Origin of the sequence: Streptococcus sp. BS35b (assembly GCF_000286475.1) — a bacterium.
GTDB lineage: Bacteria > Bacillota > Bacilli > Lactobacillales > Streptococcaceae > Streptococcus > Streptococcus oralis_W.
The window spans coordinates 1-57,671 of the sequence record NZ_ALKH01000003.1; the positions used below are offsets into that span (position 1 = coordinate 1).

Consider the following 57,671-nt stretch of genomic DNA (forward strand, 5'->3'; position numbering starts at 1 on the left):
ATTTTGAATCGCTTCTTTAGAAGATTTATCTCCCTTGTATTGGTCCAAATCCCATGTGAGTTCATAGTAGTTCGTTGAACCAGCTAGAACTTCTTTGCCATCAATATTCACACCTTGCTTGTTCTTGTTAACTTTCAAAGGCTTGATGTAGTTGTTGTTTGGATTGTCAGGATCATTTGGTTTACCTGGAGTCGTTACACGAACAATATTTGACTTAACACCGTAGGCATCGTTAACTGTCAATGTAAAGTTATTTGTATAAGTTGCCCCATCATTCAAGACACGACCAACAACCGTTGGATAAAGAGTTTCAACAGGTTTAGTTAAATCAGCATTGTATGTTGCCAATGTCTCATCAGTAGCCTTAAAGGTTACAGTGTGACTAGCTTTGTCATAGCTTGTTTCAAAACCTTTGCTTGCAGCCTTGGTCGCTTCCAAATCAAACTGATAGCCAGTTGGAAGTAGATCTACCAATACAAACGAAGTTGTTTTTGGACGACCAGCTGTCAACGCTTCTGTTTTCAACTCAAACTTCACTACAGACTGCTTAGCAACTAGAGTACGATCGATATCTACTCCATCCTCGTTTTTAATTTCTTTATTAATCTGAGGTTGTGCAAATAGACGATTGTAATGGAAGTGAACTGTTGGCACCGCTGGTGGTGTTGGCAACTGCTTAGGAGTTGGTGCTACAGGCGGAGTTGGCAATGGATCATAATTTGGCTCTTCTGGTTTTGATGGCTCTGGTTGATCTGGAGTCTTAACTGGTGGTGTTGGCTCATTTTCGTAGTTTGGTGCTACTGGAGCTGGTTCCAATGGTTTCTCTGTCTCATATGTTGGCTCTTCTGGTTTTGATGGCTCCGGTTGATCTGGAGTTTTTACCGGTGGTGTTGGCTCATTTTCATAGCTTGGTGCTACTGGAGCTGGTTCCAATGGTTTCTCTGTCTCATAAGTAGGAGCTTGTGGTGCAGTTGGTGCTACCGGTGGAGTTGGTTTTTCTTTTGTAATTTTCGGAACGTTAACGGCACGAATCTTACCATTGAGTGAGTACCAGATGTTTGGTCTTTTACCTGTATCAACCGCCATAACTGGATCAGAAGGAACTACTAAAGTAGCTGAAATGGCACCGACAGTAACACGGTTAGTTGAACCAGACATGCTAATTGCTCCTGCACCGTACCAAGAGTTTGGAGCATCTGATGAATCCCAACCTGAACCAGGTTGACCATTTGGATACATAGTCCAACGAGATCCACCTTGGCCTTGTTTAAAGTTCAAGGTTTCAGTAGCATAAATCTTTCCGTCTTTTTCTCCAACAGAGGAACCAGAAATTTTAATAAAGTTACCAGTGTAATCCTTGGCCATCTCAATAGAATTATTTTCTCTATTTAGAGATGCTACTGAAAGAAGGGCATTGTCAAAATTAATTGGTTGGTCATTTTCATCATAAAAGGTGAATTCATTCTTTACAAAAATTGATGTATTCTGCTCTGTGTTACCTGTGTATGCCGACGCAAAAACTCCTAGCGTTGGGTCACTAAAAATTCCCAACCATACATTTCCACTAGGATTTTTAAATCTCGAATCTTTATCTATAGTATACTTATAGACTATCTTGGAAACTTTCTTACCATTGTAGTACGTTTTTTGAAGGTTAGTATAAGTCGCAGTTACGCTTTGGCCACGTTTCAAAAGTACTGAGCCCCATTTCACCTCCGTATTATTCCCCACGTTGGTAGTCCAGGTTGATTTAGTCCCAATATTTCCATACAACTCAACAGTTGAAGTAGCTGAATCAGCTTTCTCTAACCCTCTAATATCTAAGTCATCTAGCTGTAAGATTTTTTGATCATATTTGGCTTTCGATGTACTTTTACTAAAAGCTTCATCAACTACAGAGGATTTGAGAAGTGTGCCACCCTCTGTTGTCAAAGATAATTTAGCATCTGGCTCAGAATCATACACCAAACTTTGAGCAGATGGCTTAGACAAGTACCCGTCCTTGTCTTTATTATTTTCAAGTTCTACCAATGCAGCCTTAATTTTTGCCTGCTCTTCATTGTACTCTTTGAGTTTCTGTGGATACTCATCTACATCTTTCTTATACTTGGCAAGATCTGCTTCATATTTCGCAACTTTAGCTTCGTATTCAGCTTTTGCGGCGGCATTCCGCTGCTTGATTTCTTCGTTTTCAGCTTGGAGCGCTGCATTTTTTGCCTTGTTGTCTTCAACAGCCTTTTCATAGGCTGCTTTTGCATCGGCATTAGCTTTTTGAACGCGAGCTAATTCCGTCTGGTATTTGGCCAGCTTAGCTTGGTAGTCTGTTTCGTTTGCTTCGTTTGCTTGTTTGACTGTTGCTAAATCTGCTTCGTATTTCTTCACCGCTGCGTCATAAGTCGCTTTTGCAGTAGCGTTACGTTGCTTAATCGCTTCATTTTCAGCTTGAATTGCTGTGTTTTTAGCTGTGTTTTCTTCAACAGCTTTTTCATAGGCTGCTTTAGCTTCAGCATTAGCTTTTTGTACTCGAGCCAATTCTGTCTGGTAAGCTGCTAATTTAGCTTGATAATCAGCATCATTATCCGCCTTAGCTTTCTTAACAGCTGCAAGATCTGCTTCATACTGCTTCATCGCCGCTTCATAAGTTGCTTTTGCAGTTTCATTACGTTGTTTAATCGCTTCATTTTCGGCTTGAAGCGCTGCATTCTTTGCAGTGTTTTCTTTTACTGCTTTATCATAAGCCTCTTTAGCTTCCGCATTAGCTTTTTGTACTCGAGCTAATTCCGTCTGGTAAGCTGAAAGTTTATTTTGATAGTCCTGTTGACTATCTTCGTTTGCTTTTTTGACAGTTGCTAAATCTTTTTGATATTGTGCTAGCTTAGCCTCATATTCTGCTTTAGCTGTTGCATTGGCAATGTTGATTTTTTCAACTTCTTCTTGATGATTTTTTAGATCTTTTTGATACTTGTCATCCGCTGCTTTGTTTTCAGCATTGATTTTATCTGTTTCAGCCTGATGAGCTGCGACTTCTTTTTTATATTCTTCAGTTGTCTTCTTTATTTCTTCTGCTTGTTTAGCATAGTCACTTTTGATCTCATCTTGTTTTTGAGCATTTTCTGTAGCAGTTGTAGCTGTTCCTTTGTCTTTTGTTTCATCTTGAGCTACCTTAACTCCTGCAGATTTTGCATCGGCAACTGTTTTATCCAAATCAGCTGATGATACTTCTACTGGCAAAGCTGAGTCTTTAGAACCAGCCTTAGCTTGGCTCTCTTTGGCAACTTGGCTCATTTCACCCTGAGCTTCAGGTAGATTTGTGGCTGGGTTTCCTGTAGTAGCCACCTCAACTGTACTTGTACTAGTTGTCTCTGTGACTTCATCAGCAAATACTGCTTTGTCTGCGAAAGCAATCAAAGCAGTTCCTAAAACAGCACCACACAAAGTTTTGGCAACCTTGCTTTTACGAAATCCATAGACTTCTTTTTTATTTTTCATTCTAATCCCTTTCTTATCTAAATTAATCATCTACCATCTATAGTAGCATTTTATGATGCGGGATGCAAACATTTACTCTCCCCCCTTCATTTATCGATAAATCTAACATATTTATAAATGAAATTAAAAAGAAGATGGTTAAACCATCTTCTTTCAGATAAACTATTTATTTTTCAGACAAGGCTGCAAGACCTGGAAGAACTTTACCTTCGAGGAGTTCCATTGATGCTCCACCACCAGTAGAGATCCATGAGAACTTGTCTGCACGACCAAGGTTGATTGCTGCGGCAGCTGAGTCACCACCACCGATGATTGATTTCACGCCTGGTTGTTTCACGATAGCGTCCATGACACCGATTGTACCAGCTTGGAAGTCTGGGTTTTCAAATACACCCATTGGTCCGTTCCATACAACTGTCTTCGCACCAGTTAACTCTTGATCAAATTTAGCAATTGATTTTGGACCGATATCCAAACCAAGGAAACCTGGGTCTACTGCTTCACCTTCAGTGTCTTTCACTTCAGTGTAGTCAGCAAATGCGTTTGCTTCTTTTGAGTCAACTGGCAAGATCAATTTGCCGTTTGCTTTTTCAAGAAGAGCTTTCGCAACATCCAATTTGTCTTCTTCTACAAGTGAGTTACCGATTTCGATACCTTGTGCTTTGTAGAATGTGTAAGTCATCCCACCACCGATAAGAACTTTATCAGCTTTTTCAAGCAAGTTTTCGATAACACCGATCTTGTCTGATACTTTTGAACCACCAAGGATGGCTACGAATGGGCGTTCTGGAGCTTCAACTGCTTCTTTGATGTAAGCAATTTCGTTTTCAAGAAGGAAACCAGCAACAGCTTTTTCAACGTTTGCTGAGATACCAACGTTAGATGCGTGTGCACGGTGAGCTGTACCGAATGCATCGTTTACGAAGATACCATCTCCAAGTGATGCCCAATATTTACCAAGTTCAGGATCATTTTTAGATTCTTTCTTGCCGTCAACATCTTCGAAACGAGTGTTTTCAACCAAGAGAACTTGTCGTCCATCTTCAAGAGCGTTGATTGCTGCTTCCAATTCAGCACCACGTGTAACACCTGGGATAAATTTAACTTCTTGTCCCAATTTAGCAGCCAAGTCAGCAGCTACAGGAGCAAGTGATTTACCTTCTTTGTCTGCTTCTTCTTTTACACGTCCAAGGTGAGAGAAGAGGATTGCACGTCCACCTTGTTCAAGGATGTACTTGATAGTTGGAAGAGCTGCAGTGATACGGTTGTCATTGGTAATCACGCCATCTTTAACAGGTACGTTGAAGTCAACACGAACGAGAACTTTTTTCCCTTTCAAGTCAACGTCTTTAACAGTCAATTTTGCCATTAGATATGACTCCTTCTTTTTTTATACGTGTTAATTATATCACAAAATCCGCAAAAGAGATAGAAAAACCCTAAACTTTTCTTGTTCATTCTTCTATCTATTAACCTAAAAACCTAGGATTACCGTACGGGAAATGGCAATTTTCACATAATTCGGTTGGAATAATTTAGGTAAATTTCTTGATTGATCTGCCTAATTACTTCTATACTATTCTTTTTCTAACACTTTAATCCTTAATATTCTAAACTCTACAGTCCTTCTTTTTGAATTGCTAGGTTTCTTATTATACAATATAACTAAAATAGTTTCTTCAGTTTGTGCTATTTGATATTAAAAGAAGGGGAATTGCTACCATGAAATTAGAAAGACTAATCTATATTTTACTGTCTCTTTTAAATAAGAAGAAAATAACAGCTAAAGAGATTGCAGAGAGGTTTGAAATATCTACTCGAACTGTATATAGAGACATGGATACGCTCAGTTTAGCGGGGATCCCAATCTATTCAGAACGCGGAGATAAGGGAGGTTTCTATATACTAAGCGACTATAAGATAGACAGGAACTTTTTCACTGAGGAAGAGAGACAGTTTATCATTAATATGAGCCAAAATGTTAGTAAAATCGTTGGTCATTCAAGTCTTGACAGTATCGAACACAAGCTGTCTTCTCAAGAAATTACAAGAGCAAACAGTCCTTTTTACTTTGATCTCAGTTCCTGGACTCTTAATACAAATTTTTTACTAGAAATTGAGGAAGCGATACAAACTGAACAGATGATTTCTTTTTCTTACTATTCGAAAAAACAAGAGAAAAGTCAGCGAACCATTATCCCATACAGATTGATCTATAAACTGAATGCTTGGTATGTTATCGGTTACTGCTTAGAAAAATTAGATTTTCGTATTTTTAAATTAACTCGAATTCGTGAACTAGAACTAGTGGAGATAAAAGATAAACCATTCGATTATCCACGTTTATCTCAAGAAAAGTTAGAGCTTTTTTTAAATCCCCCAAAACATAAAGTGGAGGGGCAAGGAGAAGAAATCGAACTAGTTTTTACAAGATTTGCACTCCCAAAAATCTACGATCACTTCACGGAAGAAGAAATCAGAGTCGAGGACGAAATAATAAAAGTTCAGGCATTCAGAGATTTAACTCCTGCATTTTTTGATTTACTCTTAAGCTTTGGTTATCAAGTAAAGGTCGTATCTCCAAGTCACTTACAAAATCTACTGGTCAGTACTCTCAAAAAAAATCTTCAGCAATATGACAACCTGTAGTCATATTTCCTTTTGTATACTCTTAAGTGGGCAAAATATTTCGTGATATTCATCATAGCCCAATTATTTTACAGGAGGTTCCAAATGGATACAAAAACACTTGCAGAAAGCTATTTTACAGCAGTAAATGAGGGAGGCTGGGAAGATTTCGTAGCTGAAAACTTTGATTATGGCATGTGCGATAGTATAGAAATTCGACAAGGACGTGATGTTTATTTGCAAGGCGCAGGCCAATTCTATGCTTTGAGCCAGCATCTTGAAGTGAAGCAATTACTTGTTGATGGTCGAACAGTCTCAGCTTTAAATCGATACCGTCTACATTCTCCTCAAGGAAAAGAACTAGAGCTGGATGTCGCAGAATTTCTGAAATTCGATGAATTTGATAAATTAGTTGCATCCAATATTTATTTCGACACCTATCGTTTCCAAAAATTTATCCAAGGAATTGAATAACAAAAATCTAGCTTCAAATTTACTCTTCAATTTCAAAACTAAAAACAAGGCCTGACTAATCTACAGTCAAACCTTGTTTTTTATTTTTATGAGAAAATCCAAGATTCGTAAATCCGATTAGTCTTCTCTCTTCTTTCTAGCAAGCAAGCCGTAGCCACTCATTACTCCGAGGAGTCCCAGCGCTACTAGACTAGCATCTCTTGTCGCTCCTGTATTTGGAAGCTCTTTACTTACTTCTTCAACTTTTGCTGGTGCTGCTGAAAGAGCTTGATCCCTCGTTTGTGAGACTTGCTCTTCTTTCGTTCCTACTTCAACAATTTCTGGGATTGCTTCCTTAACAACCTCAGTTGAATGAAGGGTGCGTTTGCCCTGACCATCGACTTCTACAAAGCGACGAACTTGACCTTCCACTCCAGCTTGCACAACACGGCGTTGTCCTTTGAGATGGGCGGCGTTTGGTCGCTCCTGACGTTCAAAGGCTGTTGTTTCAGTTTCAATAACTAGTTCAGGGAGGGCCTCAACCGTTGGGGCCACTTCATTTGGATCCATACTTCCAACATGATGGCTTTCTTCTGCAGGAGCTAGTTTCTTATTTAGCTTTTCTTTCATGTCCGCAAAAGCTTGTGGAGTTGGCATCTCTGAAGCTAATAAAGTTTCTGCTTGTTCAATCAACTCAGCTTGAGAATCTTTTTCACGGACGGATTCGAGCAAACCTTCCAATTCTTCTCTAGCAGTTTGGTAACGTTGATTTCCATCCAAATCCGTCCCTGCTTGTTTCAACTCATTCAAAGCCCGGTTGACTTCTTCTTGGCTAGCATTGTGGTTTTCTGCTACAGCTTTCGCTGCAGTGAGCTTCTCTACTAGTGCTGCTTGTTTGTCCTCACTTGAGAAGGTGTAGGCAAGGGTTGACTGACGACCTTGGGCAGCAGTGATTTCTTGTTTGAGGTACTCATCGTTGACAGCTGCTTTTGGAGAAACCAAGACATCAAACTCAGCGGTGTGCCCCTTGTAATGCAAGGTCAAGGTCTGACGACCAGTCTTTTGAGCATCGTAGCCCGTAATTTCAACACCTTGATCTGTGAAGGCATGACTTTCTTCTGTCTCATCATCATAGAGAACGCCGAAGCGACCTTCTGCAAGATCCAGTTGCTCTCCTACTAGATAGTCTGTTTTCGGTTTCTGAGTAATGTACAAACCTGCTACTTCTTTCGGTTTTCCTTCATCTTGACCTGTCACTTGTACCTTTAAGTCACCAGTAACTGGAAGTCCAAGATAGCTAACTGTGAGCTTTTGTTCCCCTTTTTGATGAGCGTCGTAGCCAGATACTGTCACACCTGAGTGAGTAAGGTTAATCAGCTCATCAGCTTGTCCCCCTTCGTACTGAACACGGAGGGTTCCGCCTCTGAGGTCAAGTTTTTCTCCCTCTTTGTAAACTGTCTTCTTAGGCCCTTTTTCAAGGCTAACTGCAGCAATTTTTCTTTCATCCTGCGGAATCGCTACTGCCAATGTGTTACTGATTTCTTTACCAGGTAGTTGGGTACGATAATAGAGTAGATTTGGTTGCTTGTCAAAGGCCAATGGTGCTGTTGCTAGGTCGCCACCATTTTCAGACTTCAAAGTTGCAATTGGCGTTTGTGAATCTGCCTTGTCGTAAACGGTGATAGTTGCACCCGCTGGAACATCAGAGAAGCCGAGTTGAACTTGATGGTTTCCAAGTGAACGAGCGGCTACCTTAGCCATTGGAATATTTTGGCTTTCTGTATCCAAGATTTCGTACATCTTCCAGTTGTAGATACGAATGGCCTTCCAAGGTGTCCCGTTATCTGAAGTGATAACTTTTAGACGCCAGTCTTGAGCAGTGATTGGTTTGTCAAGAGTGATATCCGTAACGTGTGCTTTGTTGCCACGGACTTCCTTAGCTAACTTCCATTCACCATCTGCATCTTTATAATAAAGGTCAAAGTCTTTGGTGTTCATCAAACCATCGTTGACAGACTCACCACCAGCTCCCGCATGATCCATGACCCATCTAACAACGGTACGTGGCTTGGTCAAGCGAATATCCACACTACCGCTCAACTGAGCTGAAGACCACTTATCTGACAAGCTAGTAATGGTACCGTTCAACATGCCTTCGATACCTTCTCCACCTTCAGTATTTGGGAAAGTGCTATCGATAACCTTTGCACCTGGAACGATATTTTCAGCTAAAGGTCTTGGAAGAGTCGTATCCTGAACTGTCATCCCCCAGTTAAAGGATGCCGTCGCAGCTTCGGAACGGAGGCCATTTTTACCAACTGCAACGACTTTCAGTTCCTGAGTCGTACCAGTCGCATTAGCAGAACGGCTAACTTTTGGCAAGTAGATGGTTGAAGCAGATGAACCTGTCAACAAACGCCAGTTATCACCGTCTTTTTCGTAGACTTCATAGAAATCCGCATCTTGATTACCCGAAAATTGAACCACTGCTTCAGCTTCTTGGGCATTTTTAAGAGATTGTTTCACCACAGAAAGGCCTGTTGGAGCTTGCGGTGCTTGGTGATTGTCCGTGATAGTTAATTGTCCTAGGTTGAACTGATAATCTTTTACAGCACCTTCATGTTCGAAGAAGAGTTTAACTGCATAGATGGTTTTACCTGCTAGTGAGCTAAGGTCAAATTCTTCATTCTTCCAGTTATCAGAAAGTGTTAGCTCTTTCCATGCGGCTGCATCCTCAAATTTGTAGTCTGGTGTTGTAGAGAAAGCCATATAAACTTTAGAGCCTTTTCCTCCCTTGTGGGCAACACGAAGTTTGGTTTTCTCAGTTACTTCTAATTTGGTAGAATACAAATTCACATCCTGGTCCGTCTTACCAGCAACATCACCTGAGAATTTAAGAGAATTACCGCCATTGTAGGCATCTGTAAAGTCGTATTCTGCACGAAGTTTTTCCCCCGTTGAAGTCTGCCACCAGCGCCAAGTTGGCAAGACACCTGAAACAGAACGGTAGTTCCACTCAGAATCCTTAGAAACTTTACCGTCTACAAACCATTTTCTACCATGACCTGTATTAAAGGAGGTCGTGAAGGTTCGGCCAACTGCTGGTGTGCGGTCAGCAACTAAATTGGCAATCCCATACCACTCTTTATCTGCTGGTTTTTGAGCCGTTGGATCTCCTTGGTAACCTGTAAAGAAGATGTCTTCGTTCTTGTGGTAGTCTTCACCTGTTTTTCCTAGACTGGTAATCGTATCTGGTGCAAAAAGTCCAAGTGACAAACGCAACTTGCCTTTTTCATCTAAGAGGGCATCCCATTTGACTTTGGTCTTATAAGAGCCACCTTGTTGCAATTCCAAGCCTGCAAAGACATCATACTGGCTACGTTCTAGCCATTTTGCCATCTCTACGGAGTGGTCATTCTTTTCCTTGTTCCAGTTGAAATTGGCAAAAAATTGATCTGCAGGTACCTTGTCTCCTTCTTTTTGCATGAACTGGTAGTTGTAATCACCTAGGCCATCTTCGTGGTAACGACCGTATTTGTAGGTCATGGCATCGTACCAAGCATACTTGATTGGGTGGTTGACCTTAGCTGCATATTCCTTTGTATAGAGCATGAATTGGCGCATTTTTTCACCAAGAGGTTCTACCAATTCACCCGTTGTTTCCTGATTGATGAAATAGCCATCAAATCCGTAATACTTAGCAAGATCGACAAGTTTTCGTGCGATAGGGAAGGTGCCATCTGCGTCTTGTTTCAAGGCAGCTGCAAATTTCTCTTGGTCAGCAATGCTGTTTGACCAGTTGAAAAAGAGTGTTCCATAAACGGGAACTCCGTTGCGGTGACCGGCATCAATGACATCTGGAGTAGGGACTAGGCCTTCCCAGAAGACCATTGAATCCAAGTATTGCCAGTAGTCAAAAGCATAGGCCTTGAATTCTTCTCCACCAACAGAAGCGTGGTCTTTAGCTTTCGAGTTGGTATTTGCCAGCGCCTGAACCTTGGCTCTTCTGCTTGCTTTTTCATTGACCAACTGACCTCTATGGCGCTTGGCGAGTTCAACTGAGGAACGGTTAATGGGATCATCCTCACGCGCACCCGGTTCCCATTTCAACAAATCTTCCCATGTATCAAATTTGATTTCTTTTGGTCGGAGACTCTTTTCTTCATTTTTAGGAACGTCTGCTAGAGTCGGTTTGTCGGCTTTCTTCTCAGCCACTTGAGGAGCTTCCTCTGGTTTGACTTCTTCTTTTTCAGTTGGTTGAATAGGTTTTTCAGCTTTATCTGTCGGAGTTGGCTTTGCTTCTTCTTTTTCATTAACCAAATCCGTTATTGCTGGAGTGTTTTCCGAAATTGGTTGCTCAGCTACTTTGTTCTCTGTTTCCGATAATTGTTTTTCGATAGCTGCAGTGTCTGGATTAGTTGTCTCATTAGTACTTGTAGCTTGAACGCTCGTATTAGTAGCTGTTTCAGGGACAGCGACCTGTTCAGCAAGAGCTGGGCTTGCAAACAGAGCTGAACCAATCATCAAGGAACAAGCCCCGATTGACAGCTTACGAATACTGTAACGGCAACGTTTTTCAAAAAATAGATCTTTCATCTTATCCTCCTAATAAAATATAAAGTAAGCGCTTCACTTTTTTGATAAAAAGTAACTGTTCTCTGTGCACACCACCAGAACAGGATCATCTTCATTTTATCCTATACGAAAGCGATGTCAATCTATTTAACATAAAAACTATAACTAGGATAATAATCAGTAAAATTTGGACATAATCCTATAAATCATCTATCTCAAAGGGAATCTATCTCTCATTTTAAAAGAAAGTTCTTGTTTCTTATGAAAATTTCAGCTAAACACTTGTGAGATTTACTTTTATCCTTTAAAATAGAATAGGAGAAATTCCGTTATTATTTTCCGGAGGAAAAAGAAATGTCCATTAATTGGCAGGAAATTTTATTTCACTTTTTAGGAGGTCTAGGACTGTTTTTATACAGTATCAAGACCATGGGAGACGGTTTGCAACAAGCTGCTGGAGATCGCCTTCGTTTTTACATTGACAAGTACACTAGCAATCCCTTTTTAGGTGTTCTAGTCGGGATTGTCGTGACTGCCCTGATTCAGTCAAGTACAGGGGTCACAGTTATCACGGTTGGGCTAGTCAGCGCTAGTCTTCTCACTCTTAGACAGGCTATCGGAATTATCATGGGAGCTAACATCGGAACCACCGTTACTTCCTTTATCATCGGTTTCAAGCTTGGTGAGTATGCTTTACCCTTGATTTTCCTTGGAACCATGTTCCTCTTCTTTACAAAAAACAGAACAGCAAACAATATCGGGCGCATCCTGTTTGGTGTCGGGGGAATCTTTTACGCCCTTAACCTCATCAGTGCCGGTATGAGTCCGCTTAAAGATTTACCACAATTCAAGGAATATATGGTAACCTTGGGACAAAATCCTATTTTAGGAGTAGTAGCTGGTGCAGTGATTACCGTCCTCATCCAGGCTTCCTCGGCTACAATCGGGATTTTGCAAGGCCTCTATGCAGGTGGGTTCCTTGACCTTAAAGGTTCGCTACCAGTTCTCTTCGGAGATAATATCGGGACAACCCTAACCGTTATCCTAGCAGCTGCTGGAGCTAACATCTCCGCTAAACGTGTTGCGGCAACTCACGTTACCTTTAACGTTTTAGGAACCATCCTTTGCTTAATCTTGTTAGGCCCCTTCACTGCTATGATTGAGTATTTCCAAGCTTTACTTCATCTCTCACCTGAGATGACCATCGCCTTCTCTCACGGTGCCTTTAACGTAAGCAATACCATTGTACAATTTCCATTCATCGGAGCCTTGGCCTACTTTGTAACCAAGATTATCCCTGGCGAAGACGAAGTTGTTAAGTACGAGCCTCTTTATCTCGACGAACAACTTATCCAGCAATCTCCTTCTATTGCCCTAGGAAATGCCAAAAAAGAACTCTTGCACTTGGGGAACTATGCAGCCAAAGCTTTTGACCTTTCTTATACCTATATCATCGGTTTGGATGCAAAGGTAGCTGAAAAAGGGCACAAGACAGAGGAAGCCATCAATACTATCGATGAAAAACTCACTCGTTACCTCATCAGACTCTCAAGCGAATCCTTGAGTCAAAAGGAAAGCGAAGTCTTGACCAACATCCTGGATTCATCTCGTGATTTGGAACGGATTGGGGACCACGCAGAAGGCTTGCTCAACCTAACCGACTACCTCCAACGTAAGAATGTTCAATTCTCTGGTGCTGCTTTGCAGGAATTGGCGGATATCTATCAAAAAACTACTGACTTTATCAAGGATGCCCTTGATAGTGTGGAAAACAATGATATTGAAAAAGCTCAAAGTCTGGTTGAACGCCATAAAGAAATCAACAATATGGAACGCGTTCTCAGAAAGACCCACATCAAACGCCTTAACAAGGGTGAGTGTTCTACACAAGCTGGAGTCAACTTTATCGACATCATTTCCCACTACACTCGTGTGTCTGACCATGCTATGAACCTAGCCGAAAAGGTCATTGCTGAACAAATCTAATACTCTTCGAAAATCTCTTCAAACCACGTCAACGTCGCCTTGCCGTACTCAAGTACAGCCTGCGGTTAGTTTCCTAGTTTGCTCTTTGATTTTCATTGAGTATAAGTACCAAGAAGCTATCCTGAATGGGATGGCTTTTTCATTTCCTCATCAAAAATGTTTTTTCTGACATATAAAAAATGCTTTGATTCTCAATGGAATCAAAGCATTTTAAAGAGTTCACCAAACATAATAGCAGAAACCGCGGTTCCTCTGTACTTAGCTTCTTCTCTTTTGATAAAGCGAGCCAAGTTGATCAACTCAGGTGCTGGGTGTTTGGGATTGATGAGCAATTCACGGGTGACCAGTCCTGAGAGACGGACTGCTAGTAATTGCTCATTTGTAGTAGGTAGTTTTTTAGCAGTCTCTAGGAGAGCAGCAACTAAATCTTCACTCAAGCCCTGACGGGCATGGTTATAGAGATCTCTTATAAGGCTTTCTAGGTTTGGTTCTGCCATCCGGCACCTCCCTTATGTTTAATAATGTTTAATCAAATCAACCGTTGAACGATCCAGTTTTTTCACCAAGGCTTGCAAGAAAGCTTGGGCTTCTAGGAAGTCATCCATCGCGTAGAGGGTTTGGTGAGAGTGGATATAACGGGCACAGACACCGATAGTTGTAGATGGGACACCACCATTTTTCAGATGAGCTGCTCCAGCGTCCGTTCCGCCTTTTCCACAGTAGTATTGGTACTTGATGCCAGCTTCTTCAGCCGTTGTCAAAAGGAAATCCTTCATCCCCGGAAGAAGCAAATGACCTGGATCGTAGAAGCGAATCAAGGTTCCATCCCCAATCTTACCTTGGCCACCATAGACATCACCAGCAGGTGAGCAATCCACAGCAAGGAAAACTTCTGGATCAAACTTAGTTGTAGAAGTATGAGCGCCACGAAGACCAACCTCTTCTTGGACATTGGAGCCAAGATAGAGTTCATTTCCGAGTTTTTGACCTGAAAGGGCTTCTGCAAGCTCGCTTACCATGAGAACACCGTAGCGGTTATCCCAAGCTTTCGAAATGATATTTTTTTCATTGGCTGTCAAGATAGCAGAGCTATCAGGGACAATGGTGTCACCTGGACGGATTCCAAAACTTTCTGCCTCAGCCTTGTCTGCAAAACCACCATCAAAGACAATATCCGAAATAGCAGGCATAGTTGGTCCGCCCTTTCCACGTGTCAAATGTGGAGGAACAGAACCTGAGATTACAGGAATTTCACGACCGTCACGAGTAAAGAGTTTGAAACGTTGGCTGCTGACTACCATTGGATTCCAACCACCGATTTCAACGACACGGAAGGTTCCGTCTGGCTTAATCTCGCTGACCATAAAACCAACTTCGTCCATGTGAGAAGCGACCAAAACGCGTGGCGCATCCGCAACTTCTGAATGCTTGATACCAAAAATACCACCCAAGCCATCTGTCACTACTTCATCCACATGCGGAGTCAACTTCTCACGAAGATAAGTCCGGACAGGTGCTTCATGACCTGAGATCGCAGCAAGCTCTGTTACTTCTTTGATTTTTGAAAATAATGTTGTCATATCAGTTCCTTCTTTCTGTCCTCCATTTTACCACTTTTTATAGGAGAAGGATAGTGGGAAGTTGGATTGGTTTTTACTAGTTTATCCTATAAAATAGAGGAGCAGATATTATTTCAGGAATTTTTCTTTCTTTTTACATTAAATTGTCAGAAAATTTATTGACAGATTAAAGAAATCATGTTACATTTATATCCGCAGGTACCTTTCGGTACCAAATCTACACGAAAGGACGGGGTATGAAACTCTCTCATATTTTAACAGGCTTACTTCTACTCCTAGTCTTTCTATCCATCACCATAGGAACCAGTGATTTTTCTTGGGAAAAATTCTTTGCTTTTGACCAGCAGACTTGGCTTCTTTTTCAAGAATCGCGTCTTCCAAGAACCATCAGTATTCTCCTTGCAGCCTCTAGTATGAGCATGGCGGGACTCCTCATGCAGACTATCACCCAAAATCAGTTTGCTGCACCAAGCACAGTTGGAACGACTGAAGCCGCCAAACTGGGAATGGTGTTGAGCCTCTTCGTCTTTCCGTCTGCGAGTCTGACCCAAAAGATGCTCTTCGCTTTGGGCTCATCCATCTTATTTACTCTCTTCTTCCTGGCCTTTATGACTATTTTTTCAATAAAGGAAAGGTGGATGTTGCCTCTGATTGGGATCATCTATAGCGGGATTATCGGTTCTGTCACAGAAGTTATCGCCTATCGTTTCAATCTGGTTCAGAGTATGACTGCTTGGACCCAGGGCTCCTTCTCCATGATTCAGACTCATCAGTATGAGTGGCTCTTCTTAGGCCTCATTATCCTGATAGCCGTTTGGAAATTATCCCAAACCTTTACCATCATGAATCTGGGCAAAGAAGCTAGCGAGAGTTTGGGGATTTCTTACTCCCTACTTGAAAAGCTGGCCCTCTTTCTAGTGGCGCTAACGACAAGTGTCACCATGATTACCGTGGGTGCCTTGCCATTTCTTGGGGTCATCGTTCCCAATCTGGTCCGCAAGCGCTATGGAGATAATCTGAGCCAAACCAAACTCATGGTCGCTCTGGTCGGCGCCAATCTGGTTCTTGCCTGCGACATCCTCTCTCGAGTCTTGATTCGGCCCTATGAGCTGTCTGTCAGTCTCCTACTAGGAATCATCGGTAGTCTCGTCTTTATCCTACTTCTCTGGAGAGGGGGACAAAAGGATGAAGTTTAAAAGCAAACATACCAGGCTCTTCTGCCTTCTCATTATTCTGGCCATCGGAGCTTGTCTCCTCTACTTTTGGCCTATTAGTCACCTATCTGTCTTTGCTTGGAAACTTCGTTCTCAAAAGATTATCGTTTATCTCTTGGTAGCTATCGCAACAGGGATTTCGACCATTAGTTTTCAAACCCTGACGGAAAATCGCTTCCTGACGCCAAGTATTTTGGGAATCGAATCCTTCTATGTCTTGCTACAAACCCTGCTACTGGTTTTTGAGAGCAAATTTCTTCAGTTTGAAAAGTCTCCTATCTTAGAATTTTTAATCTTACTTCTTGTCCAATCCCTCTTCTTTCTTGCCTTACAAGGCTACTTGAAGACACTGATGAAACAAGACCTGGTCTTCATCCTACTAATCTGTCTAGCACTCGGAAGTCTCTTTCGAAATATCAGTACCTTCCTCCAAGTCCTGATGGATCCAAATGAATACGATAAACTGCAGAACAGTCTCTTTGCCTCTTTTCAGCATCTCAATACTTCCATCCTAGCCATCGGTTCTCTAATCATCCTTGCTTTGACAATCTTTTTCTTTCGAAAAGCAGTCATTCTAGATGTCTTGCACCTGCAAAGAGAAACAGCTCAGATATTGGGGCTCGATGTCGAAAAAGAACAGAAAGAACTCCTCTGGGGCATCGTACTTTTGACCTCAACGGCTACTGCCTTGGTAGGACCTATGGCCTTCTTCGGCTTTATGCTGGCCAATCTCACTTACCTGATTGTCAAAGATTATCGACACAAGTTACTCTTTATCGTGGCCATTCTGATTGGATTTATTAGCTTAACCTTGGGGCAAGCCCTCATCGAACGAGTCTTTGCTTTGGAAATTCGCATCAGCATGATTATTGAGAGCGTTGGAGGTCTCTTATTCTTTATCTTACTTTACAGGAGGGCGCGTCGGTGAAACTGAAAAACATTGACAAATCCATTCAAAAACAGGATATTTTGCAAGACATTTCCCTTGAAGTCAGTCCTCAGAAACTGACAGCCTTCATTGGTCCAAATGGTGCTGGAAAATCAACTCTTCTCTCCATCATGAGCAGACTGACCAAGAAGGATCAGGGAATTCTCAGCATCAAAGGCCGTGAAATCGAGAGTTGGAATTCGCAAGAACTAGCCAAAGAACTGACTATCCTAAAGCAGAAGATCAATTACCAAGCCAAATTGACTGTAGAAGAATTGGTCAGCTTTGGACGTTTTCCCTACAGCCGTGGCCGACTGAGGGCAGAAGACTGGGAAAAAATCCGAGAAACTCTGGACTATCTGGAACTGACAAACTTAAAAGACCGCTACATCGATAGTCTGTCTGGTGGACAGTTGCAACGTGTCTTTATCGCTATGGTACTGGCCCAAGATACAGACTTTATCTTGCTAGACGAACCGCTCAATAATCTCGATATCAAGCAAAGTGTCAGCATGATGCAGATCCTTCGGCGACTGGTGGAGGAACTCGGCAAGACCATTATCATCGTCCTCCACGATATCAACATGGCCAGCCAGTATGCGGATGAAATTGTTGCCTTTAAAGACGGTCAAGTCTTTTGCAAGGGAACGACTGCTCAAATCATGCAGGCTGACCTGCTCAGTCAACTCTATGAGATTCCCATCACGCTGGCGGATATCAATGGCAAAAAGATCTGTATCTATAGCTAGCTATTCTGAACTCATGTTAGAGATTCCTCTGTCTCTTAGCTAACAAGCCTATCTAAGAGACCCCTATATCGTTATCACATTTTAAAAAGGAGAAATCATGAAAACATCCCTTAAACTTTATCTCACTGCCCTAGTGGCTAGCTTCTTGCTCCTACTTGGTGCATGTAGTACAAATACAAACTCAAGCACTAGCCAGACAGAGACAAGTAGCTCTGCTCCAACAGAGATAACCATTAAAAGTTCACTAGATGAGGTCAAACTTTCAAAGGTTCCTGAAAAGATTGTGACCTTTGACCTCGGTGCTGCCGATACTATTCGCGCTTTAGGTTTTGAAAAGAATATCGTTGGAATGCCTACAAAAACTGTTCCGACTTACCTAAAAGATCTCGCAGGAAATGTCAAAAATGTTGGTTCTATGGTTGAGCCAGACCTAGAAGCCATTGCTGCTCTTGAACCGGATTTGATTATCGCTTCTCCACGTACCCAAAAATTCGTAGACAAGTTCAAAGAAATCGCCCCAACCGTGCTCTTCCAAGCAAGTAAGGACGACTACTGGACTTCTACCAAGGCCAACATCGAATCCCTAGCAAGCGCCTTTGGTGAAACTGGTACACAGAAAGCCAAGGAAGAATTGGCTAACCTAGACAAGAGCATCCAAGAAGTCGCTACCAAAAACGAAAGTTCTGACAAAAAAGCCCTTGCGATTCTCCTCAATGAAGGAAAAATGGCTGCCTTTGGTGCCCAATCTCGTTTCTCTTTCTTGTATCAAACCTTGAAATTCAAGCCAACTGATACTCAATTTGAAGACTCTCGACACGGACAAGAAGTCAGCTTTGAAAGTGTCAAAGAAATCAATCCTGACATCCTCTTTGTCATCAACCGTACCCTTGCCATTGGTGGGGACAACTCTAGCAACGATGGCGTCCTAGAAAATGCCCTTATCGCTGAAACTCCTGCTGCTAAAAATGGTAAAATTATCCAACTAACACCAGACCTCTGGTATCTAAGCGGAGGCGGACTTGAATCAACTAAACTCATGATCGAAGACGCTCAAAAAGCTTTGAAATAAACAAGAAAACCCAACATCAGGTGATGTTGGGTTTATTTTTCTTCTTGATTTCGTTTGAGGGAAAAGTGGTCTGGGACGGGGTCTTCTCCTATTAGGAACCAAAAGAAAATTCCTTATAAAAACAGTATAGTTATCTCTAATTGTAGTTTTGAAAATTAGCGTCTCCCTCTTTTTGATCGTCTATAAGTCCGCTGATATTTCTTTTTTCTAAAATAGATAAATATTAAAACAAAGGCAAAAATGAGTAGCATTATAGTTAGATAAATACGTATAAATGAAGAGTCTGCTACTGAATCTTTTGATTCACTCAGTCCTTCTTTAAATACCCTATGTCCTCTAACCAATAAACGATGAGTATTAACACCATAAGGAGTACATGTAACCAGAGTACAATAATCTTTTTGAGAATCTATTTGTAGAGCAGATAAATCTTCAGGAAGCACCGTTAAACTCTGATCCACTTCATAAATTAGAGTTTTATCTAAAATATGAATCATAAACGTATCTCCATTTTCCAGCTCATTTAAATTTGTAAATAGTTTTGCTGAAGGGAGACCACGGTGTCCCGAAATAACAGAATGTGTTCCCACCCCTCCGATGGGAAGGGATGTCCCCGCAATGTGTCCAATTGCTATCTCCAACACAGCTTCATCAGTACCATGGTAAATTGGGAGCTTGGTGTTCAATTTTGGTATTTCCACATAAGCCATGATTCCAGTACCAGTAATATCCAATGTTGTGTTGTACCTTTCCTCCTCATCCTTGGTAAGATTGAGATGAGGATTGACACCGATAGGTAACTGCTTATTGTACAGTTCCGCTTCAGACAGTTGATTATCTTTTTCTTGTTGATTTATTATTTCTACATCACGCTTATAGGATGCAATGGCTTCTGACTGGTGATAAGAATTCCAAATATCACTAAATGTTGGATATAATATTAACGATAAACCACTTAATAAAAGGACAATCAACAAAATAGTAACAAATTGCCTCTTAATAAAAGAAATCATACCGGACACCTCACCCCCTTTTAATCAAATGAAGGAGATAGATATTATAAACTATCTCCTTTTTATAATCTTAATTATTTGTTTTCTTTCTTACAGCTAGTAAAATTCCTGCTCCAATCACTAAGAGCGAACCCATAACATACAGCATTGTTGTTCCAACACTACCTGTTGAAGGAAGAATTGAACCTTTCTTATTGACAACTGTAGTGGTTAATGAGCCATCGACAATATTAGAAGTAAACACCAGTTTATTAGTAGACGTTGACGTCGCCTCTAATGTATTTAAAATTGGGTTATCAGACGCTTTATCCACATCGGCAGAAATTGTAAACTCTACGTCTGCAATTGTATTGTAACCAGCAGGTGTAACCGTCTCAGAAAGTTTATAATCGCCAACATTAAGACCTTTAAATGTAAAAGTCGTAGTTTCGCCGGCTGTTATCTCTTCTACTTTATTGTAGACTCCAGTAGAATCTTTTTTATAAAGTGTGAAACCTGCTCCTTTAAGAGGAGTTCTTGAATCTTGATCCACTTTATTTACAATGACTTGATAAGTAAAGACAACAACTTTATCCTTTGGTGTCACTCCCTTACTTCCACCACCTGTACTATTTGGATTGTTTGAATAGGTTAAGCTAGCTGTATTTGAATTTCCTGTTGATCCAATTACTGCACTTTCATTAAGTTTCGCTGTATAACGCACAACAATCTTTGAATCTTTTGTAATATTTACTGTTTGACCGCGATCATCTTCTGACACAGTTTTCAAGTCATTCACTACATAACTTGAGCCATCCGCAGCAATTGTAAATTTGTTTGTTATTTCCTGCTCAGTAGAACCATTCACAACATAGACTTTCGCATCATTATTATAAGTTAAACCAGAAGACAATGAATCATTAAATGAAAGATAGTATTCTTTATAGGATTCATAATTGCTTGGCAATGTAGCTGTCAATTGATAAGGTACTGACTCTCCAATTGCATAACTAGCTGCATCACGATAATCATCTCCTGATTGAACTTTCTTTTCAATTTTGGGAACATCCGATTTCAATTTTGCTTGTGTATTCTTAACCACCTCTAGAATAAAGCGAGTATACGCATCATTAGTACCATTTTGCGTTCCTTCTTTATCTTTGATCAAGTAGTATCCTGCAGATAAACCTGAAATGATTGTTGTTGTCTCTGTACTTACTACTGTTGCAGAAGGGGTCTGCAGATATAATGCAACATCTTTAGCAAATTGCTGTGCTTCTGTCGCATCTGTAGCCTTCCCATCTAAACTCTCAGCTTTAGCCACGGCATCACCAAGGGCTGTTTGTCCAGCTGCACTGACACCCTTCCCCCATTTTATATTTGAAAGAGTACTATTCGATAAGTCCCCACTAAAGATTTGGTAAACTTCATAAGTATGACCTGTTGTTGTTCCATTTAAGGTCACCGTATAGGTATCACTAGCAAATACCTTATTGCTAACAATCATCATTAATACAGCTACAAAGCCTATTAATGCCCATTTTATTTTTTTCATGTTTATTCTCCTTGAAATAAATTATTTTATTTTTTATAAAGAACAGATCGTAATTAATATTTTCTTACGTGTTGCTTACGACGTAAAACTAAAAGAATAACTGAAACTACGATCATTATTCCTCCAACAATCATATATAACAATACTCCCTTACCTCCTGTTCCAGGCAAACCATATTCCTTTTGAACAGTATTTGTGATTGTTATATTTCCATTATTGTTAGCAGAGTATGTTGTATCATAACCCTTAACTACATCTTCACTAACAGTATAATCTATCTTTTTGTCATTACTTGTATATTCTGGTAAATTAGTAAATTCATGCATCCAATTTCCATTTGCATCAGCAACAATCGTCGCAGTTTGAATAACTTCACCATCTGCTAATAGGTTAACGACAATAGATTGTGGACGTTTTTTATATTTATCATTGTAATCATCCCACACTTTTGTCACTTTGACACTGGTTCTAGTTGGCGTTGAATTTTTCGTTGTATTGGTTTTAACTTCATTGTCTCCAGATGCTACTTGGGCTGTGTTCTCAATCAATTTATCATTAGCATCATCATTAACTTTCACTTTAAAGGACACCTTGAAGATTTCGCCGTTAGCAACATTCTTTGTCCAAGTAATCTTACCATTAGTGAATGTTCCCTCATTGTCTACCGAGTCTTCAATATAAGTGGTGTACTTAGGAATAGTATCTGTTATAGTAACATCACGTGACTCTCCAGTTGTGTTCTGGTAAGTTACTGTGTAAGTTAGAACCTGCCCCCACTGAACTTTTTCACCATCAATACTAATATTTGAATCATTTACAACATCTTTTTTAGGTTTTTTAGGCGTTGGATTATTAGTTGGATTGGTATCCACATCCATTAATCCATCACTCACATGCCCAGTGTTGATAATTTCCTCACCATCAACGTTCTCGTTTACTCTTACTTTAAATGTAACTACGAAGGTCTCATCCTTCAAAACTCTTTTTACCCAAGTAAGTTTACCATCAGCATATGCACCACTATTATCTGCAGAATTATCTACATAGGTTGTTAGCTTTGGAATAGTATCTGTTATAGTAACATCACGATCACTATCAGTTGTATTGGTATATTTTATAGTATAGGTTAAAACATCTCCCGGTTGGACGGCTTTACCATTAATCGTTGTACCTGAATCATTTTGAACATCTTTAACAGGTTTGGTATATTCTTCAATAACCCATTTCCCAATAAAGTGAGCGTCTTTGTTATTGATAACCTCAGAATTTTTATCATATCCCTTAAAGACCCAATTACCTTCAGGAACGCTGACTTTTGTAATACCATTTTTGGGTTGATCCGGTGTCACGGTTGTTCCATTTGGAATATTTAATTGATCCGCTGGTAATAAATCTAGAACGGCTTGTGGTAAAGTTTTATCTGGTGTACCACTGATAAATTCATGCGTTTTCTTATATAAAACCTTTGTCGTAACAGTGTTTGAGTGAGACGGAACATTGTCTATCTCTTGAGTAACACGGTTCTCAATTTCTGTACCGTTTTGGAGAATTTTATCATTTGTTACCGTCTTATAGGTAATCGTATAATTCTGGCCACCATTGCCTCGTTTTAGATGTTTTTGATCAATAGTAACTGTCACCTTTTGTTTCTCAACCGTTACAGTATAATCCGTTCCTTCCGTTAAGGTCTGTCCTTCAAGCTGAACAGTCAGACTCTTATAGTCTAATCGTTCATCAAAAGTATCAATCATCTTCATGGAAGTTAGGTCATCGATAACATCCTTACCTGGAACCGGCATCTTGTATTTAGTTGTATACGTCAACTCCTGACCAACTACTGGTGTAATAGCGTTTTTATCTACTTCTTTTGTAGGCGGTGTAGAGGGCACCTCAGTGTAGAACCCAAAGAGTCCACCACACACAGCCGTTGTTCCATAAGAAAAGGACATTTTATTATCTACTGATCGAACTGCAAGACCCGTTATATTATGCTCATTCCAATCCCCACTTGTTCCAGCAGGGTTTGTAGGTAACCATGTTGTTTTATTCCCACTAGTAGACTCGTTAAGATTGTTGGCGTTATTCTCCACTATCTTATCAATCGTATTGTCAATATTATATAACGAGAATGACTCTTTTAGACCCCTACTAATAACATCAATATCAGAAGGGTTCATAACCATCTTTAAATCACAAGGCGTGCCATCCTGATATCTCAACTCAGCTGTTACATTAGCATCGAACCAATAAGTTTGATACATATCATGAGTGACGGTAGGATGAGAAGGATAGATATAATCCATTATTTGGATTGATTTCGTCCCCCAATTTTCGTCCACTGTTAAAAAAGGGACAACTGTTTTTGCGCTGTTATTATAATCATCATTTTTAGACGCAAGATGTGTTGTCACACTATTAACGGTGATATATACATCCACAACCTTATCATAAACTGTACCTGCATTAGTAAACTTCAGAGCAAGTGGTTCTGAAAAATCCTGATTTTCCTTTGTTTTATCTACCTTTAATGAAAATACTGTACTATTCTTCCAGTTACCATTAGCTGGCACAACATCCTTTACTACTGAGCCATTTTGACTCAAAATTTCCATATTTTCCTGTCTCAAAGCGAACTGATATAAATTGATATTAGATAAATCGATATCATTCCTACTCCTTGTTAGAGCAGACGAGCTCTCTAATGGAAATATTATACATAAAAGACTGATGATTGTAATAAAAAACAATACAGCTTTTTTGTACACTCTCTTCATCATAGTGTGGAGTTCCTCCCTTTTTATGTCCAAAAAATTTAGCTTATCCTTAAATATTTTACATTATTTCACTTTAAAAATCAATATAAGTAAAAAATTAAATTTATATATATATTGAGATGTTTTAACAGAAAAGGTGATGATTATACTGACTTACTCTTCTTGATTCCGTTTGAGGGAAAAGTGGTCTGGGACAGGATCTTTTCCTATTTTCGACCAAGGATGACAACGCAAAATCCGAGCCAAGCCCATCAGAACACCCTTGAAGCCATGTTTTTCAATAGCCTGAATCATGTAGTTGGAACAAGTCGGCTCAAAGCGACAAGAAGGTGGAAAGGCTGGCGAGATAAAGCGTTGGTAAAAGCGTACTGGCGCTATTAAGATTCGTTTCATTAATTTTTTGTCACAGCCATGGTGTGTAGTTGGCTGATTTCTTTTTTATTAAGGCGACGGGATTCTCCTGGACGAAGACCTGTCAAGTCTAAGTGTCCAAAACGTGTCCGAGATAACTTATCCACTTGAAGACCGACAGCTTCAAACATCTTTTTAACCTGATGGTTACGCCCTTCATGGATGGTCAACTGTACCACAGAGCGATTTTTAACTAGATCCACTTTGAGAATTTCATAAACAGCTGGCTTGGTTTTCTTGCCATCAATTTCAAGACCACGGGTCAAGGGGCGGAGATTGTCCTTATTGGCCACGCCTTTAACACGCGCGACATAGACCTTGTCAATCTCATTACGGGGGTGAATCATTTCATCCGTAAAGTCACCATCATTGGTCAAAATCAAGACACCGGATGTATCCCAGTCCAAACGTCCCACAGGGTAAATGCGTTCCTTGACATTGGGCAAGAGGTCCACAACAGTCTTACGACCCTTATCATCTGTCACACTGGAAATCACTCCACGTGGTTTGTTAAGCAGATAGTAAACCTTTTCTTCGTTGTAGATGGGCTGGCCTTCCACTTCGACCTTGTCACCAGCCTTGATGGTGGTTGCTAGTTCACGCACTACTTGGCCGTTAACTGTCACCAAACCTTGCTTGATCAACTCTTCTGCTTTTCTCCTACTGGCCACACCTGCGTGGGCAATATATTTATTGATTCTCATCTTCTTCTATCCTTTCACCAAATAATTGGCTTTCTTGGGCTTGAATCTCAAGCTCATCAATCACTGGCAGTTCTTCCAAATGGTTAATTCCCATGTAATCTAGGAAATAATCCGTAGTCACATAGAGGTTGGGGCGGCCCAACACTTCTTTCTTTCCATCTTCTCTTATCAATTCAAAAGCTTGTAGCTTAGCTAGAGCTCCACTAGAATTAACCCCACGAATAGCATCAATCTCAATTCGAGTAATCGGTTGCTTGTAGGCAATGATGGACAAGGTCTCAAGGGCAGCCCGAGACAAACTTTGGTTGATGGGTGCCTTGGAGTATTCCTTCAAAATCGCTGCAAATTGAGGCTTAGTGACCAATCTGTATGCGCCACCTGTCTCGATCAGGGACAAGCTCGACTCTTGGTCTTTTTCATATTTCTGGGCTAATTTTTCTAAACTCTGTTGGATACCTGTCGGTGGCAGTGAGAGGAGTTCAGCCAACTGACGGACCCGAATCCCATCTTCACCTGCTACAAACAAGAGCGCTTCTATTTCTGCTAAAGTACTCATCTTTCCTCTCTATCAAGTCTAGCTTTGTGCCTCTTGACTTTCTTCCTTCTTTTCCATGAGATAGATATCTCCGAAACTCTCCTCTTGCACGAGGATCAGTTCCTGAGTTTTGATTAACTCTAGGGTTGCCAAAAAGAGGGTAATAACCTCTTGAACATTCTGGGCTTCCTTGAACAAATCCTGCAAGCGCAACTGGTCTCGTCCAGTCAAGGACTCTTTTACGATGACCATCATGTCCTCAATCTTATACTCATCTCGCAAGATGGTCGTGTGATTCTGTGCGAACTCCTCTTTTTTCTTGGCTAGGATATTTGAAAAAGCCAAAAAGAGGTCAATGGTCGTCTTGTCATGCACAAGCTCCGCATCCTCGTAAATCAACTCTGTTGGCGCTTTGGAATAGTACTGGGCCCGATCTTGGTGCTTAGCCTCCAAGTGCTCACCCAAGAGCTTGAACTTGCGGTATTCTTCGATTTGGGAGAGAAGGTCCTGCTCCAGGTCATCCTCTAAGTCTGTCACTTCTGCTACCTTTGGCAAGAGCTTGCGGCTCTTGATCAGCATGAGCTGACTGGCCATAACCATATACTCGCCCGTTACTTCCAGACGCATGGCCTGCAGAGTTGAGACATAGGCTAGATACTGTTCGATAACTTCTGTAATAGGCACATCGTAGATATCCATCTGATACTTTGAGACTAAGTGCAAGAGCAGGTCCAGGGGCCCTTCAAAATCTTTTAATTTAATATCCATTATCTATATTTTTCTAAGGTCAGGACTGTTTTTAATCCTAGTTTTTTTGCAATTTCGTACAAATCGACCTTGTTTTCTATCTGTCTTAGAATGAACTGTTCCCGCAAGGCTTGAGCGGATAAGGTTGGGAAACCTTTCTCCTTGACAAAGGACTCCAGCTGACGAAAAGCCCATTGACGAGAATAGGCTTTCCCTCCCCTTTCAAAGAGATAGGTCTGCCCCATCAAGGGTTCTAGCTCTGGAATCAAGGTCGTGGGTATGGTGACAATCCTCTGTTGGGAAGCCTTGTTAATTCGCAACACCTGAAAATCCAGATTGATATCTGCAACCTTAAGGGCTAAAATCTCACTTGGCAAGAGCCCTATTTCCAAGATAAGAAGCGCCAGCAAGCGTCCTTCTGGATAATTACTTTCCTGCCAAAAAGAGTCTAAATTTAGAATCTCTGGTTTTTCAGTCTTCTTTTCAGCTTGTTTGGCTAATTCCAGACGGTAAAAGCTGTCCACTTCTCCTTTTCGATAGAGAAAGTAGAGAAATTGGTTACAGGCCGAAAGTTTTCTCTTCTGGGCGCTGATTTTTAGATTGGCTAGCTGGGCTTGGTAAATCTTGAGACTAGTTTCAGAGATCCGCTCACCTACCATGTCTAAAAATTGCTCCAAATCATACTTATAGGACTGCTTTGAATTGGCAGACAAGCCCTGCTTTCCCTCTAAAAAGTCTGAAATCCTATCTCTCATTTGCATCGAATCTCATATTCCTTACTAAAGTCATGTAAGAGAGCATTGACGGCCTTGAGGATAGATTTGCGCGTGATGATTCCTTGGAAAATTCCTTCATCATCTACGACTGGCAAGAAGGGTTCATCCACCAGTTTATGGAGGACTTCAGTGATGTTATAGTCTGGAGCGACGACTGCCACATCTGTCTTAGTCATATTGACGATGTCTGTCGTTGCCATCTGCTCATCCGTCAAACCTTGCTCCATTTGATAAGCCAAAATGTCTCTCAGACCAATGGTTCCGACAAAGCGTTTGTCAAAGGTCACAACAGGGATACGGGTATAGGTGATTTGGCTCAACACCAAAATCGCATGGTCAGCGTTATGGGTATCAATCAAGGCTGCTAGATTGTCAGCAGGGGTAAGAAAAGTCTCTTCCTGCTCCAGTAAAAATGCTTCAAATTCCTTGGCAATCATCGAGCAAACTCCTTGGACAAGCCTGGATAAACCTCATGATCACGTGTCAAAAAGTCCACTTTGAAATAGCTGTCATCAATCTCCACACGGGCATAGAGGCATTCTCTGATGGTTCCTCGTGGTTGGCTGATGGAGCCTGGATTTAAAAAGAGTGTTTTGCCTTCCATCCAAGCATTTGGCACATGCAAGTGACCATAGAGACAGATATCGGCTTCTTCTTCCTGAGCCCAGTAGTCCAACTTTTGAAAGTTGAAATTGATGTCAAACAAGTGTCCATGCGTCTGGATGATCTTGGTGGGACCAAGTTGAGTCACCAACCGTTCTGGATAACCAGCATAAAAGTCCATGTTGCCTTTGACGACATGGATGCCCTCCCAAAGCGGAGAGTCTGGACGGAGTTCAGAGTCACCATCGTGAAAAATGGCATCAACTTTACCTAGATAGCGGTCACGAATTTCTTCCACAATCAAGCTATCTCCATGAGAGTCACTCATTACAATGATGGTTTGCTTTGCCATGATGGAAATACCTCCAAAAGTTTCTTAACAGCTAAGGCACGGTGGGATTGGCTATTTTTTTCTTCCAGGGTTAATTCAGCTGAGGATTTGCCTGTCTCTCCTACAAGGAAGAGGGGATCATAACCAAAGCCATTTTCACCCTTGGGTTCAAAGTTAATGTGTCCTGGCCAGTCAGCTTCAACAACCAAGCTTTCCTTGTTTGGACTAGCTACGACTAGGGTTGTATGGAATTGAGCTGAGCGGTCCTTGAGTTCAAAGACCATGGCCAATTCGTGCAAGAGTTTGGCGTTGTTTTCACGATCAGTCGCTCCCACTCCTGCAAAACGGGCTGACCAAACACCTGGCAAGCCACCAAGGACATCGACTTTGAGACCTGAATCATCTGCCAAAACCATCTTTCCTGTTAATTGGGAAATAGTTTCTGCTTTAAGTCGAGCATTTTCTTCAAAGGTCATGCCTGTTTCAGCTACTTCAGGCAGATCTGGATAGTCATTGAGATTTTCCACGTCGTAACCTAACTTGTCAAAGATAGCTCGGAATTCCTTGGTCTTGCCTTCGTTACGAGTCGCAATCAATAAAGTTTCTCTGACCTTGTTAGTCTCAAAGAAGTCTTCTACATTGACTCCTTCTTTAGGCAATTCGACATGCAAAAGCTTTCCATTTTCAACCAAGAGCAGAGCCCCCTGACGTTGGATGACTTCTAGATTGCGACCTGCTTCTGCATTTAAAATCTCAACGATAAAGGAGAGCAGACGAAAGTTAGAAGACCAGCGCATCACCGTTATCGTAATCGGAAAGCCGTTTTCCTCGTCACGAAAAATCCGCGCTAAATCCATAAAATCAAGCTCGAGAGGATCTTTGATAAGGCTATAGATGCCTCCATAGACATCCCATACACCGACATACCAGTTCTGGTCATCCTTGTATTCATAAATTTTATTTGTCATAAAGTTACATGCTCCACATGAATCTCTTTTTCCAGCCATTCTGCTCCAATCTGGGCAAAACTTTGGCTATTGGCTGTTGTGTAAAAACGATGTTGAAGAGGTCCCGCATCTCGGCTACGATTGATTTCAAAATAGTTCAGCAAAACCGAGATGTCCCGTACACACTCTGCCCCACTATCGATGAGCTGAACCTTAGGCCCCATGACATTTTGGATGATAGGGCGAAGGAGTGGGTAATGGGTACAACCCAAAATCAGGCTATCCACCTTTCCAACCAAGGGGCGCAGGGTTTCATAGACCACTTTCTTTGTTACACTGGTTGACAGGGCACCAGACTCCACCAAGGGAGCAAACTTGGGACAGGCCAAACTCTCCACCTGTAAATCCGGATCCAGATCATGGATTTTTTGACGGTAGATGTCTGATTGGACCGTCATGGGGGTTCCAATCACTCCGATTTTCCCACCTTGACTGGACTTGATGGCTGCCGAAGCTCCTGGCAAAATCACACCTAGGACAGGAATATCTAGTTGGGCCTTGATTTCTTCCCAGACGACCGCAGTCGCAGTGTTACAAGCAATGACAATCATTTTGACATCCTTGGTCAAGAGAAAGTTGACCAACTGCCAAGTATATTCACGGATTTGCTCAGCAGGACGGGGACCATAGGGCGCCCGTGCCGAATCTCCAATATAGACGATTTCTTCATGGGGAAGCTGGCGCATGAGCTCACGAACAACGGTTAAGCCACCGACACCCGAATCCAAAAAACCAATTGGTCGATTATCCATACAGTCTTCTTTCTAGTCTTTTTTCTGATTGATAGTTCATCATAATTACTCGTCCTAAATGAACGGATAGACAGCTTGATAGAATGTCAACTGCCTCTCTCTTAATCATAATCAAATATCAATAGAATGCAAGGAAAAAGTCTTATCCTTGAGAGCTATTGAACATAGTGAGAAGTCTGGAACTTTCATCCCAGACTTTTCCTATTTATTTCTTTTTATTGTTAGCAAGGGCTGCTTTTTGTTGGCGGATAATTTGGTGGTAAACTTGTTGTACCTTGGCTTCGCTTGGTTTTTGACCATTTGCGCTCAAGAGAGCACGAACTGCCTCAGCGTTCAAACGTGGGTTGTCCGCAAATTCTTTTTCGATTTGCTTACGAACCAAGTACATCCCTCCAAGAGCTCCTCCTAGAAAAGCTAGCACAATCAAGACAATTGCTAAAAGTAAGTCCATTCTTTTTCTCCTGTTTCTTTTTGAGTCTTCTATATTATACCATAAAGTGACTTTCCTGACTAGTTTGTTTTACGCTTTCAAGAAGGGCAATAGGCGACAAAAAAGGAGCTCCTCATTTCGATGAAAGAGAGCTCCTTGCTGCGTTTATTTTACATAAATAGCCAGTGTTTGATAAGGTTTCAGAAGAATTTTTTCTGATACTTCTACATCTTCATAGTTTGAAATCAGAATCTGTCCTTTCTGGTAGACCACTGGCAAGTCGATTTCCACTTCTGTGGCATAAAAGTTATTGAGGACCAGTAATGTTTCATCCTCATACTGACGTTCAAAGGCATAGACTTGCTTACTGTCTTCAAAGGCTGGTTTGTAGCTTCCTTCTGAAATGATCGGCATTTCCTTACGAAGTCGAATCAAGTCTTGGTAGAAGATGAAAATTGGGCCTTGGATTTCATTTTCTACGTTAATGTGTGGGTAGGATTTCCCTGCCTTCAGCCAAGGAGTTCCTCTTGTGAAACCTGCATTTTCTGAAGCATCCCACTGCATGGGAATGCGTGAATTATCTCGTGACTTGGCCTGAATAATCTGGAAGGCTTCTTGCTCACTTTTCCCTTCTTTTAAGAGCATCTGATAAGCATTGATGGACTCGACATCCACATAGTCAGCCATGGAATCATAGTCTGGGTCAATCATTCCGATTTCCTCGCCCATATAGATATAAGGTGTCCCACGTGACAGGTGAATGCTTGCCGCTAGCATAGTCGCCCCTTCATTGCGGAAATGTTGAATATCGACAAAACGATTCAAGGCTCGTGGTTGGTCGTGATTGTTCCAAAAGAGGGCGCTCCAGCCATTTTTATCACTCATCTCCTTGCCCCAGCTATGGTAGAGATTTTTCAATTCTTCAAAATCAAAGGGAGCTCGGGTCCACTTTTGCCCGTCCTTGTAATCTACCTTGAGATGATGGAAATTGAAGGTCATGGATAATTCCTGACGGTCAGGTGACGAATAGAGGACACAATTTTCCATGGTTGTAGAGGACATTTCCCCAACTGTCATAAAGCTATCGTCTGTTCCAAAAGTGGCTTGGTTCATCATGCGCAAATAGTCATGAACAATAGGCTTGTCTGTGTAAGCTGGCTTTCCTTCATTGTCAGGGCAATCCACTAAGACCTCATCCTTGCCAATCAAATTGATCACATCAAATCGGAAACCTTTGACACCCTTATCCCGCCAGAAGTTGACCACTTTGAACAACTCTTTGCGGACATTGGGATTGCGCCAGTTAAGATCTGCCTGAGTCTCATCAAAGAGGTGGAGATAATATTTCCCTGTCTCCCCGAAAGGTGCCCAAGCAGAGCCACCAAACTTAGAAATCCAGTCTGTCGGTTGATCTTGGATGAAGAAAAAGTCTTGGTAATACTTGTCACCAGCCAGGGCTTTCTGAAACCATTCATGCTCGGTCGAACAATGATTGAGCACCATATCTAACATAAAGTCAATCTTGTACTCTTTACCAACACGCACCATCTCTTCAAAATCAGCCATATCACCAAAAAGGGGATCCACAGCCATATAATCTGAAATATCATAACCATTATCCCGTTGAGGACTTGGGTAGAATGGATTGAGCCAGACCATATCCACACCTAGCTTGGCTAGATAGGGGATTTTTTCGATAATCCCACGGAAATCTCCAATGCCATTTCCAGTAGTGTCTTTGTATGATTTTGGATAGATTTGATAGACTACTTTTCGTTTATCAAGTGTCATCTATTTCTCCTTTTCCGATAAAAGGGAGGAACCTGTGTTCCTTCCCTATTTGTGCTATTTTAATTAGATCCGTGTTGCAAGCATGAGCGGTTGACCAGCTTGAATTATCGTCGGATAAGTTCCAGTAATAGTCGCTGTATAAGCATCTTGGTTGGTGATGATAACAGGAGTTTCTGTTACGAGACCCGCAGCCTTGATAGCATCTATATCAAAGCTAATTAGTCTCTGACCAACTGTGACGTGGGCTCCTTGGGCTACATGACTTTCAAATCCTTTGCCATCAAGACCTACTGTATCCATACCGATGTGGATGAGTAATTCCACTCCCTCATCAGAGACAATACCGATGGCATGCTTGGTAGGGAAAAGAACCGTCACTGTCCCATTGACTGGAGAAGTCAACTCACCTTGGCTTGGTTCAATGACTAGACCTTGTCCCATGACACCTGAAGCAAAGACTGGATCAGTTGCTTGACTTAGTTCTTTTACTTGACCAGTCAGTGGGCTAACAATTTCTACTGGAGTAAGTTCTACTGGTTCATGACTGACAAATTCTGCTTCTTCTTGGGCAACGAATTCTGCTTGCAAGGCTGTATCGTCCTCTGTTTTTGTAAAGAAACCTGCCTTACGGAAGAAGAAAGTCATGAGCATTGGTACAACAATAGCGACTAACATAGTTCCTGCAAATGGAAGCATGTATTGTGGTTGAATAGAAAGAATACCTGGCAATCCACCGATACCGATAGAAGCAGCAGTCACGTTAAATGTCACAGAAAGCATACCTGCAAGAGCAGAACCAATCATCCCAGCTACAAATGGATAGATGTATTTGACATTGACCCCAAAGAGGGCTGGTTCTGTAACACCGAGATAGGCTGAAATGGTTGCAGGAAGTGAAATTTGAGCCTCACGCTCATCATGACGGTGCATGAAATAATAGGCAAATACGGCAGAACCTTGGGCAATATTGGAAAGAGCAATCATTGGCCAGAGGGCAGTTCCGCCGGCATCCGCAATCAATTGTGTGTCGATGGCATTGGTCATATGGTGCAAACCAGTGATGACAAATGGAGCGTAGAGGGCACCAAATATCGCGCCAAAGAGCCATTTAACAGGACCAGTTAATCCTGCCAAGACAACCGATGAAAGTCCTTGACCAATTGTCCAACCGATTGGCCCCAAGACAGTATGAGCCAAAATCAAAGCTGGAATTAAAGACAAGAAAGGTACAAAAATCATGGAAATCACTTCTGGGATATGCTTGCGCCAGAAGATTTCTAGATAAGATAGACTCAAACCTGCAAGCAAGGCTGGGATAACTTGGGCTTGGTAACCGATACGATTAACAGTGAAGTATCCAAAATTCCAAACCCAGTTTGCTGCAATCTCTTCTGTTGAAGTAGAAGCAACCGCATAGGCGTTGAGCAACTGAGGCGATACCAAACAGATCCCGAGCACAATTCCCAAGATTTGGCTGGTTCCCATCTTACGAGAAACAGACCAAGTAATCCCTACAGGTAGGAACTGGAAGATAGCTTCACCAGGCAACCAAAGGAAGTGATTGACACCTGACCAAAACTGAGAAGATTCTGTGATGGTCTTGCCATCCAACATCGACCAATGCACCCCTTCCAAGACATTACGAAAACCGAGGATCAGTCCTCCGACAATCAAGGCTGGAATAATCGGCGTAAAGATTTCTGCTAGAGTGGTCATGACACGTTGGACCAGGTTTTGATTGCTCTTAGCTGCGGACTTGGCTGCTTCTTTGGAGACACCCTCAATTCCAGAAACAGCTGTAAAATCATTATAAAAAATCGGCACGTCATTCCCAATAATCACCTGAAATTGACCTGCATTTGTAAAGGTTCCTTTAACAGCTGGAATTGACTCGATAGCTTTAACATTAGCCTTCTTATCATCTCCTAGAACAAACCGCAACCGTGTCGCACAGTGGGTTACGGCAGTGACATTCTCCTTACCTCCGATTGCTTGAAGCAGATCTTTGGCTTCTTGTTCAAATTTTCCCATTTGATTCTCCTTATACTTGTCAAAGCATGCTTGACTTGATAGTTCTATTGTAAACGATACCAAACTTGTATGCAACTTGTTTGGTATAAATAGAGGATTTTTTTGTAAAATTTCGTACACTTGTATGGTAAAATAGATACAAGTATGTATAGAATAAGACTCAAAACCCATTTAATACTCAATGAAAACCAAAGAACAAACTAGGAAGCTAGCCGCAAGCTGTACTTGAGTACGGTAAGGCGACGCTGACGTGGTTTGAATTTGATTTTCGAAGAGTATAAGGAAGCAAGATGAAGAAATACCAACAATTATTTAAGCAAATACAAGAAAACATTCAAAATGAGACTTACGCTATCGGAGAGTTCCTTCCTAGTGAGCACGACCTCATGAACCAATATCAAGTGAGTCGTGATACTGTCCGAAGGGCTCTTTCCTTACTCCAAGAGGAAGGATTGATCAAAAAGATAAAAGGGCAAGGTTCTCAAGTCGTCAAAGAAGAAACGGTCAATTTCCCTGTCTCCAACCTAACCAGCTACCAAGAACTGGTCCAGGAACCTGGACTTCGCTCTAAGACTAATGTCGTCAGTCTGGACAAGATCATTATCGATAAAAAGTCCTCACTGATAACCGGCTTTCCAGAGTTTAGGATGGTGTGGAAGGTGGTCCGCCAGCGTGTGGTGGATGACCTAGTATCGGTTCTGGATACGGACTATCTGGATATGGAACTAATCCCAAATGTCACTCGCCAAATTGCTGAGCATTCTATCTATTCTTATATAGAGGATGACCTCAAACTTCTTATTGATTATGCTCAAAAGGAAATCACTATCGATCATAGTAACGATAGGGACAAGATTCTCATGGACATAGGTAAAGACCCTTATGTCGTTTCAATCAAGTCAAAAGTCTATCTCCAAGACGGGCGCCAGTTTCAGTTCACCGAAAGTCGCCATAAATTAGAAAAATTTCACTTTGTTGACTTTGCCAAAAGGCATCCGAAATAAACACTTACAGTTGGGGATACTCTCAACCGTTTTTTGGTAATAAATGATCTTCTAGTTGATCATTGGAAAAGAGTGACTCTATCCTGCTTATTCTACTATTTTAAGAAAAAGCAATCTCAAATATGTTTTTCACTAGAAACCTCTTGACAAATAATAGGTAATCAGTAGAATGGGATTTAAATAGAAAAAATATAGGGCTTTGTTTTACAAAATATAAACGGTTCCAAAACAAATAGAAATTTCTAGGGAGAAAATATTTTGGGAGAAATCCTGTCGCTATAGCATCCGCAAACTAACGGTTGGGACTGCTTCTGTTTTGCTGGGGGCTGTTTTTCTATCTAGTCATACAGTCTCAGCTGATGGTATTGAAGTACAACAAAATGCCCCAAGTATTGTCGAGACTACTATTAAACCTGATAGTGGATCAGAGCAGATTGAACCGACTGAGACCACTAAACCAGCTCTAGTTGAGAAGTCAGATGTCGAAAGCAATCCTGCTGGAAGTAAACCTGCTGAGACTCCACAAGCTACAAATAGCCAAACTAGTGCTGAGGCTATTGTTGAATCAAACGAAAACAAGGAGAATGAAAATACCGAGCTACCCGTGACAAAGCAAGAAAACTATCAACTCAACTACGATCAGCCAACAGCTCCCTCCTATGATGGGTGGGAAAAACAAGCCCTTCCAGTCGGAAATGGCGAGATGGGAGCTAAGGTCTTTGGTCTGATCGGTGAAGAGAGAATCCAGTATAACGAAAAGACCCTCTGGTCAGGAGGTCCCCGGCCCGATAGCACCGACTATAATGGTGGAAACTACAAGGATCGCTACAAGGTCCTAGCAGAAATTCGTAAGGCTCTCGAAGATGGTGACCGCCAAAAAGCCAAACAACTGGCTGAACAAAATCTAGTCGGACCAAACAACGCCCAGTATGGACGTTACCTAGCCTTTGGTGATATTTTTATGGTCTTCAATAACCAGAAAAAGGGTCTAGATACAGTAACAGATTATCACCGTGGTTTGGATATCACAGAGGCTACTACGACCACTTCTTACACCCAAGATGGGACGACCTTCAAACGTGAAACCTTCTCCAGCTATCCTGATGATGTCACCGTGACCCACTTGACCAAAAAAGGAAATAAGAAGCTTGACTTTACCCTTTGGAACAGCTTGACAGAAGACTTGCTTGCTAATGGTGAATACTCTTGGGAATATTCCAACTATAAGAACGGACATGTCACTACAGATGCAAACGGAATCCTTCTAAAAGGGACTGTCAAAGATAACGGCCTCAAATTTGCATCCTATCTGGGAATTAAAACGGACGGAAAGGTGACGGTTCAGGACGAAACGCTGACCGTTACAGGCGCAAGCTATGCGACCCTCTATCTCAGCGCCAAGACTAACTTTGCTCAAAATCCTAAAACCAACTATCGAAAAGACATCGACCTCGAAAAAACGGTTAAAGGGATTGTAGAAGCAGCTAAGGCCAAAGACTACGAGACACTTAAGCAAGACCATATCAAGGATTACCAAAATCTCTTTAACCGCGTTAAACTAAATCTAGGTGGAAGCAAGACCGCTCAAACGACAAAAGAGGCCCTTCAAAGCTATAACCCTAGCAAAGGGCAAAAACTGGAAGAACTCTTCTTCCAATATGGCCGATATCTACTCATCAGTTCGTCTCGTGATCGGACAGATGCCCTTCCTGCCAACCTACAAGGAGTCTGGAATGCTGTAGACAATCCACCTTGGAACGCTGATTACCACCTCAATGTCAATTTGCAAATGAACTATTGGCCAGCCTATATGAGCAACCTTGCTGAGACAGCCAAGCCAATGATCAATTACATTGACGACATGCGTTACTATGGTCGTATCGCTGCCAAGGAATACGCAGGTATCGAATCCAAAGACGGACAAGAAAATGGTTGGCTGGTCCACACTCAAGCAACTCCATTTGGCTGGACTACTCCTGGTTGGAATTATTATTGGGGTTGGTCGCCAGCTGCTAATGCCTGGATGATGCAGAACGTCTATGACTACTATAAATTCACCAAGGACGAGACTTATCTCAAAGAAAAGATTTATCCTATGCTCAAGGAAACCGCCAAGTTCTGGAACTCCTTCTTGCACTATGACCAGGCCAGTGACCGTTGGGTGTCTTCGCCATCCTACTCACCAGAACACGGGACCATCACAATCGGAAACACCTTTGACCAGTCGCTAGTCTGGCAGCTATTCCATGACTATATGGAAGTCGCCAATCATCTGAATGTCGACCAAGACTTAGTCACAGAGGTCAAGGCTAAATTTGACAAACTAAAACCACTTCACATCAATAAAGAAGGACGCATCAAGGAATGGTATGAGGAGGACAGTCCACAATTCACCAACGAAGGCATTGAAAACAACCACCGCCACGTTTCCCATCTAGTTGGTCTCTTCCCAGGTACGCTCTTTAGCAAGGACCAGGCTGAATACCTAGAGGCTGCACGTGCAACCCTCAATCACCGTGGAGATGGTGGGACTGGTTGGTCTAAGGCTAATAAAATCAACCTCTGGGCTCGCCTCTTAGACGGCAATCGTGCCCATCGTCTACTCGCTGAACAGCTCAAGTACTCAACCCTAGAAAACCTTTGGGATACGCACGCACCATTCCAAATCGACGGGAACTTTGGAGCAACTAGCGGGATGGCAGAAATGCTCCTCCAATCTCATACTGGCTATATTGCACCATTGCCAGCCCTTCCAGATGCCTGGAAAGACGGTCAAGTTTCTGGCTTGGTTACTCGAGGAAACTTTGAAGTCAGCATGAAGTGGAAAGATAAAAACCTGCAAAGCTTGTCCTTCCTGTCAAATGTCGGTGGAGACCTAATTGTAGACTATCCAAATATCGAAGCCAGTCAGATCAAGGTCAATGGCAAACCAGTCAAGGCAACAATCCTTAAAGATAATCGTATCCAGCTTGCAACGCGAAAAGGTGACGTCATTACCTTTGAACATTTCCCTGGTCGTGTAACCAGTCTGACAGCAGTTCGACAAAATGGTGCCACTGCCGAACTCACCTTCAACCAAGTAGAAGGCGCTACCCACTATGTCATCCAAAGACAAGTAAAAGATGAATCTGGTCAAACCTCTGCAACTAGAGAATTTGTAACCAATCAAACCCACTTTATCGACCGCTCACTAAATTCTCAACTCGCCTATACCTACACCGTCAAGGCTATGCTGGGCGAGCTTGCCACACAAGTTTCTGAACAGGCCACTGTCGAAACATACAGCGAGTTGATAGACGACCGAGATAGCCGTATCCAGTACGGAGCTGCCTTTGGAAACTGGGCAGATTCAGAATTATTTGGAGGAACAGAGAAATTTGCTGATCTTTCAAAAGGAGACTACACAGACGAAGACATCACTGCAACCATTCCTTTCAATGGTGTTGGCATCGAAATCTATGGACTAAAATCATCTGAACTAGGTCTTGCTACTGCTAAAATTGATGGCAAAGAGGTCGGCGAACTTGATTTCCACACTGCTGGGGCAACTGAAAAAGGCAGTCTCATCGGTCGTTTCGCAGGATTATCTGACGGACCTCACACATTGACTCTTCGTGTTAAACGTGAGCACAAAGGACGTGGTAGTGAACGCTCGAAAATTTCCTTAGACTACTTCAAGATTCTAGCAGGAGCAGGCAATACGATTGAAAAATTGGATGATCGTGATTCGCGCATCCAGTATGGTTCCCAGTTTAAGGACTGGTCTGACCCTGAACTCTACGGAGGTACGGAAAAATACGCTGACATCAACAACAGCGACTCTAGTGCAGCTTCAGAAGCTCAGGCAACTATTTCCTTTACTGGTACAGGCATTCGTATCTATGGTTTGAAGAGCCTTGCCCTTGGACGAGCACGTGTTACACTAGATGGCAAAGAAATGCCAAGCCTAAATTTCTATACTTCAGGTGCAACTGAAAAGAGAGCCTTTATTGGCGAATTTACAAACCTTACTGACGGTCCGCACACCCTAACATTACGTGTTGATTCAGATTCACCAGAAGGTCGCAAGAAAATCTCTCTAGACTCCTTTGATATCATCAAAGCCCCAGCTGTCGGTTTAGATAGTCCAAGTATCGCTCCTCTTAAGGAAAATGACAAAGAAATTTCCTTAAGCCTACCATCTGGAGATTGGGAAGCCATCGCTGTAGCCTTCCCAGGTGTCAAAGATACTCTAGTATTGCGCAAAGTGGACGAAATGCATCTGGTTACAAGTGGGGATCAGACTATCCTATCAGTCCAAGACAATCGAGTTCAAATCCCAATCCCTGAAGAAACCAATCGCAAAGCTGGAAATGCCATTGAAGCTTATACCATTCAAGGAAATACCACAAGCAGCCCTATCGTAGCCGTCTTTATTAAAAAAGAAGAGAAAAAGGTTGACGAGAGTCAGCCAACTACAAGCAAGGGGGACGAACCAGCTCCTACTCTTGAAATTCCGGAATACACCGAGCCTATCGGGACTGCAGGACAAGAAGAGCCACCTACTGTTGAAATTCCGGAATACACCAACCCTATCGAAACTGTCGGAGAACAAGAAGCTCCTACTGTTGACATTCCGGAATACACCGAACCTATCGGAACTGTGGGAGAACAAGAAGCTCCTACTGTTGAAAAACCTGAATACACCATCCCTATCGGAACGGCTGGTCAAGAGGAAGCTCCTACTGTTGAAAAACCTGAATACAATAAACCTATCGGAACTAGCGGAGATCAGGCTGCTCCAACCCTTAGCCTTCCTGACTATCCAGTTCAAGTCTTGAAAGATAAGGAAACTGGAGTAGAAATCATTGGTGGAGCCAGCAACTTAGAGGGAATTTCTCACGTTTCTAGCCGACATGTCCTAGCTCAGGAACTCTTTGGCAAGACCTATGATGCTTACGACCTACAGCTTAAAAATCCAACCGATCATAGCTTGCAGCCAAAAGGCTCTGTCTTAGTTCGCTTGCCTATTTCAGCTAACGTAGAAAAGGTCTACTATATTACTCCGACCAAGGAGTTGCAAGCCCTTGATTTCGACGTTCGAAACGGAAAGGTAGAATTCATCACTAATCATTTCAGTACCTATGCAGTCGTCTATCAAGCTACTGGAACAAGCTCTAACACAGAGGAAAGACCAAGTGCTTCAGATACAGAAACCTTGGCACACGAGGCTAAACAACTTTCAGCTAGTCCTAGCCTTGCTAAAGCTAGAAATCATTCTACTAAAGAACAACTTCCAGCAACAGGGGAAGCATCCAACCCACTCCTCTTCTTAGCAGGCCTCAGCCTAGCCCTTACAGCTACTTTTATGCTCAAAGGAAGAAAGGATGAATCCAGCTAACTTTTAACATCACAAAAACAGGATGAAGAACAACTTCATCCTGTTTTATTTTTTAATCAAAGGTTATTTTTACAGCAGGTATAAAAAGGCTAAGGTCAAGAGACTTGCTAGAAGCCCAACTCCCCAAAAGAAAAAGTCAACCTTCCACTCGCTCCAAGGATTGCCCTTGCCTGAGAATCCTCCAAGTTCAAAATGGTGATGGACAGGTGTCATACGGAAAATACGTTTCCCACCACTAAGTTTAAAGTAGGTGACCTGCATCATAACAGAGCTTGTCTCAAAGACATAGATAATCCCAATCAACAAAAGAGTCCATTCTTGATGGAGCGCCATAGAGATAGCTGCCAGCATCCCACCAAGAGCCAAACTTCCCACATCACCCATGAAGACCTTGGCAGGCTTGTGGTTAAAGACGAAGAAACCTAGCAAACCACCAATCATGGCAAGAATCACAAGAAGAATATCCAGTTGATTTTGCATATAAGCAATCACACCGTAAGCTGATAAGCTGATCACCACGGAAATACTTGCTAAGCCGTCAATCCCGTCAGTCAGATTCACCGCATTGGAAAAGCCAACTAGCCAGAAAAGGGCAAAGAAAATATAGAAAATTCCCAAATGAACTTGGTAGCCAAAAACTGAAAGCATATCGCCACCGCGCTCATAAAAGAGGTAGAAAATCACTCCTCCAAGAAGCTGGAGAGCAAGCTTTTGCTTAGGATTCAAGCCTTCGTTAATCTTACGGAAAATTTTGAGGAAATCATCCAAAAAACCTACCAAACCATACAAAACCAAGATAAACAAAATCATGCCTACGTTGTTGGTCAATTGTTGGGTAAAGAGAGCAACAAGGAAGCTCACAACAACTGCAACAACAAGGAAGACAAGACCTCCCATGGTTGGAGTCCCAGCTTTAGCTTGGTGTTGCTTGACATCCTCGTGCATCTGCTGTCCTGTAATCTGTGCTTTTCGATAAAATCGGATAAAGGCTGGAATACCTATCAAGGTCAATAGAAAGGCTAGAACTCCAGCACTAATGGAACTAATCATGTTAATCTCCTAAAGTTATTTTCATTTTTTTAATGTCTTTGAGGGCTGTATTGGCACGGACACTTTGTTTCTTGACCGTTTTGCCACTACCTTCCCACTCGACTTCTATATTTAGCCATTTAGCAAATGTTTGCACATTTTCATCTGTCCAGCCATACATATCAGGCATTTCTTCGACCTTATCAGATAGGATCAAGATCTGCTGATTAGCTTCCAAATTATCTCCTTCAGAAACCGAGAGCTCCTTGATCTTGGTTCCTGTTCCGATAACGATTGGTTGGACAAGGTTACGACGCAATTCCTCTGCTAGGTCACCCGGAGTAAAGTCCTTGGTAGCTGGCATCGCATAGCTTGTCGTCTTGCTGACCTGATCCAAGCTCTTGGCAGTTGACTGAAGATTGAGGGATTCTTTCATGGCAGAAGCTCGCTCAAGGATCGGGTTGGCAAACTCTCCCAGCTGAACACCCGAATAATGCTCTGGCTGTTGCACCGTCACATAGAGGATAAAGTCAGGGTTTTCTGCAGGATGCATCGACACAACAGAGAAGATATAGTTGGTTTCACCTGTAAGGTAACCCCCATTCTTCTCATCGGCAATCTGAGCAGTCCCTGATTTCAGGGCGACATTCTGACCTGGAACATTGACATTCGGCTTTCCTATGCTGTGGTTGTACATGGTACCGTAGACAGGATCTGTTCCGACCATGACCATGTGCTCCCGAGTAGAGGACGCTGCTGCTTTTGACACAGGATTTCCGACAATTTCCTTTTGAGACTTACGGACAGACTGGTCATTTGGATCATAGAGGGCACTGATAAATTTCGGCTCCAACATAACCCCATCGTTGGCAATAGCTGTAAAAGCACGAAGCATCTGGGTCTGGGTGACAGAGATCCCTTGTCCAAATGCACTCATGGCAATATTGACAATGTTATCAGCAGGTAATTGACCTGTGTACTCATCTGTCAGACCAAAACGGGTCGGTACTCCAAACTTAAAGCGGTTAAGGTAGTCCAACCAGGTTGCATCTCCCATCTTTTGCTCAAGCAAGGTCATCCCGATATTACTTGAGTGGGCAAATCCTTGAGAGAAGGTCATGGTGCCACCACTAGTCAATCCTTCATTGACGTCCCAGTCTCGAATGGTCGCATCAGCTATTTTCAATTCACTACTGTTAAAGTATTCCCCACCAGGGAAGGTATTGTTATCAATAGCTGAGGCCAACATCATCACCTTCATGGTCGATCCTGGCTCGTAGTTACTTTGATAGAGGATATCTCGCCAGACAAAGTCTTTTGTGATGCCATCCTTGGTATCTGCGTTAAAGGTTGGCCGTTGGGTCGTGGCCAGGATTTCCCCTGTTTTAGCGCTAACCAAGGTAGCCGTCATATACTTGCCTTTTACCTTTTCCTGAAAGGCATCCATCTGCGTTTCCATGAAGGATTGCAAGGGACTAGAAAGGGTTGTGTAGACATCCTTTCCATCTACCGTTTGTTGAGAAGCTTGATCTGTACCCGGAACAATATTTCCCAGGCGATCCTTCTCATAGGTGATGATCCCATCTGTACCTGCCAGAATGCTATTTAAAGAACTCTCCAAACCAGATGTTCCAATCAAGCTCTTGGTGCCATCCTCATTTTCATGGAGTTGCGCTAAACCGATAAAGGAAGAAGCAAACTGTCCATTGGGATAACTGCGGTTTGGGCTGGTTGTAAAGTCAACTCCCTCAACGCCAGCAGTTTTTAGGTCATTTTTAATAGCCATCATATTGGCATAGGTGATCCCATTTCCCTTGGTACCAAAGGATACCTGTTTCAGATCTGGCTGAGAAAGTTGTTCTTTGACATAGGACTCCTCCATATCCAGATACTTATGGAAAATTTCAGCTACCTTATTAAATTGAGAATCCTCTACATAGAGAATTTTGCCTGTTGCTGACTTGTAGGTCTTGTCAATAACAGCATAGATATTATAAGATGTCGCATCTTCTGCAATAGGCGTACCATTACGATCGTAGATGGTCCCCCGTTTTGCAGGAATCGTCTTGGTTGTTTGATGGACCTTGTTTGCTTCTTGAACCAAGTCCTTCCCAAATTTTTTACCCGTTCCGATAATGACCGCAAAGTTGACCAAAAAGACAGCGAAGAGTATGACAGCCAATAAACTCAGGCTTTTCCCTACTCTTCGGCGGTTTTCTTCTGGAGATTTACGGTTACGAACGGCATAACGGATGATTTTTTCTTTCCACTGTTTCATTTCTTACTCCGTTGCTCGGATATTTTCGTTATTCAGCTGTAAATTCTTAGAGTTTGCAATTTCTTTCAAACGTTCTGAACGAATCAATTCATTGACCTCTTGCTTGGCATCGTCTAGCTCGGTTTTCTTTTCTTCGATTTGAGCATTGACCTTGGTCAATTCATTCTGAACTTGTAATAGCTTGGTCTGCATAAACACAACGCTGACTGCCAGGATAATCATTGTTGCAGCAATCGAAACATAGAAGGCCTTTTCCACACGTGAAAAACCTTTGAACTTCGTTTGCAATAACTGGCTTGTTTTTTCGATTCTTTCTGCCATGTTTTTCCTCTTACTTGTGAATTTTTCTAGCCACGCGCAACTTGGCTGAATGCGAACGATTGTTGGCTTCTAGCTCTTCGGCACTTGGCAAGATTGGCTTACGGGATACCAATTCCATCTTGGGCTTAAGGTCATCTGGAATGAAGGGCAATCCTTTGGGAACTTCCACTGTTGAAGCTTCCTTGAATAATTGCTTGGTCAAGCGATCTTCCAGCGAATGGAAGGTAATGACCGAAATTCTCCCATCCAAAGCCAGCATGTCCATGGCCTGCTGGATAGATTCATCTGCAGCGCCCAGCTCATCATTGACTTCGATTCGGATAGCTTGGAAAATCTGCTTGGCAGGGTGTCCCTTTTTCTTGAGTTCCTTGGCAGGCTTGGCCGACTTGATAATCTCTGCCAACTCCGTCGTTGTCTCAATTGGTTTCACCTCACGCGCTTGCTCAATCTTACGGGCAATCTGTTTAGAAAATTTATCCTCACCATACTTGAAAAAGATCCGAACCAGGTCATGATAGTCATAATGATTGACCACCTCATAGGCCGTCAAACTAGCTTCCTGATTCATCCGCATATCCAGTGGCGCATCCTTTTTATAAGAAAAGCCACGCTCACGCTGATCCAGCTGAGGACTGGACACTCCCAAGTCATAACAAATTCCATCAATTTCCTGGACACCAGCCTCCTGCAAACGTGCCTGCAAATGACGGAAGTTATCCTTGATAAAGGTTACCATCCCCTTTTCGATATAGGGTGCCAACCGTTTTTGCGCATTGTCAATGGCATTCTGGTCCTGGTCAAAGGCATAGAGATGCCCTTTTTCGCTCAATTTACTTAATAAATATTCGCTATGGCCTGCTCCGCCCAAAGTCGCATCAACGTAGATACCGTCAGGTTTTACGTCAAGCATATCAATCGTTTCATGAAGCAAGACCGTTACATGATGAAATTCTTTTGTCATATCTTATCTATTTTACCACAAATCCGACCAGCTTGCACTTGTCAGACAAGGCTAAGTTTCTTCGAAAAAAATTCTCAAAAATATGTCACATATACTTGACATCTCATCCTCAAAAGAATATAATATAGTCAAATATATACGACATATCAGAAAGGAGACCCTATGAATCGTGTTAAAGAATTCCGCAAGGAACTGGGCATTTCCCAGCTCGAGCTCGCCAAAGATATCGGTGTCTCGAGACAGACCATCAACATGATTGAAAATGACAAGTACAATCCTACCCTGGAACTCTGTCTCAATCTCGCCCGCAGCCTCCAAACTGACCTCAATAGCCTCTTTTGGGAAGACGATTTTTAAAAAAGGAGCAAACAAATGAAAAAAGAAACTCTCACTGACAAACTCATCAAACGCATATACGGTATTTCTGGTCCCCTTGACGAACACAAACGGCGCGAGGCCGATCGTATCGGGAATCAGGTCTTTATTGTCCTCTTTTATCTGATGACATTTGGCAACCTCATCCCCTTTGTCCTTGCTTATAAATACCCACAAATTGTCGCTATCGGTTATCCTCTCGTGGTGTTTGGCATTTCGATGATGGCTGCCCTCTATGTGGTCTCTCAAACCAAGAAAACGGGCATCACAGCTATTGATCCCGAAATGCTGAGTCAAAAAGAAAGTAAACAGCTACATTTTCCGGGTCTAAAAGCCGGTCTGATCTACGGCATAGCGATATTTTTTATAATGCCACTCATCGATACCCTAACCAGTGAAAATCCAAATTTCATCAGTTCTCTTCTGAATTCAAAACATATTTTAAAAACTATACTGGGAGCGTTCTTTTTTGGACTGATGATGCAAATTGTTGTCTCTCTTCGCATTCAAAAAGCCAAGAAAGAGCAAGAAGACGACTAGGAGGTGCCTTATGAAATCACTAGCTAAACTACTGATCAGTCATGTTTTTATCAGTATTTTCCTTTCCTTCGCCCTTGTTTCAGGAGCTATTTCTCATACAGTTTTAATACTCTTACTCCTCTTTCTTCCTGCGCTCAATAAAGGACTTGAGAAAATGCAATCAAAACGGATACCTATCCTCAACGCTGCCCTCTTCTTCCTCCTTATATCCTTGCCACAGCTTCTAACCAACCCTGTCCAATGGAAATTTTCAATATTCCTAGTCGTATCCATCATTTCAAGTTTGGCTTACTTCTATAACTTTTATCAAGTGGTGAAAGAAGTAGATCAAAAACAGTTGATTTAGGAGATTACTCCCATAATTTCTCATTTTATAGGCAAAGAATCCCATCCAGCTCATGCTAGATGGGATTCTTTTATTTCTTAACAGAGGTTGCAAGTCATTTCCCTTTCATCTTAGAAAGTCGACTCTTTCCAACTCACACTACAATCCAAGACTTGTTGCCTTTCTTCTTGATTGCGACCTTCAATCTGGTCAATCAAAATCTTTGTAGCCTGTTGTCCTTCTTCAAAGGCGGGCTGAACCAGCGTCGAAACACTTGGAGAAGAAAAGCAAGTCCACTCCGTATTGTCAAAACCAATCAACCCAACTTGTGGCAAGTTATAATTCAACTCTTTGATAACGGTAAAGACTAGAGGAAGGGCCCAACAGTTAGGAACAAATACCAGAGTTTTTTCATCGGGATTGATTTCTTTTTGTAAAAATTCCTTAATTTGTTCCAAATTCGTATGCTTATCTTCAATGGTTAGACTGGCGTGGCGCATATTAGCATCTGTTAAAGCATCCACAAAACCACTTGCCCGCTCAATCCGAGTACTCAAGCGACTCGTATCCGCTGTAATCAAGAGAAAATGCTCATAACCTTTTTCGATACAGGACTGGGTCATGTCATAAACGGCATCATAGTTATTGGTTTTGACCCAGCTAGTCCGGTGTTCATAGAGCTGACTATCAAAAAAGACCATTTTCTTCTTTTTCTCATCGATGATACGAGAATATTTTCGGAAATTAGAGGTCGGCTGAATAATAAAGCCGTCTACTCCCAAGAGAAGCATGCTTTCAATATACCGGTCCTCACTCTCTTGGCTGTAATTACTATTTCCTATCATTACCTGGTAGCCATTCTGGCTGGCGATATCCTCAATTCCCTTAACAATTTGGTTTGAGAAACTGTTGGTAATATCACCGATCAAAACACCAATTAATTTTGTTCGTTTGGAGTTTAAGCTACGCGCAACAATGCTCGGTTTGTAATTTGTTTCATGAATAACTTTTTCAATCTTTTCACGTGTCTCTCGGGACATTTTTTCATATTTCCCGTTTAGGTAAAATGACACGGTTGTTTTCGAGGTCTGAGCCATTTCTGCAATGTCTTTTATGGTCAGTTTCTTCTCCAATCTAAAACACCTCCTACCAATACTTATTATAACATATTTACCATTCAAAATGCCTATTTCTAGCACTGCAAGCGAATCATTCTCTCATTTATTTTATCATATACTAGACATTTCCCACGCATTTTTGTTCCGTCAACGAGGCACAATTTTTCACCTACACAAATATCCTCGCTTAATAACAGAATCAGCTTGTCTGTTTCGTTATTTTTCACTTCAAAAGCCAGAGTCCTTTCTACTTCACGACCATCTGTCTGGTAGACAGAATGACGGATGATTTCAAAACTCTCATGCGCAATGATGGTATAATCCAGCATCTGATTCTCAAAGAATTGGTGTTTGGTGAGTTTACTACTTTTTTCAAGCTCATTGTATTTAGGAGAAATAATGGTAGCTTCCAAATCAAAATCAACTTCACTCCATAGTTTCAACTGATTGATTTTCCCATCTTGATAGGTCACATCCTTGTCAAGGATAAACTGAGTCAACGCCTCATGCTGACCTTGACACCTGATATCATCTACCAAGAGCCAGACATCCTCTGCCAACATGAGAATTTTTCTCCTGTAAAGATAAGGCAAATCAGGCTCTGCTGACAAATAAGCCCCCTCAATATAATGCACTCCCTCTCTTTCTTTGTGGTGACAAAACAGGGGGTGAGGATAGTATTCATATTCCCAGGATCCCGCGATCCTTTCTGGAGCTTTCCCATCTACCATGCAGGTCGAATGACTCCAAGCACTCTTTAAGAGATAACGTTCATCTATCTCCCGATAAGAATAACGCCCAGCATCTATGAAAATCGGTTGACCTTGATACTGTAAGCAAAAACTATTCTCGTCACTATGGCTATGGGCACTTCCCAGCGGACCGTTTTTGAAAAATAGATAACGATGTTCATCCTTAATGCAGACATGTCCAGAGTCTTCAAAGATCATGGACTTAGGCTGCCAAGCTCTCTTTTCAAATTCCTGCAGCCGCTTGACCTTTTCTCGCCCCAGGAACAAGAGGCTAAACAAATCGACTTTAACATCCAGACCGTTAAGAAGGTCTTCCTTGTTCAAAACCACAGCAGACAGGCTCAAAATCTCTGTCGTTTCTGTAGAATCGCTATCACCAAAAGCCAAAGTCCGTCCATCCAGGCCTGTCATCATCTGAATGTAAGTCGCCATCTTTTCCAGCAACTCTTGAAAGCTATCTTGCAAGTCTGGAAGCAAGAGACACAAATCCAGCAAGGCTTTATAAACCTCTACATGATAGAGAATCGACTGTTCAAACTGGCTTCCATCTTCTAAAATCTGTGTCTCAATTTGCTGTTTCAACTCCTCTGAAGCAAAACGGTAAGCTTCTTCTAGGTCAATCTTATCTGAAAAGAAATGGTAGATTGCAAGCATCGGAATTGTTTGTAAGATTCCCCAGTTACTAAGAGTGTACTTGGCACGATAGTGGCTTCTCATAAAGTCAATCTGCTTTTCTAGACTGACCAAAATTTTCTCTAGTTCTTCCTCCTCTAGCAAGTCAAATTTCAGGAGGAGCAAGAGTAGTTTTAACCAAGTAAAGGAACGAATGCCCGTATCCAAGGTTCTAGTCATCAAAGATTGAGGAGAAAATTCTCTCACTTGCTCAATCCAATCAAATAGAAAGAACTTGCACTTTTGAATATAGCCCTTATCTCCTTCTACCAGATACCCTATCACAAACTGCAAGAGATATTCTTGTCGATTGAGCATATAAGCCCATTCTGGATCATCTTCAAATACTTGATTCCACACCATCGGCTGGATTTGATGGATTTTTGAACAAGGTTCCATATCCCAAGGACTATCAAATATAAAACGATTGTCCATCAAGCGCTCAATAGAACGCTTGACCTTCTCATAGTCTTTTGAACAGTGGGACAAGATATAGTCACGACATTGGTTCCCATCAACTCTTTCAAAAAATTGTCTTCTTTCTTCTTTCATTATCTATTACCAGAAAAAGAACTACTTAAAAAGCAGTTCTTTTGTCTTTCCCATTACACTTTCCTTTTCTACATAGATGACCACACCTTTTGCAATCTGCAAGGAGACCAAGTCATCTTTGATAGAAATGATTTTTCCATGAATTCCAGACAACAACAACACTTCATCACCAGATGTTAAAGAAGCTAAATACTCTTGTCGTTGCTCCATCTGTTTGCGAAGCAACTTTTGCTGACGAGTAGAATGAAAGCTTGACAGTAAAAGGGGGCTCACTGCCAAGACAATCACTATTCCATAAAACAATGTCGTATCCATTAAGCTAGAATCTTAAGCCAGCTTCCGATAATTCCGATGATAACTGTTAAAATAACGAGTTTATATGTTGTCCATTTCTTTTCTTTGATCAAGTAGTAAACTAAAAGTGTAAATAGGGCTGGTAGAAGAGCTGGAGCAACCTTATCAAGCATTCCCTGAATACTGACGATACTTTGTTTAGCGTCTGCTTTAACTTCCCCTGCAGCAAAGGTGATCGGCACCATAATCTTAACAGATGTCGCTGCCAAACCAGCAATTACGGTTACACCGATAATATTTGCAATACGAGAAATCGTTGCCATCTGTTCGCTTAGTTTATCAATCACAGTTGTTCCTAGTTTGTATCCATACAGACCAGTTGACAATTTAATCGCAGTCAAAATCGTATTCATCGCAAGGAAGAACAAGATTGGACCGACAACCAAGCCTTCTTGAGCAAACGAAGCTGCGATGGTTGAGAACAATGGAGCTAAACAGAATTGAGAAAGAGAATCCCCAATACCTGCCAATGGTCCCATCAAGGCCATCTTGATACTACGTGTTTCTTTTGCGGGGCGACCATTTTCCAACATTACAAGGTGTAAACTGGTAATAAAAGGTAGGAAGTGTGGGTTGGTATTATAGAATTCACAGTTTTCTTCCAAGGCTTGGTAGAAACCTTCCTGATCCTCTCCATAGTGTTTTTTCAAAGCAGGATACATTACATTGGCATATCCCAACCCTTGATAGTTACTATAGTTAAATCCATTTTGTAAAAAGAATGCCCGCAAAGACGTTTTAAGATAATCACGTTTTGTTAATTTGTTAGATCCAGTCATCGTGTGCTTCCTCCTCTACCACATGATCCGCTGTTTTTGGCTTGTTATAAAATTCAATCAAAGCAAAGATAGTACCTACAATTGCAATACCAATTGTTGGGATGTTTAGATAAGCTGCACAAACATATCCCAACAAGACAAACGGAATCAACTCTTTCTTAGCCATCACTGACAAGATCATTGCAAAACCGATAGCTGGGAGCATTTTACCAGCAACTGTCAAAGCTGTAAGCAATACCGGTGGAATGTAGTCTACAAGTTTCAACAAGGTATCCATTGAAAGGGCACCCAAGCAACCCAAGGTAAATCCAATAAAGGCAAACAACCAAATTGTTGCATTTAGAGTGAACTTGAATTTCTTCAAATTATGGTTTTTCAAGTGCTTCATCGCCGTTTCAGGTGCTCCAGCACGTACAGTGTAAGCGAAAGTTTGTAAGAATTGAATCGCCACAGCAATCGGAGTAGAGAGGGCAAGAGCCGCTTCTGGACTGACTTTACCAGCACTAGTGATAGCCATCAAGGTACCAAAGATACCAGGTCCGATTGGGTTTGGTGGAACAGTACCTCCAGCACCAACACCGAATCCCATATAAGCCAATTCACCAATAGCTCCCATTGCAAGAGCAGTAGGCAGATCACCTAGAATAATTCCGACACCAAATGACAGAACAATACATCTATTGGTGTAAATTCCCAACAGCATTCCACTAAAACAGAAAGCTGTCCATAATCCAATTAAAATCGCTTGAAATACATTAATCGACATAACGATCTCCTCTTTTAAATATAGTCCAGAATGTTGACTTCAACAGCTCCATCATTTCCTGTTGGAGTTGTTTTCGTATTAAATGTTACTTGATAAGTTTGGTTCAATTCCTTGAGGGCTGTCTTGTCCTCTTCACCCAGGAAGATGGAGCGTGTCACTTGCTCTTTACCAGGGGCATTGTGAATGTTCCCAATATTGATTTCTTTAATTGGAACACCACCTTCTACCAAGGTTAAAGCGTCCTTCACATCCTTTACAACGATAAAGATCGTTTGAGCAGGATTAGCCTTGTGAATGATATCAATCACCTTTTGCAAAGGGAAGAAACGCATAGCAACTGAGTCTGGCACAACTGTTTTCATCAGAGTTTGTTGCATCTTGTCCATGCTTACTTCGTCATTGGCAACAATGACCGTATTACAACCTAGGTATTTTACCCAAAGTTGTCCTTGCCCATGAATCAACCGTTCATCGATACGGGTCATAATAATATTTGGCATTGTCATATTTCTCCTCCTACCAATATAGGTTCCAGTCTTTGTAGAAACGGATAAGGGCTTCTAGGTAATAGTAGTCACCCCAGATATTGCCTTCATCCACTCCTTTACCTGAATGCCATGAGTACACACCGTGGAGGAGACTTGTCCCACCAGGGGTAAATTGATCATTTGCATAATGTTCGATCAAGGAACGAAGCATGGCATGCATAGCATGTTTATAAATATCTTTGTCAGCATCCACCTCTGGGAGATGTTTTAGCATTTCATGAATCCCACAGACGGCGATAGCTGTTGCTGAAGAATCTCGTGATTGATCACTACCATCATTAAAAATCAAATCCCAATAAGAAACATGATCTTTTGGCAGACGATTCAAGAAATAATTGGTTACACCCTTAAACAAGTCAAAGCAGGACTCGTCTTTCAGGTGACGATAAGTCAAAGGAATACCATAGACTCCCCATGATTGACCACGTGCCCAGCATGAATCATCACTATACCCTTGTCTCGTTACACCTTTAAGGGGTTGACCTGTCTCAGGATCAAAATAGAAGGTGTGGAAGGACGAAGCGTCATCACGAATTACATTATTAGCTGAAGCATAGAAATGACTTTCTGCAATATCGTAGTATTTTTGATTGCCTGTTTCTTGATAAGCAAAGAACAAGAGTTGAATGTTGAGCAAGCAGTCGATAATCAAACGGTAATGCTCTTTCTTGCCCAAGTCTCCCCAAGCTTGAATAAAGCCACCTTTTTCTTGATAGCGTTCAATCAACTTATCTGCAGCTTTCAAGGCTGCCTCTCTGGCCTCTCCATCTCCATTTATCTTATATTCAGCCATACAAGACGGTGTGTATAAGAAACCGAGATCATGGTGGTCCAATTCTACTCTCTTATTGACACGATCCAGGAAAGAAAGAACATTTTTATGAGCGATGTTTTTAAATGCATCCTGTTGACTGTATTCATAAGCCAACCACAGTTCTCCTGTCCAGAAACCATTGGTCCATTCCGTGTTATCCATGATTGGATAGACATTATTAAAGGTAGCTGGCGTCGGGAAATCTTCCTTGAAATAGTCAAGGTTGAGTTCTAACTGCCGAATAACCTTATCAATTGCCTGGCCGACTTCTTCTTTCGTCAGAAGTGGTACTTCTAAGAAGCGCTCAGGCGATTTTATTTCCTCAATCGTAACCTTTTTTATCATTCTTTTACCCTTTAAATACCCGATTCGAAATCTTCTTCCTCTGTCTCTGCATCCGTTGAAAACAATTCTTTACCATTTACGACTCCGCCCTGGGCCGCCGCTACTGATTTATTAACAACCTCATCAAAGCTATGAGCCATTCTAGCAAAGACTGCTTCCATTAACATGGCTAAGTTCAAACCCGAGAGAACATTCATTGTTTTGGCTGGATTTTCTCCCATTATAGTAGAAGAAACCTTGAATGGCGATCCTCCCAAGAGGTCACTTAGAATTAAAACTTCTTCTTCATTTGAAATTGCAAGTAAGATTTTTTGCTTGAGTTCATCTGCTGACATTCCTTCCACAAAGTCAATCGCCTCCACATTTTCTTGATTGCCTGCAATCAATTGTAAAGAACTATAAATCCCTGTGGCAAAATGTCCATGCCCTACAAGTACAATTTTCATCTTTTCTCCTTTCTTGTTTGAGTTTACCGGTTTACTTTACATTTCCCATTGTAACCCTTTATTTTTATCTTGTCAATAGTTTTTTTAAAAAAATATTAGCGCTTTCATTGCTTATTTAACCATTGTAATAGACAGAAATTTCAAAATCTTCCGTTTTTCTAGGAAAACAAAGATTTTTAGAAATAAAAATATTTAATTATTGACAAAACCGGTTTACTAGAATATAATTTGGTTATAGAGAAGTCTTAACAAATTTGAAAGGAAGTATCAAATGACAAATACATCATTCTCAATTGAGCAGTTTTCTTTAAAAGGAAAAATTGCTCTCATCACCGGCGCTTCTTATGGAATTGGATTTGCTATTGCCAAATCCTACGCTGAGGCCGGCGCTACTATTGTCTTTAACGATATCAATCAAGACCTGGTCAATAAAGGGATTGAAGCTTATCGTGAAGTTGGCATCGAAGCCCATGGGTATGTCTGTGACGTGACAGACGAGGACGGTATCCAAGCCATGATCAAGCAAATCGAACAAGAAGTTGGTGTCATTGACATCCTCGTTAATAACGCTGGTATTATCCGCCGCGTTCCAATGTGCGAAATGAGCGCCGCTGATTTCCGTAAGGTCATCGATATTGACTTAAACGCACCATTTATCGTTTCAAAGGCGGTTATTCCTTCTATGATGAAGAAGGGGCATGGAAAGATTATCAATATTTGTTCGATGATGAGCGAACTGGGACGTGAAACAGTTAGCGCTTATGCTGCTGCTAAAGGGGGCTTGAAAATGTTGACCCGCAACATTGCGTCTGAATACGGTGGAGCCAATATCCAATGTAACGGAATTGGACCGGGTTATATTGCCACTCCTCAAACAGCACCTCTTCGTGAGTTGCAAGAAGATGGTTCTCGCCACCCATTTGACCAGTTCATCATTGCAAAAACACCTGCTGCACGTTGGGGAAATCCTGAAGATTTGATGGGCCCTGCTGTCTTTCTCGCTAGTGATGCCAGCGATTTTGTCAATGGCCACATCCTATATGTAGATGGCGGTATCTTAGCCTACATCGGAAAACAACCTGAGTAAAAATAGAAAGAGGATCTTATGAAAATCGCATTAATCAATGAAAATAGTCAAGCTAGTAAGAATCACATTATTTACGATAGTCTAAAAGAAGCAACAGATAAAAAAGGCTACCAATTATTTAACTATGGTATGCATGGTGAAGAAGGTGAAAACCATTTAACATACGTACAAAACGGCCTAATGGCTGCCATCCTTTTAAATACAAAGGCAGTTGACTTTGTTGTTACCGGCTGTGGTACGGGTGTAGGGGCTATGCTTGCTTTAAACAGCTTCCCTGGTGTTGTCTGTGGTCTAGCAGTGGACCCAACTGACGCTTACCTTTATTCTCAAATCAATGGTGGCAACGCCTTGTCTATCCCTTATGCCAAAGGATTTGGTTGGGGGGCGGAACTGACCCTCAAATTGATGTTTGAACGCTTATTTGCTGAAGAAATGGGCGGTGGCTACCCAAGAGAACGTGTAATTCCTGAACAACGCAACGCTCGTATCTTAAACGAGGTGAAACAAATCACCCACAATGATTTGATGACCATCCTTAAAACAATCGACCAAGACTTCCTCAAAGACACCATCTCTGGCAAATACTTCCAAGAATACTTCTTTGAAAACTGCCAAGATGATGAAGTCGCTGCTTATTTGAAAGAAGTATTAGCCAAGTAAAGCTATTCTAAACCAGAAAGGAACTAATGGATGACGAAAATATTACTGTTTGGCGAACCATTAATTCGAATCTCACCATTAGATGCCACCAGTATCGGCGATCATGTTGCCAGTTCGACTTATTTTGGCGGGTCAGAAATTAATATTGCTTGTAATTTGCAAGCCCTGGGTATCTCAACGAAAGTCTTTACCGCACTCCCTGCCAACGAGATTGGGGATCGTTTTCTCACATTCTTGAAGCAGCACCAAATCGATACCAGTTCAATCTATCGGCTTGGCGATCGAATCGGCCTCTACTATTTGGAGAACGGCTTTGGTTGTCGTCAAAGTGAAGTTTTCTACGATCGTAAGCATACGAGTATCAGCCAGATTCGGCCAAACATGCTCGATATGGATTCTCTCTTTCAGGGGATTAGCCATTTTCATTTTAGTGGAATCACCGTAGCTATCGGTCAAGAGGTCCGTACGCTCCTTCTCCTACTCTTGGAAGAAGCCAAGCGCCGAGGGATTATCGTTTCAATGGATCTCAATCTGAGAACAAAGATGATTTCAGTCCTAGAAGCCAAGTATGAATTTTCTAAGTTTGCACGTTTCGCTGACTATTGCTTTGGTATTGATCCTCTCATGATTGATGACCAAAATCTAGAAATGTTCCCAAGAGACAAAGCCAGCCTAAAAGAGGTGGAAAATCGCATGCGACAATTAAAAGAAGCCTATGGTTTCAAGGCCATTTTCCATACCCTCCGCTCTAGTGATGAACAAGACAAAAATGTCTATCAGGCCTATGCTCTGGAAGAACGATTTGAAGAGTCTGTCCAACTAAAAACTGCAGTCTATCAACGAGTTGGTAGCGGGGATGCCTTTATCTCTGGTGCCCTTTACCAACTACTCCATCATTCCTCCCTAAAAACTAGCATTGACTTTGCAGTTGCGAGCGCAACTCTCAAATGTACTCTTCCAGGAGACCATCTCTCCACTCCCGCAGCTAGTATTGAAAAATTACTGGAAAATGCACAAGATATCATTCGTTAGGAGAATTACATGACCAAATCAGATACGATTATTGAACTAAAAAAACAAAAAATTGTCGCTGTCATTCGAGGAAATACAAAGGAAGAAGGACTACAAGCCTCGATTGCTTGTATCAAGGGCGGTATCAAGGCAATTGAAATTGCCTATACCAATCAGTATGCAGGGCAAATCATCAAGGAACTTGTAGACTTGTATCAGGACGATCAGAGTGTTTGTATCGGTGCAGGTACTGTGCTTGATGCCGTAACTGCTAGAGATGCCATTCTAGCCGGAGCAAATTACGTTGTTTCTCCATCTTTCCATGCTGAAACTGCAAAAATGTGCAATCTTTACAGCACACCGTACATTCCAGGCTGTATTACCCTCACAGAGATAACGACTGCACTTGAAGCCGGTAGTGAAATCATCAAACTCTTCCCAGGTAGTGCTCTCAGTCCATCATATATCTCTGCAGTCAAGGCGCCAATCCCACAAGTTTCCGTAATGGTAACCGGAGGAGTCGGCCTAAATAACATTCCTCAATGGTTCGCTGCTGGTGCAGACGCCGTTGGAATTGGTGGCGAACTCAATAAACTCGCTTCCCAAGGCGACTTTGACCGCATCAGCGAGATTGCCCAACAGTATGTTACACTCAGATAAAATGAAGTGAAAAAGGATAAGTTAACACTTATCCTTTTTTAAAAAAAATCCGAAGATGTTTGACCTTCTTCGGATTTTTTCTATTTTCCACAGTTTCATGTGATTCATCTAGATGATGAACAAATCAGTTGTTCTTTCCTCTGCGGAACAGATAAACCGCCCCAAGTAGCAAGAGCCCTAGACTTGCCAAGATTGACTGACCTTCTCCTGTATGAGGGAGATTCTTTTGATCCGAATGGTTCTTTTCTTCTTCAGATTTTTCCTTTTCTTTTGAATCCTGAGTTTGTGGCTGAGCTGCTTGTTCTAGCTTTTTAAAGACTTCCTGATCTGGCGCTGATTCCTGGGTTTCAGGATTGTAGTAGGCAACCTTATAGTCATCCCCTTCTTTTCGAATAGTATAGACTCCACGTTTCAAGACTTGGAATTGGTTGGAAATAGTAGAGACAGAATCATCATATTTCACAATGCCCCAAACTCCTTGTTTGGCATCATAAACAGACTGAAGGGTTTCATTGTTATCAATGAGGCTACTTTCTAACTCTTTTACCATTTGATTGAAGGTGGCACGATCCACGTTAGGGATGAGCATATAGCCATAAGAATCTCCATTTTGCTTATGAGCCTGACTAATCGTAAGAAATTCATTTTCAACTTCCTTGTCTGACTGTCCTTCATTAATATCCTTCCATGCTCCCTTTTGCAAAGCCTTACTCATACTGATTGAACTCTTCTTAAAGAAAAAGTAACCAATATTCTTTTTCGAATCGGACGATTCTAAAAAGAC

At 41.7% G+C, this 57,671-nt stretch carries 49 protein-coding genes (1 of these 49 running past the window's edge); 16 read left to right on the forward strand and 33 right to left on the reverse strand.

The window, feature by feature from the left end; all coding sequences use genetic code 11:
* Both HMPREF1149_RS05440 and HMPREF1149_RS05445 read right to left on the reverse strand, forming a co-directional pair.
* Positions 1–3,489, reverse strand: a 3,489-nt coding sequence (locus HMPREF1149_RS05440; RefSeq protein ID WP_000791193.1) for an antigen I/II family LPXTG-anchored adhesin, incomplete at its 3' end; no start/stop codon positions are given.
* A gap of 166 nt (positions 3,490–3,655) precedes the next feature.
* The gene (locus HMPREF1149_RS05445) at positions 3,656–4,858 is read right to left on the reverse strand and encodes a phosphoglycerate kinase (RefSeq protein WP_001096768.1); all 1,203 of its coding nucleotides are present in this window, start codon (positions 4,856–4,858) and stop codon (positions 3,656–3,658) included.
* Positions 4,859–5,211: 353 nt separating this feature from the next.
* On the opposite strand from HMPREF1149_RS05445, the gene HMPREF1149_RS05450 reads away from it, so the two are divergent.
* Together HMPREF1149_RS05450 and HMPREF1149_RS05455 are read left to right on the forward strand one after the other, a co-directional pair.
* A complete protein-coding gene (locus HMPREF1149_RS05450) occupies positions 5,212–6,138 on the forward strand; it encodes a helix-turn-helix transcriptional regulator (protein WP_000764438.1) in 927 nt (308 codons plus the stop codon).
* Positions 6,139–6,222: 84 nt separating this feature from the next.
* The gene (locus HMPREF1149_RS05455) at positions 6,223–6,591 is read left to right on the forward strand and encodes a hypothetical protein (RefSeq protein ID WP_002879468.1); all 369 of its coding nucleotides are present in this window, start codon (positions 6,223–6,225) and stop codon (positions 6,589–6,591) included.
* 117 nt (positions 6,592–6,708) lie between these two features.
* On the opposite strand, the gene HMPREF1149_RS05460 is transcribed toward HMPREF1149_RS05455, so the two are convergent.
* Positions 6,709–11,166, reverse strand: coding sequence for an endo-beta-N-acetylglucosaminidase (locus HMPREF1149_RS05460; protein WP_000653742.1), 4,458 nt, complete (start codon positions 11,164–11,166; stop codon positions 6,709–6,711).
* Positions 11,167–11,499: 333 nt separating this feature from the next.
* On the opposite strand from HMPREF1149_RS05460, the gene HMPREF1149_RS05465 reads away from it, so the two are divergent.
* A complete protein-coding gene (locus tag HMPREF1149_RS05465) occupies positions 11,500–13,131 on the forward strand; it encodes a Na/Pi cotransporter family protein (protein WP_000026667.1) in 1,632 nt (543 codons plus the stop codon).
* Positions 13,132–13,331: 200 nt separating this feature from the next.
* Here the strand turns inward: HMPREF1149_RS05465 and HMPREF1149_RS05470 are convergent, their stop codons facing one another.
* On the reverse strand, positions 13,332–13,628 hold the full coding sequence (locus tag HMPREF1149_RS05470; protein WP_000840146.1) for a bacteriocin immunity protein: 297 nt from the start codon (positions 13,626–13,628) through the stop codon (positions 13,332–13,334).
* An 18-nt stretch (positions 13,629–13,646) separates the two neighbouring features.
* Positions 13,647–14,711: a glutamyl aminopeptidase gene (gene pepA / locus HMPREF1149_RS05475; RefSeq protein ID WP_000209188.1), complete on the reverse strand. Its 1,065-nt coding sequence runs from the start codon at positions 14,709–14,711 to the stop codon at positions 13,647–13,649.
* 236 nt (positions 14,712–14,947) lie between these two features.
* Here pepA and HMPREF1149_RS05480 point away from each other — a divergent pair, with 236 nt between their 5' ends.
* From HMPREF1149_RS05480 to HMPREF1149_RS05495, 4 genes are all read left to right on the forward strand, one after another.
* Positions 14,948–15,907: an ABC transporter permease gene (locus HMPREF1149_RS05480; RefSeq protein ID WP_000777221.1), complete on the forward strand. Its 960-nt coding sequence runs from the start codon at positions 14,948–14,950 to the stop codon at positions 15,905–15,907.
* The gene (locus tag HMPREF1149_RS05485) at positions 15,897–16,853 is read left to right on the forward strand and encodes an iron chelate uptake ABC transporter family permease subunit (protein WP_000669698.1); all 957 of its coding nucleotides are present in this window, start codon (positions 15,897–15,899) and stop codon (positions 16,851–16,853) included. The genes HMPREF1149_RS05480 and HMPREF1149_RS05485 overlap by 11 nt, the downstream gene beginning before the upstream one ends.
* Positions 16,850–17,602: an iron ABC transporter ATP-binding protein gene (locus HMPREF1149_RS05490; RefSeq protein ID WP_000769165.1), complete on the forward strand. Its 753-nt coding sequence runs from the start codon at positions 16,850–16,852 to the stop codon at positions 17,600–17,602. Before HMPREF1149_RS05485 ends, HMPREF1149_RS05490 begins: the two co-directional genes overlap by 4 nt.
* A 97-nt stretch (positions 17,603–17,699) precedes the next feature.
* A complete protein-coding gene (locus HMPREF1149_RS05495) occupies positions 17,700–18,671 on the forward strand; it encodes a siderophore ABC transporter substrate-binding protein (protein WP_000858286.1) in 972 nt (323 codons plus the stop codon).
* A 155-nt stretch (positions 18,672–18,826) separates the two neighbouring features.
* On the opposite strand, the gene HMPREF1149_RS05500 is transcribed toward HMPREF1149_RS05495, so the two are convergent.
* The 15 genes from HMPREF1149_RS05500 to treP form a co-directional block, all read right to left on the reverse strand.
* Positions 18,827–19,684, reverse strand: coding sequence for a class C sortase (locus tag HMPREF1149_RS05500; RefSeq protein WP_000622814.1), 858 nt, complete (start codon positions 19,682–19,684; stop codon positions 18,827–18,829).
* A 70-nt stretch (positions 19,685–19,754) separates the two neighbouring features.
* Positions 19,755–21,218 carry an isopeptide-forming domain-containing fimbrial protein gene (locus HMPREF1149_RS05505; RefSeq protein ID WP_000721539.1) on the reverse strand — a complete coding sequence of 488 codons (1,464 nt, stop codon included), beginning with the start codon at positions 21,216–21,218 and terminating at the stop codon, positions 19,755–19,757.
* 53 nt (positions 21,219–21,271) lie between these two features.
* A complete protein-coding gene (locus tag HMPREF1149_RS05510; protein WP_000977992.1) occupies positions 21,272–23,995 on the reverse strand; it encodes an Sgo0707 family adhesin in 2,724 nt (907 codons plus the stop codon).
* A 150-nt stretch (positions 23,996–24,145) separates the two neighbouring features.
* Positions 24,146–24,385, reverse strand: coding sequence for a membrane protein insertion efficiency factor YidD (gene yidD, locus HMPREF1149_RS05515; RefSeq protein WP_000821621.1), 240 nt, complete (start codon positions 24,383–24,385; stop codon positions 24,146–24,148).
* Positions 24,385–25,107 (reverse strand): pseudouridine synthase, encoded by a 723-nt coding sequence (locus HMPREF1149_RS05520; protein WP_001222210.1) that lies wholly within the window; start codon positions 25,105–25,107, stop codon positions 24,385–24,387. The genes yidD and HMPREF1149_RS05520 overlap by 1 nt, the downstream gene beginning before the upstream one ends.
* Positions 25,094–25,663, reverse strand: a complete 570-nt coding sequence (gene scpB / locus HMPREF1149_RS05525) for an SMC-Scp complex subunit ScpB (protein WP_000105289.1) — start codon at positions 25,661–25,663, stop codon at positions 25,094–25,096. The genes HMPREF1149_RS05520 and scpB overlap by 14 nt, the downstream gene beginning before the upstream one ends.
* Before the next feature lie 18 nt (positions 25,664–25,681).
* On the reverse strand, positions 25,682–26,410 hold the full coding sequence (locus HMPREF1149_RS05530; RefSeq protein ID WP_000351888.1) for a segregation/condensation protein A: 729 nt from the start codon (positions 26,408–26,410) through the stop codon (positions 25,682–25,684).
* Complete coding sequence (gene xerD, locus HMPREF1149_RS05535; RefSeq protein WP_282184583.1) at positions 26,410–27,144, reverse strand: site-specific tyrosine recombinase XerD; 735 nt, start codon at positions 27,142–27,144, stop codon at positions 26,410–26,412. The genes HMPREF1149_RS05530 and xerD overlap by 1 nt, the downstream gene beginning before the upstream one ends.
* Positions 27,141–27,602, reverse strand: coding sequence for a cyclic-di-AMP-binding protein CbpB (cbpB, locus tag HMPREF1149_RS05540; protein ID WP_000560692.1), 462 nt, complete (start codon positions 27,600–27,602; stop codon positions 27,141–27,143). Before cbpB ends, xerD begins: the two co-directional genes overlap by 4 nt.
* The gene (locus tag HMPREF1149_RS05545; RefSeq protein ID WP_001118944.1) at positions 27,599–28,120 is read right to left on the reverse strand and encodes a metallophosphoesterase; all 522 of its coding nucleotides are present in this window, start codon (positions 28,118–28,120) and stop codon (positions 27,599–27,601) included. The genes cbpB and HMPREF1149_RS05545 overlap by 4 nt, the downstream gene beginning before the upstream one ends.
* Positions 28,096–29,106, reverse strand: a complete 1,011-nt coding sequence (locus HMPREF1149_RS05550) for a nucleoside-triphosphate diphosphatase (protein WP_432654208.1) — start codon at positions 29,104–29,106, stop codon at positions 28,096–28,098. The genes HMPREF1149_RS05545 and HMPREF1149_RS05550 overlap by 25 nt, the downstream gene beginning before the upstream one ends.
* Positions 29,064–29,858, reverse strand: a complete 795-nt coding sequence (gene racE / locus HMPREF1149_RS05555; RefSeq protein WP_000370379.1) for a glutamate racemase — start codon at positions 29,856–29,858, stop codon at positions 29,064–29,066. Before racE ends, HMPREF1149_RS05550 begins: the two co-directional genes overlap by 43 nt.
* A 205-nt stretch (positions 29,859–30,063) precedes the next feature.
* The gene (locus HMPREF1149_RS05560) at positions 30,064–30,309 is read right to left on the reverse strand and encodes a YneF family protein (protein WP_000364986.1); all 246 of its coding nucleotides are present in this window, start codon (positions 30,307–30,309) and stop codon (positions 30,064–30,066) included.
* Between the two features lie 144 nt (positions 30,310–30,453).
* Complete coding sequence (gene treC, locus HMPREF1149_RS05565; protein WP_000171237.1) at positions 30,454–32,079, reverse strand: alpha,alpha-phosphotrehalase; 1,626 nt, start codon at positions 32,077–32,079, stop codon at positions 30,454–30,456.
* 63 nt (positions 32,080–32,142) lie between these two features.
* The gene (gene treP, locus HMPREF1149_RS05570; RefSeq protein ID WP_000514302.1) at positions 32,143–34,110 is read right to left on the reverse strand and encodes a PTS system trehalose-specific EIIBC component; all 1,968 of its coding nucleotides are present in this window, start codon (positions 34,108–34,110) and stop codon (positions 32,143–32,145) included.
* Between the two features lie 290 nt (positions 34,111–34,400).
* On the opposite strand from treP, the gene treR reads away from it, so the two are divergent.
* On the forward strand, positions 34,401–35,114 hold the full coding sequence (gene treR, locus HMPREF1149_RS05575) for a trehalose operon repressor (RefSeq protein ID WP_000760668.1): 714 nt from the start codon (positions 34,401–34,403) through the stop codon (positions 35,112–35,114).
* Positions 35,115–35,352: 238 nt separating this feature from the next.
* Positions 35,353–40,494: an SIALI-17 repeat-containing surface protein gene (locus tag HMPREF1149_RS11285; RefSeq protein ID WP_081502338.1), complete on the forward strand. Its 5,142-nt coding sequence runs from the start codon at positions 35,353–35,355 to the stop codon at positions 40,492–40,494.
* 69 nt (positions 40,495–40,563) lie between these two features.
* On the opposite strand, the gene mraY is transcribed toward HMPREF1149_RS11285, so the two are convergent.
* Genes mraY through rsmH form a run of 4 tightly spaced genes read right to left on the reverse strand, consistent with a single transcriptional unit; the run spans position 40,564 to position 45,083 of the window.
* Positions 40,564–41,544, reverse strand: coding sequence for a phospho-N-acetylmuramoyl-pentapeptide-transferase (mraY, locus tag HMPREF1149_RS05580; protein WP_000625797.1), 981 nt, complete (start codon positions 41,542–41,544; stop codon positions 40,564–40,566).
* A 1-nt stretch (position 41,545) separates the two neighbouring features.
* Complete coding sequence (gene pbp2x / locus HMPREF1149_RS05585) at positions 41,546–43,801, reverse strand: penicillin-binding protein PBP2X (RefSeq protein WP_000816043.1); 2,256 nt, start codon at positions 43,799–43,801, stop codon at positions 41,546–41,548.
* A 3-nt stretch (positions 43,802–43,804) separates the two neighbouring features.
* On the reverse strand, positions 43,805–44,122 hold the full coding sequence (gene ftsL, locus HMPREF1149_RS05590) for a cell division protein FtsL (protein WP_000840799.1): 318 nt from the start codon (positions 44,120–44,122) through the stop codon (positions 43,805–43,807).
* A 10-nt stretch (positions 44,123–44,132) separates the two neighbouring features.
* A complete protein-coding gene (gene rsmH, locus HMPREF1149_RS05595) occupies positions 44,133–45,083 on the reverse strand; it encodes a 16S rRNA (cytosine(1402)-N(4))-methyltransferase RsmH (RefSeq protein WP_000159388.1) in 951 nt (316 codons plus the stop codon).
* Positions 45,084–45,245: 162 nt separating this feature from the next.
* Between rsmH and HMPREF1149_RS05600 the strand changes: the two genes are divergently transcribed.
* Genes HMPREF1149_RS05600 through HMPREF1149_RS05610 form a run of 3 tightly spaced genes read left to right on the forward strand, consistent with a single transcriptional unit; the run spans position 45,246 to position 46,344 of the window.
* The gene (locus HMPREF1149_RS05600) at positions 45,246–45,440 is read left to right on the forward strand and encodes a helix-turn-helix transcriptional regulator (protein ID WP_001082470.1); all 195 of its coding nucleotides are present in this window, start codon (positions 45,246–45,248) and stop codon (positions 45,438–45,440) included.
* A gap of 15 nt (positions 45,441–45,455) precedes the next feature.
* On the forward strand, positions 45,456–45,998 hold the full coding sequence (locus HMPREF1149_RS11290; protein WP_000712406.1) for a DUF3278 domain-containing protein: 543 nt from the start codon (positions 45,456–45,458) through the stop codon (positions 45,996–45,998).
* Positions 45,999–46,008: 10 nt separating this feature from the next.
* Entirely contained in the window at positions 46,009–46,344 is a 336-nt protein-coding gene (locus HMPREF1149_RS05610; protein WP_000838113.1) for a hypothetical protein, read from the forward strand.
* Positions 46,345–46,454: 110 nt separating this feature from the next.
* On the opposite strand, the gene HMPREF1149_RS05615 is transcribed toward HMPREF1149_RS05610, so the two are convergent.
* The 8 genes from HMPREF1149_RS05615 to HMPREF1149_RS05650 are packed head-to-tail and all read right to left on the reverse strand — an operon-like array spanning position 46,455 to position 53,469.
* Positions 46,455–47,456, reverse strand: a complete 1,002-nt coding sequence (locus HMPREF1149_RS05615) for a LacI family DNA-binding transcriptional regulator (RefSeq protein ID WP_000412460.1) — start codon at positions 47,454–47,456, stop codon at positions 46,455–46,457.
* A 59-nt stretch (positions 47,457–47,515) separates the two neighbouring features.
* Positions 47,516–49,417, reverse strand: a complete 1,902-nt coding sequence (locus HMPREF1149_RS05620; RefSeq protein ID WP_000657073.1) for an alginate lyase family protein — start codon at positions 49,415–49,417, stop codon at positions 47,516–47,518.
* Positions 49,418–49,438: 21 nt separating this feature from the next.
* Positions 49,439–49,732, reverse strand: coding sequence for a preprotein translocase subunit YajC (locus HMPREF1149_RS05625; RefSeq protein WP_000381741.1), 294 nt, complete (start codon positions 49,730–49,732; stop codon positions 49,439–49,441).
* A complete protein-coding gene (locus HMPREF1149_RS05630) occupies positions 49,732–50,550 on the reverse strand; it encodes a PTS system mannose/fructose/sorbose family transporter subunit IID (RefSeq protein ID WP_000148025.1) in 819 nt (272 codons plus the stop codon). Before HMPREF1149_RS05630 ends, HMPREF1149_RS05625 begins: the two co-directional genes overlap by 1 nt.
* On the reverse strand, positions 50,537–51,316 hold the full coding sequence (locus HMPREF1149_RS05635; protein WP_000026608.1) for a PTS mannose/fructose/sorbose/N-acetylgalactosamine transporter subunit IIC: 780 nt from the start codon (positions 51,314–51,316) through the stop codon (positions 50,537–50,539). The genes HMPREF1149_RS05630 and HMPREF1149_RS05635 overlap by 14 nt, the downstream gene beginning before the upstream one ends.
* A gap of 14 nt (positions 51,317–51,330) precedes the next feature.
* Positions 51,331–51,822 carry a PTS sugar transporter subunit IIB gene (locus tag HMPREF1149_RS05640; RefSeq protein ID WP_000178617.1) on the reverse strand — a complete coding sequence of 164 codons (492 nt, stop codon included), beginning with the start codon at positions 51,820–51,822 and terminating at the stop codon, positions 51,331–51,333.
* A 10-nt stretch (positions 51,823–51,832) separates the two neighbouring features.
* Complete coding sequence (locus HMPREF1149_RS05645) at positions 51,833–53,023, reverse strand: glycoside hydrolase family 88 protein (protein ID WP_000592925.1); 1,191 nt, start codon at positions 53,021–53,023, stop codon at positions 51,833–51,835.
* Positions 53,024–53,034: 11 nt separating this feature from the next.
* Entirely contained in the window at positions 53,035–53,469 is a 435-nt protein-coding gene (locus HMPREF1149_RS05650) for a PTS sugar transporter subunit IIA (protein ID WP_000706822.1), read from the reverse strand.
* Between the two features lie 271 nt (positions 53,470–53,740).
* On the opposite strand from HMPREF1149_RS05650, the gene HMPREF1149_RS05655 reads away from it, so the two are divergent.
* Genes HMPREF1149_RS05655 through HMPREF1149_RS05670 form a run of 4 tightly spaced genes read left to right on the forward strand, consistent with a single transcriptional unit; the run spans position 53,741 to position 56,887 of the window.
* Entirely contained in the window at positions 53,741–54,556 is an 816-nt protein-coding gene (locus tag HMPREF1149_RS05655) for a gluconate 5-dehydrogenase (RefSeq protein ID WP_000185868.1), read from the forward strand.
* Positions 54,557–54,574: 18 nt separating this feature from the next.
* The gene (locus tag HMPREF1149_RS05660) at positions 54,575–55,216 is read left to right on the forward strand and encodes an RpiB/LacA/LacB family sugar-phosphate isomerase (RefSeq protein ID WP_000684779.1); all 642 of its coding nucleotides are present in this window, start codon (positions 54,575–54,577) and stop codon (positions 55,214–55,216) included.
* A 30-nt stretch (positions 55,217–55,246) separates the two neighbouring features.
* Positions 55,247–56,248 carry a sugar kinase gene (locus tag HMPREF1149_RS05665; protein ID WP_000161495.1) on the forward strand — a complete coding sequence of 334 codons (1,002 nt, stop codon included), beginning with the start codon at positions 55,247–55,249 and terminating at the stop codon, positions 56,246–56,248.
* A gap of 9 nt (positions 56,249–56,257) precedes the next feature.
* A complete protein-coding gene (locus HMPREF1149_RS05670; protein WP_000167290.1) occupies positions 56,258–56,887 on the forward strand; it encodes a bifunctional 4-hydroxy-2-oxoglutarate aldolase/2-dehydro-3-deoxy-phosphogluconate aldolase in 630 nt (209 codons plus the stop codon).
* Positions 56,888–57,011: 124 nt separating this feature from the next.
* Here HMPREF1149_RS05670 and HMPREF1149_RS05675 read toward each other — a convergent pair whose 3' ends face one another.
* A protein-coding gene (locus tag HMPREF1149_RS05675) for an LPXTG-anchored hyaluronate lyase (RefSeq protein WP_001193747.1) crosses the window boundary here: on the reverse strand, positions 57,012–57,671 show its final stretch. The gene runs 2,544 nt beyond the window's last position; the window shows 660 of its 3,204 coding nt (coding positions 2,545–3,204); the start codon falls outside the window, past its right edge; the stop codon is at positions 57,012–57,014.

What these genes read in the sequence shown, in the direction of transcription:
- HMPREF1149_RS05635 (WP_000026608.1), bottom strand. Translation starts at nt 51,316, where the DNA reads ATGTCGATTAATGTATTTCAAGCGATTTTAATTGGATTATGGACAGCT.
- HMPREF1149_RS05670 (WP_000167290.1), top strand. Translation starts at nt 56,258, where the DNA reads ATGACCAAATCAGATACGATTATTGAACTAAAAAAACAAAAAATTGTC.
- HMPREF1149_RS05660 (WP_000684779.1), top strand. Translation starts at nt 54,575, where the DNA reads ATGAAAATCGCATTAATCAATGAAAATAGTCAAGCTAGTAAGAATCAC.
- HMPREF1149_RS05545 (WP_001118944.1), bottom strand. Translation starts at nt 28,120, where the DNA reads ATGGCAAAGCAAACCATCATTGTAATGAGTGACTCTCATGGAGATAGC.
- HMPREF1149_RS05550 (WP_432654208.1), bottom strand. Translation starts at nt 29,106, where the DNA reads ATGGCTGGAAAAAGAGATTCATGTGGAGCATGTAACTTTATGACAAAT.
- HMPREF1149_RS05655 (WP_000185868.1), top strand. Translation starts at nt 53,741, where the DNA reads ATGACAAATACATCATTCTCAATTGAGCAGTTTTCTTTAAAAGGAAAA.
- HMPREF1149_RS05505 (WP_000721539.1), bottom strand. Translation starts at nt 21,218, where the DNA reads ATGAAAAAAATAAAATGGGCATTAATAGGCTTTGTAGCTGTATTAATG.
- mraY (WP_000625797.1), bottom strand. Translation starts at nt 41,544, where the DNA reads ATGATTAGTTCCATTAGTGCTGGAGTTCTAGCCTTTCTATTGACCTTG.
- HMPREF1149_RS05530 (WP_000351888.1), bottom strand. Translation starts at nt 26,410, where the DNA reads ATGGATATTAAATTAAAAGATTTTGAAGGGCCCCTGGACCTGCTCTTG.
- HMPREF1149_RS05465 (WP_000026667.1), top strand. Translation starts at nt 11,500, where the DNA reads ATGTCCATTAATTGGCAGGAAATTTTATTTCACTTTTTAGGAGGTCTA.
- HMPREF1149_RS05645 (WP_000592925.1), bottom strand. Translation starts at nt 53,023, where the DNA reads ATGATAAAAAAGGTTACGATTGAGGAAATAAAATCGCCTGAGCGCTTC.
- HMPREF1149_RS05500 (WP_000622814.1), bottom strand. Translation starts at nt 19,684, where the DNA reads ATGATTTCTTTTATTAAGAGGCAATTTGTTACTATTTTGTTGATTGTC.
- HMPREF1149_RS05470 (WP_000840146.1), bottom strand. Translation starts at nt 13,628, where the DNA reads ATGGCAGAACCAAACCTAGAAAGCCTTATAAGAGATCTCTATAACCAT.
- HMPREF1149_RS05650 (WP_000706822.1), bottom strand. Translation starts at nt 53,469, where the DNA reads ATGAAAATTGTACTTGTAGGGCATGGACATTTTGCCACAGGGATTTAT.
- yidD (WP_000821621.1), bottom strand. Translation starts at nt 24,385, where the DNA reads ATGAAACGAATCTTAATAGCGCCAGTACGCTTTTACCAACGCTTTATC.
- xerD (WP_282184583.1), bottom strand. Translation starts at nt 27,144, where the DNA reads ATGAGAGATAGGATTTCAGACTTTTTAGAGGGAAAGCAGGGCTTGTCT.
- HMPREF1149_RS05610 (WP_000838113.1), top strand. Translation starts at nt 46,009, where the DNA reads ATGAAATCACTAGCTAAACTACTGATCAGTCATGTTTTTATCAGTATT.
- cbpB (WP_000560692.1), bottom strand. Translation starts at nt 27,602, where the DNA reads ATGATTGCCAAGGAATTTGAAGCATTTTTACTGGAGCAGGAAGAGACT.
- HMPREF1149_RS05495 (WP_000858286.1), top strand. Translation starts at nt 17,700, where the DNA reads ATGAAAACATCCCTTAAACTTTATCTCACTGCCCTAGTGGCTAGCTTC.
- HMPREF1149_RS05620 (WP_000657073.1), bottom strand. Translation starts at nt 49,417, where the DNA reads ATGAAAGAAGAAAGAAGACAATTTTTTGAAAGAGTTGATGGGAACCAA.
- HMPREF1149_RS05485 (WP_000669698.1), top strand. Translation starts at nt 15,897, where the DNA reads ATGAAGTTTAAAAGCAAACATACCAGGCTCTTCTGCCTTCTCATTATT.
- HMPREF1149_RS05520 (WP_001222210.1), bottom strand. Translation starts at nt 25,107, where the DNA reads ATGAGAATCAATAAATATATTGCCCACGCAGGTGTGGCCAGTAGGAGA.
- HMPREF1149_RS11290 (WP_000712406.1), top strand. Translation starts at nt 45,456, where the DNA reads ATGAAAAAAGAAACTCTCACTGACAAACTCATCAAACGCATATACGGT.
- HMPREF1149_RS05600 (WP_001082470.1), top strand. Translation starts at nt 45,246, where the DNA reads ATGAATCGTGTTAAAGAATTCCGCAAGGAACTGGGCATTTCCCAGCTC.
- scpB (WP_000105289.1), bottom strand. Translation starts at nt 25,663, where the DNA reads ATGAGTACTTTAGCAGAAATAGAAGCGCTCTTGTTTGTAGCAGGTGAA.
- HMPREF1149_RS05640 (WP_000178617.1), bottom strand. Translation starts at nt 51,822, where the DNA reads ATGACAATGCCAAATATTATTATGACCCGTATCGATGAACGGTTGATT.
- treP (WP_000514302.1), bottom strand. Translation starts at nt 34,110, where the DNA reads ATGGGAAAATTTGAACAAGAAGCCAAAGATCTGCTTCAAGCAATCGGA.
- HMPREF1149_RS05450 (WP_000764438.1), top strand. Translation starts at nt 5,212, where the DNA reads ATGAAATTAGAAAGACTAATCTATATTTTACTGTCTCTTTTAAATAAG.
- HMPREF1149_RS05665 (WP_000161495.1), top strand. Translation starts at nt 55,247, where the DNA reads ATGACGAAAATATTACTGTTTGGCGAACCATTAATTCGAATCTCACCA.
- pbp2x (WP_000816043.1), bottom strand. Translation starts at nt 43,801, where the DNA reads ATGAAACAGTGGAAAGAAAAAATCATCCGTTATGCCGTTCGTAACCGT.
- racE (WP_000370379.1), bottom strand. Translation starts at nt 29,858, where the DNA reads ATGGATAATCGACCAATTGGTTTTTTGGATTCGGGTGTCGGTGGCTTA.
- rsmH (WP_000159388.1), bottom strand. Translation starts at nt 45,083, where the DNA reads ATGACAAAAGAATTTCATCATGTAACGGTCTTGCTTCATGAAACGATT.
- treC (WP_000171237.1), bottom strand. Translation starts at nt 32,079, where the DNA reads ATGACACTTGATAAACGAAAAGTAGTCTATCAAATCTATCCAAAATCA.
- treR (WP_000760668.1), top strand. Translation starts at nt 34,401, where the DNA reads ATGAAGAAATACCAACAATTATTTAAGCAAATACAAGAAAACATTCAA.
- HMPREF1149_RS05630 (WP_000148025.1), bottom strand. Translation starts at nt 50,550, where the DNA reads ATGACTGGATCTAACAAATTAACAAAACGTGATTATCTTAAAACGTCT.
- pepA (WP_000209188.1), bottom strand. Translation starts at nt 14,711, where the DNA reads ATGACAACATTATTTTCAAAAATCAAAGAAGTAACAGAGCTTGCTGCG.
- HMPREF1149_RS05560 (WP_000364986.1), bottom strand. Translation starts at nt 30,309, where the DNA reads ATGGACTTACTTTTAGCAATTGTCTTGATTGTGCTAGCTTTTCTAGGA.
- HMPREF1149_RS05455 (WP_002879468.1), top strand. Translation starts at nt 6,223, where the DNA reads ATGGATACAAAAACACTTGCAGAAAGCTATTTTACAGCAGTAAATGAG.
- ftsL (WP_000840799.1), bottom strand. Translation starts at nt 44,122, where the DNA reads ATGGCAGAAAGAATCGAAAAAACAAGCCAGTTATTGCAAACGAAGTTC.
- HMPREF1149_RS05460 (WP_000653742.1), bottom strand. Translation starts at nt 11,166, where the DNA reads ATGAAAGATCTATTTTTTGAAAAACGTTGCCGTTACAGTATTCGTAAG.
- HMPREF1149_RS05480 (WP_000777221.1), top strand. Translation starts at nt 14,948, where the DNA reads ATGAAACTCTCTCATATTTTAACAGGCTTACTTCTACTCCTAGTCTTT.
- HMPREF1149_RS05445 (WP_001096768.1), bottom strand. Translation starts at nt 4,858, where the DNA reads ATGGCAAAATTGACTGTTAAAGACGTTGACTTGAAAGGGAAAAAAGTT.
- HMPREF1149_RS05625 (WP_000381741.1), bottom strand. Translation starts at nt 49,732, where the DNA reads ATGGATACGACATTGTTTTATGGAATAGTGATTGTCTTGGCAGTGAGC.
- HMPREF1149_RS05510 (WP_000977992.1), bottom strand. Translation starts at nt 23,995, where the DNA reads ATGATGAAGAGAGTGTACAAAAAAGCTGTATTGTTTTTTATTACAATC.